Raw genomic sequence first — 57,671 nt, 5'->3', positions numbered from 1 at the left:
GATCGGCTGCGCGTGTGTCGAGAGACTGGATGGCGAGCAGGGGTTTGCCCGCGCGGTCGAGTGTGTACAGTCCATTGCCATGTCCGGCACAGCCGATTGCAGCAATCTGCTCCGGATCTATTCCGGCCTCGTTGATGCATCTTTGAATGACCGTTCGGGCATTGGTCCAGAGTTCGTCCAGCCCGCGCTCAACATGGCCGGGGTAGGGCATGTTGCTGTGCCCTTCCTCAGCCGCCGATGCAATTTCATTGCCTTGCCGGTCGAAGATGATCGCCTTGATGATGGTGTTGCCAGCATCAAGACCCAATAGATACTCTCCCATACGGAACCCCTCCTCAGGTTCTTGTTTTATTATCAGCTCTGCTGATAGAGCGCGTAGGCTTGCTCGCCGCTGGCATTGTCATGGATAATGGCCATCAACCCGCGTACCACGGCGCTCGGGTTGGCGTGCTGATAGATGTTCCGCCCATAAACCATGCCAACGGCACCCTGCTGCATCAAAGCTGCCGACTTTTCAAAAACAAGGCGCAGATCCTCCTTCCCGCCACCCCGTACGAGTACCGGACAGCGTGCGGCCTCCACCACCCGATGAAAATCTTCCGCTGATGTCGTAGGGTCCGCCTTGATGATATCAGCGCCCATCTCGCGGGCAAGGCGGGTCAGCGTGACGATCTTGTCCGCATCACCATCCACCATATAGCCGCCGCGTTCTGTCACCGGCTGCATGACAAGCGGTTCGATCATCAGCGGCATACCGTATTTGTCGCAATCGGCCCGCACGCGGGCAATGTTTTGGACGCACTGGCGGAACAGGTCTGGCTCATCGGGAAGCATGAAGAGATTGACGACAACGCAGGCCGCATCCATTGCAATTGCGCCGATCAGCGGCTCGGCCTCATTTTGCAGGACGGCCCACATATCGCGATGACGGATGGCATTATAAGGATTTCCCATGTCGATACGCATGACAAGGGCGGGCTTATCCTTGCCGGGCACATTCTGCAAAAGATCAGCCTGACCATAATTCATCTGAATGGCATCTGGGCCAGCCGCTACCAGTGCACGCACCACGCCTTCCATATCCTCAAGGCCGTTCAAAAAGGATGGTTCGTTGCAAACACCATGATCGATTGCCACATCGAGGCAGCGTCCGGCACCAAATAGGCGGTTCATACGAACCTTATGATTGTTTCGCATAGTGTATTCCTTGTTCATTGCGTGCGGTGAGTGTGTCGAGGCCGATGCCATGGCGTTCGGCGAGAAGCTTGAGGAAGCGGTTCAGCTCCGCCGTTCGGCGTGCTGGCGCCCAATCTCTTTCGTGTGCAAGCAGATCGAGCGCCGCTTGCGCCATGTCGAGCGACAGTTGGCCGCTAATGGCCAAAGTGGTGCGCCTCAGTAAAAGGTCGTCAAGGTGTTCGACGGCTTCATTGAGGATGAGAAACAGCATTTCCCGAACCGAATATCCGGCGTGGGGCATAGCTTTATCGGGACTCTCGGCAATAAAGCGCGCCACTGCCTCGGCATCGGTGCCATAGCGTTCAAACAGTTCGATCATCCGCTTCGGGGAAACGCCCGTGGCAGATGACAGGCGAGCAATCCATTCACTTATATTATCCGGGAATTCCCGTCCGCCACCGATGGCGCGCGCTGTGGTTGTTACTTGCCGCATCCGCTTCAGACGTTCCAATGTCATATCGGCAGCGAGTTCACCGAAGGAGCGAAAGGTTGTCCATTTGCCACCGATCATGCACAGCACCGGCGGTTCATTTTCGCCGGCTTCAACAATCGTGCAATAGTGGTCGCGCGGGATGCGCCCTGTGAAATTATCCTTGCTTGCGGGGAGTGGACGAACGCCCGAAAACTGGAAAACGATTTCCTCCGGATGAATGCGAATATCAGGCAGCACGAAGGCAAGCGATTGCAGGATGTAATCCCGTTCATCAGGTTCGCAATAAACGCTCTCCGGATCATCGACGCGGATATCGGTCGAACCAACCAGAACTTTGCCAAGGTAGGGAAAGAGGATGCAGATACGCCCGTCCTCATTCTCGTAATAGATCATGTGACCGTCTAGGGCGGCGGCGAGTTCGGCATTATCGATGATCAGATGCGAGCCTTTCGTGCCTCCCATCAATGGGTTGGACGGTGCCGCTTTGGGGAGCAGGGCGGTATTTGCGATGTCGATCCAGCCACCCGTCGCATTGATGATGAAAGCGGGATCGATTGACATCATCGTACCTGCGATATGGTCTTGCACGACAAAACCGCCCTGGTCGGTTCGCCTAAGTTCGGTATAATTCAGCGCATATGCATGGTTCCCGGCTGACAGCCCATCCTGCAGCAGCTCAATCCCGATACGCTCAGGATGTTTGACCCAGGCGTCGTGATAGGTGGCCGAACTTTTGATAGCAGGATTAAGCGCTGGCCATTTGGCAAGTGTTGCCTGCCGTCCGCGAAACCTATGGCGCGGCATCAATGCGCGCTTGCGCGTCAGAAAGTCGTAGATACTCAAGCCAGCTTTGACTGCAATAGCGCCGCGCCGGCTTGGTCTGCGGCTCAAGCCCAGAAACCGGACAATGCCATTGGCAAGACCGGAGAAAATATCAAAGACCGGAACCGTTGTCGGCAATGGCGCAACAAGGTGAGGCGCGTTGCGCAACAAGCGATCCCGCTCAACGAGAGACTCGCGCACCAGACTGAATTCGCCATTTTCGAGATAACGCAGGCCGCCATGCACCATACGTGACAGGGCTGCGCTCGCGCCGGAGCAATAGTCATGTTTCTCCACAAGCAGCACGTTGACGCCCTGCAAGGCCAGTTCGCGGAACACGCTGATGCCGTTGATACCGCCACCGACAACGCACACGTCCACCTTCGGACTCCGACGAAGTCCGTCAAATATCTCTTCACGGTTCATGATACAGCCTGTTTACCTGTCCATATCTGCCAGTTTCACTGCGATGGCCGCGTCAATGGCCGATAGGTCTCCGGTATCGAGCCGGATTGTTCCAGCCCGCGCATTGTCAAGCGCCTGATCGGGATTGCGCGCCCCGCACAGCGCAAAGGTCACGCCCGGTTGGGCCAGTGTCCAGGCAATCACAATCTGGGCGATACTGGCACCATGCTTGTCCGCAACAGAACGGATGGCATCGGCAAATTGCTTTGCCTTCAATCTGTTGCCGACGGAAAAGCGCGGATTGCCTCTTCGCTGATCATCACCAGAGAAAACACGGTCCGGATCAATGGTCCCGGAGAGTAGCCCCAGTGCCAGTGATGAATAGCTCAGCGTTGCAACACCAGCTTTTCGCGTTGTTGGTAACAAGTCGGTCTCGAGTTCGCGGTCAATCATGCTGAACCGCTCCTGTATCGCGTCCAGAGATCCGGTTCCGATATAGGCGTTCAATTCGGCAAGATTGACATTGCTTGCACCAATGGCCCGGATTTTTCCGGCCTTGCGCAAATCTTCCAGCGCCCGCACGGTTTCCTCGATTGGTGTGGTCGGGTCCTGCCAATGGGTGATGTAGAGATCGATATAGTCAGTGCCAAGACGCTTCAGGCTCTCCTCGATTTCATGAAAGATGGCATCGCGACCGAGATACCGATGAACCGGCTTGCCGTCCTGATCGAAAAAGTGCGTGCCTTTTTGGGTATGCCAGACAAGGCCGCATTTGGTGGCAATGACTGCCTTGTCGCGGCGACCTTTTAGCGCCTTGCCAACAATCTCCTCTGATCGTCCAAGCCCGTAGGCGGGGGCCGTGTCGATGAGTGTCACGCCAGCATCCAGTGAAGCCTGAATGGCGGCAATCGACTCCTGCTCGTCCGTGCCGCCCCACATCCAGCCGCCGATGGCCCAGGTTCCGAGCCCAACGGCCGATGCCTGCACGCCTGACTTGCCAATGGCCCGCGTCAGTTGTTCGTTGCTCATATCCGTCCTCCTTCAGCGGCAATATCAAGAATGCGTTGCCCCGTCGCTTCGTCTGTCACCAGCGTATCCAAGTGATTGCCCCGCATAATACTCAGGATTGGCCGCGCCTTGTTTTGCCCGCTTGCCACGCCAATTTTGGTTGGAATGGATGCAAATTCCTCAAGCGTCAGCGAAACCAGCGACCCGTTCAGGCTGTAGTCGCAAACCTGTCCCCGATCATCGAGCAGGTGGGCGAGCAATTCACTGCGCGCACCGGAATGCTCGATAGCCTTGCGATCCGTGCTGGAAGAAGGATGCAGGTCATAATAGCTTGAGTCATCGGACAGGATGGAACCAATACCCACCACGGCGATTTTCGCTTCGCGTGCCCGTTTAAAAACATCAGCAACCGAACGCATATTGATCAGCATGGCACGCTCGGCGGAACTGTCGGCAAAGAGCGGCGCATGAATCTGGTAAGCGCGCCCGCCGAGCTTGTCAGCCATCAGGGTCGAGACATGATTCACGTCGGTATAGTGCTTGCCCTGAACACAGCCAGTTGCCGGGATTACCTCGACATCAAAACGGCGCGGCGCCTGCAACCCGGCAACCACGGCGCTGACGCCCTTGCCACCGGTAATGCAGATCGTATCACCATCGGTGATCTCTTCGAGCAGCAGCCGTGCAGCGGCTTCACCCACCGCCTGAAGGGCCGTTTGTGGATTGTCTGATACGGTTGGTACAACAATTGCCCGGCTGATGCCGCCAAGTGCCAGCAATTGCTCTTCCATATCAACAAGAGGTTCAACTGGCGATTTGACCTTGATCTCGACAAGGCCAAGCTGACGGCCGCGCTTGATAAGACGATTGACGGTTGGCTGTGAAATCCCGAGCTGCTCGGCAATCTGCGCTTGCGTCAGTCCTTCCAGAAAATGCAGGACGAGTGCCTGATGCATCTGCCGCGCAATGACGATTTCCTCGCGTGGTGCCACATGTTTCTGGTTGAGTTTGATAAGTGCCATGATCAGGAGGCCTTCCGCTTATGCAGGAAATGGTCGATGGAGACTGCGGCCAAAAGAATGCAGCCTTTTATCATGTCCTGCCAGTAGACGGAGACATCAAGCAGAACCAGAGAGCTGGTGACGAGGGACAGCAAAGCTATGCCAAGGATGGCGCCGAGAATTGTGCCAGATCCGCCGTTGAGCGAGGCACCGCCGATGACTGCCGCGGCAATGATATTTAGCTCCATGCCAACCCCGAATGTGGGCGTCGCTGCTCCAAAGCGCGACATGTAGATAACACCGGCAAAACCAGCGAGCGTCGAGCAAAGAACCGTCACCCAGAACTTCACCTGTTTTGTCCGGATGCCGGAATAGAGAGCAGCCTTTTCATTGCTGCCCGTATAGAAAACCTTACGCAGAGCAGTCGCGCGCCGAAGCAGAAAATCGAAGAGGACAACAACCGCAAAGAAGATGAGAATGACATAGGGCACGCCATGGAAGGAACCTTGACCCACGGCTTTGAATGCTGGTGGCAATGTGAAGAGCGAAAGCGGCGTTCCCTTAGTGATGATCAGGCAGAGGCCGCGCACGATCACCATGCCCGCCAGCGAGGTGATAAAGTGATTGAGCCCCACCACCGTTACAAAGAATCCCATGACACCGCCAATCAGCCCGCTGGCAAAAATACCAATGAGCGAGGCTATCCATGGGTCAAGCCCGGCGAGGAACAGCGTGCCTGACAGCACCATGGCGAAGCAGACAACCGACCCAACGGCAAGATCGATGCCGCCGACGATCAGAAGGATGGTCATACCGACAACGACAATACCCTCCACCGAAAAGCTCATCAGCATGGCGCGGAAGTTGCCGAGTGTCAGAAAGTGCGGAGAGACGAAACTCATGGCAATGCAAAGGGCGAGGATGATGGCGATCAGGCCTGCTTCGCGCATCGATCCCAATTTCTTCCAGGGCGAACCCCGCATATCCTTTGCCATCATCGTATCGACTGCCATTGGTGTATCTCCCACTGTCTTCTCTTCAGGCTGCATGTTCTGATGCATGCGTTGTTTGCCCGTCTTGTGTCTGTTTCAGGCCCGATGCGAGCCGGATAATTGCTTCTTCGCTCATCTCCTCGCTGCCAAGCTCGCCTGCTACGGCGCCCTCGCGAATGACCAGCACCCGGTCACACAGGCCAAGCAATTCGGGAAGTTCGGAGGAAATAACGATGATGCCGATGCCTGAACGCGCAAGCTCGCGCAGCAGAAGATGGATTTCCGATTTTGCGCCAACGTCAATGCCGCGCGTCGGTTCATCCATCAGGATGACCTTGGGCTGCACCGCAAGCTGCTTGGCAATGGCGACTTTCTGCTGATTGCCACCGCTGAGCGATGATACCGGCATGTCTACATGGCTCATGCGCACGCCAAGCCGCTGCGCGAAATCGCGAGCAAGCTGCCCCTCGGCCTTTGCATCGATCAGGCCCAGATGACCGGTTACGGCTTTCAGATTGAGGACTGAAATGTTCTGGGCAATCGACAAATCAAGGAAAACGCCTGAACCCTTCCGGTCCTCCGAGAGATAGGCAATTCCCGCTTTTACCGCGTCCGCATAGTTTCGAATGCTTTGCGGCTGATTGTGCAGGCGTACCTCACCCTCGGCAATCGTGCGCAGCCCGCAAATGCCCTCGGCGATCTCCGTGCGTCCAGAGCCGATCAACCCGCCAATGCCAAGGATTTCACCCTTAGCCAGATCGAAGGACACATTGCCAAACCGGTTTCTGTCGCCAAGATTGCGAACCGACAAGATTGTCTCATCCGAGCGCGCGGCTTTCTCCTGTTTTGGCGGATAAAGCTGCGTGATCTCGCGCCCAACCATGCGGCGCACCACATCATCCGGTGTTACGTCAGCGATATTTTCAGTGGAGACATAGCGCCCATCGCGCAGCACCGTTACCCGGTCGCACAGGCTGAAGATTTCTGCCATCCGGTGACTGATATAGATGATGGAAATACCATGTGCCTTCAACTCGCGGATGATCTCAAAGAGTATGCGCGTTTCTGCCTCGGTTAATGCAGCCGTCGGCTCGTCAAAGATCAGCACGCGGCAATCGAGTGTGAGTGCCTTGGCAATCTCCACCAATTGCTGGCTGGAAATTGTCAGATCACCGACCTTCTGGCGAACATCGATGGATGCAAGCCTGTTCATGACCTTTTGTGCGTCGCGTTCCAGCTTGCGGTAATTCATCAGAAAAGACCGGCGGCGACTGGTTGTCGCCATAAAAATGTTTTCGGCAACGCTTGCATCGGGGCAAAGTGCGATCTCCTGATGCACAAGCCCAATGCCAAGGGATTGTGCCACAGAAGGGGACGAAATCTTCTGAGGCTTGCCGTCAAGCAGGATTTCCCCGTCATCAGGCTGAAGCACTCCGGCCAGAATATTCATAAGGGTGGATTTGCCAGCGCCATTCTCGCCGCAAAGCGCGTGAATCTCGCCTTTCGCCAAAGCAAAATCGACATTTGTCAGCGCTTTCACCGCACCAAAATGCTTGGTGATATCGCGGATACTCAAAACCGGTTCCTGTGACATCGCGCTTTCCCCCGTTGTTTCCAAGGCTACCCAGACCTTGCCGGTCTGGATAGCTGACGACGAACCTTACTCGTCAATACCCTTGGTGCCGCGGCGCTTCAGGTACTTGTCCCAGAAGAAGTCATCCGCATTGTCGGCTGTCACAATGGACAGACCATTGTCGACGAAGGGGATGCTCATCGGGTTGGAACCAGCACGCTTCGCATCGTTCATCGGATCGATCAGTTCCGGATGCTTGGCGAACCACAGAAGCATGAAGCCCATATAGCCCTGCATGCCCTGATTTGGGTTGATCGAGCCAAAGACCTGACCGGCCTTGATCATATCCAGAATATTGGCGTTGACGTCGGCGCACATGACGAGAATCTTGCCGCCGCTTTCCTTGTTGGCTTGCGCCGCCCCAATGGCCGAGTTTGCCTCTGGCATGAAGACAGCAGCCAGATTGGGGTTGGCCTGAGCAATGCTCATCAACCCCTGGTAAGCTTTGGTCGGGTCTTGATTGGACGCTGCGCGACCAACCAGTTTCATGTCAGGCCATTTCTCCTTCATACGATCGACGAAGGCTGTGACACGCCGGTCATGATTATCCTGTCCCGGATTTTCAAGAACGGCATATTCGCCCTTTCCGCCCAGCTTGGTGGCAATCGCGTCGGCGGCATAAATGCCTTCGCGCTTGTTGTCTGATGTGATGAAGGAAATCCGCTTGGAAAGCGGCGAGTCCGCAGCAAAGGTGACAACGGCTGTACCCTGATCAACGGCACGGTTGATCGGCTCGATGAAAGGATCGGAATTCATTGGATGAACAAGAATACCAGCCGGGTTCTGCGCCAGTGCCTGATCGAAGCTGGCGATCTGCTTATTGACGTCATACTCAGGTGTGCCGGTGTAAGCTGTCTCACAGCCAAGCTGCTTGCCCGCCTGTTTGAACATTTCATAGACGGGGAACCAGTATTCAACGCCGGAAACCATTACGTTCATGACGTATTTTTCGCCGGGTTTGCAGCGAAAAGGATTTTCCGTTTCCGCGCTGGATGGTGATGCAAAAAGTGTGGTCGCAAGGACCGCCATGGCGGTCGTGCCCAAAAAAGTGCGCAAGTGTCCTCCTCGAGGCCGAAGCCCCTCCCATTGGTGTGTGGCGCCTTGAACGGCGACCGCTGTTCCTTATGAAGGCCAGCAATCCTCCTCGAGTGCTGGCAGGGGTAACTAAGCGCATTGCGATGGGACTGTCAATATAATTCAGTCAATGAATTATAATTCACGATACTCCGCCATTGTCCTGTTTATGCTGCTCCATATCGCTTGCGGATATGCCCGATGAAATGGTCCGCGTTGAGCTTTTCGCCGGTGGCGCGCCGGAGCAGTTCCGGCGTGGACCAGCGCGAGCCTTGCGACCAGATATTATCGCGGCGCCAGTGATTGACAGCTGTAAAGTCACCTCTGGCAATATCATCATCGGCTGCGGGATGCTCTTTTGTCAGCGCCGCCCATTGCTGTGCAGCCATCATTGCGCCGAGTGTGTAGGAAGGGAAATAGCCGAATGCACCACCAGCCCAATGCACATCCTGCATGGGCCCATCGGCAGGATTATCTATCGTGGAAAGACCAAGATATTCGCGCATCTTTGCGTCCCACGCTTCCGGCAAATCAACCGCCTCAAGCCGGCCCTGAATCAGATCCTGCTCCAGTTCGTAACGCAGGATCACATGCAGCGGGTAGGTGACTTCATCGGCATCAACTCGAATGAGCCCACGCTCTACCCGATGCACATGGGGAATGATGTCATCGATCGACCATGTTTCACCCAGATGCTTTTCGACAATAGGCAGTGCCCAATGCCAAAATGCTGGATTGCGCCCAAGCTGCTTTTCGACAAACAGGCTCTGGCTTTCATGCACCGCCATGCCGCGGGCTTTTCCCACGGGCCAATGGGCCCATTGCTTGGGAAGGTTCTGTTCATAGAGCGCATGGCCTGTTTCATGCAGCACACCCATGAGTGAGGAGAGGAACTCCGTCGTCCGGTAACGGGTCGTGATACGAACATCACTCGGTACGCCGCCACAGAACGGATGGTGCGATATGGACAGGCTGCCGTGTGAAAGGTCGAACCCGACGGCAGCCATCATGGCAAGGCCAAGCTCGCGCTGCTTGTCGATGGAATAAACGCCCGACAGTGGTTTGAGCGGATGTTTTGCCAGACGTTCCTCCTGCACGGCAAGCGCTTCGGGAACGAAATCCTTCAGGAAGTTTTTCAGTTCGGCAAATACCGGCGAGATCTCGGCCGTCCGATTGCCCGGATCGTGCTGTTCAATCATCGCGTCATAGAGACCAAGACCAAGCACTTCGGATCGCATGGCTGCTTCTTCGCGCGCCAGTGTAACGACGCCCTCAAGTGCCGGTAGAAATCCCGACCAATCATTCTTGGCGCGCAGATCGCGCCACAACTGCTCACAGCGAATTCGTGTATTCATCTGCCGCTCGACAAACTCGGCCGGTAGGCAGGTCAGATTGGTATAGTTCCGCTTGAACTCTTTGACAGCCGTCTCCTGCTCCTCGCTGAGCGGTTCAGCTTCTGCAGCAGCAACCCAGTCTGCAATCTCGGGCGCTGACGCCTGACGATGGTACATGCCGGCAAGTGTGCTCATGGCTTCAGCACGCTTCTCGCCCCCACCAACGGCCATATGAGTCGCCTCATCAGCGCCAAGAATCGCAAGTGCGTGTTCCAAAGCCTCAAGTTTGTGGCCAAGTTCATCGATTTTCTGGAAGGACATTCTATTCCCCTCTGGGCGATTCCCGATTCAAAGCAGGGCCAGAGAGGACTTCAATTCGTCGGGGAGCGCAAGATTGAATCGGGCAGCAAGGCAATGACCGATTCCTCTGAGAATTTGCAAACAACGCCATTATACGAAAGGTGAAGGCAGGGAATGTATATAAATTATGCGACCAATATATTAGGTATATATGATTGAAATTTACTTCAAAATTTGAATCGTTTTTCGATAAAAGTGAGAGTTTTCAGCCTATTTCCGCCAGCAATATTTGTTGTTCATTCCAATCAACTGTTTGTCACGCGTCCAGTGATTTTATACTGACATAATTAGTTACGATTGTTGATAGTTGCAGATATTGACTGTTGGTTTTTTCGACCATGAATTGCCGGTCAGGTAAAGTTACCTCGGGCGGAATGGGTCAACTTCCGTTCGTTCACAGTTACGACAGGTGATTACAAAAGCGTACTCCAAATGAACAAGGGGATTCGTTACAATGTGCATTTTGTGTCAAAATGGTATGCCTCAAAAACATGCGCCTACCAGCACTCAGCAGTTCTCTGCGAGTGAAGTAATATCCAGCGCCGCGAGTGTGCCCGGCGATAAATCATGGCAGAACATCGATCAAACTCCACTCAACACATTCGGCAAGAGCACCGATTACGAGGCATTCCTCGATTATCTTGGCGCGCTGCAACGGGATCTCACGCCCGAGATGGCGCAGCAGCCTATCAAAGTGAATCTGGAGGAACTTAACAATCACCCGGATTATAAAGCAGCGGCAATGGCAGCGCTGCAGCAGTGGTCCACGGTCACGCCGCTCAAGTTCGAGTTCGTCACATCGGGCGAATATTTGAAGGTTGTCAGCCCTGAAGTCGGGGAGAAGGATGACGGGAGCGCCTATTCCAGCGGCCATTATGTCAGTGTCGGGCAACGATTCCACGATACAGAGGTGGATAAGACCGCGCCGGGCGGATATATTTTCAACACGTTCATCCATGAATTCGGCCATGAATGGGGACTGAATCACCCCGGTGTCTATAATTATGGCGGACCCGGCGGCGAACAGATCACCTATCTGGCCGGTGCCACATGGGTATATGATCAGCAGCGTTACAGCGTCATGTCCTATTTTGACGGTATTGACGTCGGCGAAACCACGGCATGGTCGGCAACCACCCCGATGATCGGTGATATTGAGGCGGTCATTCGCCACTATTATTCCACGGTCACAAATGGAGTGCGGACATATCAGGACGTTCAGCTGAATACCGGCAACGACGTCTACGGGTTTGGCAGCACCAAGCTTGGATATGAACTAAAGACGACTGGAAACGGTCATGATATCGGCTTTGTCATCCATGACACAGGCGGTTTTGATACGGTGGATTTCTCCGGATCAACAGCAGGTACAACGCTTGATCTACGGGCAGGCCGCTGGTCCAGCGTCAATGGCCATAACAACAATGTTGTTATTTATCAGGGCCATAATGCCGATGCCACAGACTACTACATCGAAAAGGGTGTCGGCAGCGCGTTCAACGACATCATTCTGGGTAATGATGGCAATAACGAGCTGATTGGCGGCGCCGGTGATGACAAAATCGCTGGCTTTGCGGGCAATGACCGGCTTTCGGGTGATGCAGGAAATGATGAGCTTGACGGCGGCGCCGGTAATGACCTGCTGCTCGGTGGTGCAGGGAATGATTATCTGGATGGCGGCGACGGTGCCGATTCCATTCGTGGCGGCAATGGTGATGATCACATCATCGGTGGTCGGGATTCTCTCGCCAGCCGTGATATCAACAATACCATTCCGATTTCGCAGTTGCCTGATCAGACTGAAAGTCTTGACGGTGATGACAAGCTCTATGGCGAAGGCGGCAACGATATCATCGAGGGCGGACAGGGTAACGATATTCTGGACGGCGGCGCAGGCGATGACATTCTGCGTGGTCAGGATGGTGTGGATGTCTTCATCGGTGGTGCCGGTTCTGACACTGTCGATTATAGCCATGAAAGCCCGTTCCAGTTGCTCGTCAATCTGGAAACAAATGTTGCAAGCGGCGGTACAGCCACCGGCGATACGTTCTACAGCATTGAAAACCTGATCGGTTCGGATGATCGCATTGATCGGTTTATTGGCAACAGTGCGGACAACCATTTCCAGGGCCTTGGCGGCGGCGACGTCTTCAACGGCGGTGATGGAAATGACATACTCGATGGTGCCCGCGATGCCGATATTCTCTACGGCGATGCCGGTGATGATATTCTGATCGGCGGTGCCGGTTTCGATTATCTCAACGGTGGTGAAGGCAATGACACCGCAGTTTATACAATCGGTGCCGACTCCCGGAGCAAGCAGGGCGTTAACGTCAATCTTGCTACAGGTGTTGCCAGTGGCGGCGACGCTGAAGGTAATGCCACCGGTGGCGTCAAAGGCGATATACTCGTGTCGATCGAAAATCTCGTCGGCTCGGCCTATGACGACAACCTCTTCGGTGATGCCGGTGTAAACAGGCTCAGCGGCGGCGGCGGTAACGACACAATCGGTGGCGGCGCTGGCAAGGATTATATCGATGGCGGCGAAGGCCTTGATATGGTTGCCTTCTACGACAGTACTCAGGCCGTAAACATCGATCTGGCTGGTAATACCGGCGAGGACACTCTTGTGTCGATCGAAGGCATTGCCGGATCGAGTTTTGATGACACTTTGTCTGGAACCGCTGGCGATAATCGACTGGTTGGACAGGGCGGTAACGATACCCTGAACGGCGGTGACGGCAACGATATCCTCGACGGCGATTTCGAACCTTTCCCGGTTTCCGGAATTGGTCTTGGTGATAGTTATGCCACCTTGGGAGCCGATGCGACGAACACTTCGTTTGCCAACGCTTTCGACCTCACCAGCAAGTTCTCGACATTGGCCGATGCAGACATCGCCAATGCTGAAACAAAGCCGCACTCAACCATTAACGCGGTTGGTAATGGCGCTGCCGGTTATTATAAGGTAACGCTGAATGCCGGGTCTATCATCACTGTTGATATCGACCACACCGTTGGTGCGTTCGACAGCTATATCAGGCTGATGCAGGACAATGGCGGAGCTGGTATCGAAGTTGCCAACAATGATGACGGTGGTGGCGATCCCGGCTCGGTTGGTCGCAGCACAGATTCGGCGCTGACATATACCGTCACGACAACAGGGTCTTACTACATCGTTGTCGGAAATTACGACAATCCGAACTCCGTTCCGTCGCAAGTTCCATACGAAGTCAACGTATCGGTGGCTCCGCCCGTTCCATCCATGCCGCATATCGGCGTTGCCGGTAACGACACGCTCAATGGTGGAAAAGGCAACGACACCCTTTTCGGACGGGAAGGCAATGACAAGCTCAATGGTGGTGTGGGTAATGACACATTATCAGGTGGGTTTGGCAACGACACCTTCTCTTTCAATGCCGTCGGGTTCGGTAACGATGTCATCAGTGACTTCAACATCTATGCTGGTGAACAGGATGTGCTTGAGTTCAGCTCGTCCATCTTCGGCAATCTGGATGAAGTATTGAACAGCGCAGTGCTTCAGGACGGGAGTGTCTTGCTCAAGGACGGCAATAGCAGCATCCAGTTGGCGGGATGGAACGACGTAAACGCGTTCAAGCAGTTCGCCAGCTCTCACACGGATAGCTTCCACTTCGTCAGTCAGCCTGCATCCAATTCCAGGGCTCTTGCTGCTTGATTTGAAGCTGTTATCGCATTGGGGCCCAGGGGTGTTGACGCACTTCCTGGGCCTCGTTAAAGCTCTGAAGACAATTTTTAGCGACATGGTAATGTCGGCAAACGTTTTTGGATATACGACGCGCCTTTGTGCGCGGGGGGCATGGATTTTGTTGCCGTTGAGGTAACGGATTGTGGGGGAGACAATCATGATCACAAGCACGCGACGGCTTCATCATGGATAATGTGAGCCCAGGGACAGAGTCCAAGGATGCAAACGTCTTTGGTGGACAAGCACCTGACAGTGGCCTCTCGGCGCTGGCAGCAATCGCAGGATATTACCGGATTGCCACGCGGCCCGAGACGCTCGCACGGGAATATGCACTGAAGGGGGCTGCGGGGGCTGAGGATATTCTCCGGGCCGCCGGTTCCATTGGTCTGAAGGCGCGCATTGTCAAAGCAAGCGATGCCAAACGGCTTGCAACGCTGCCGGTTCCGGCCATGGCCTGCCTTGATGACGGAACATTTGCCATCTTCGGCGGCGTGAATGCCGAAGGCAGATGCCGGCTCGTCAATCCATTGGGATTCACATCCCGTGAGATACCGGTTGCCGAATTGCTGCAATTGACGGCAGGCAAGTTCATTCTGGTGCAGCGGCGATTTGCCGGAGCAGGTGCTTCACGCGAGAGCTTTGGTTTTCGCTGGTTTCTGCCATCACTCTGGCGTTACCGGCGCGTTTTTGGCCATGTGTTGCTGGCCTCGCTGTTTGTGCAGCTGTTTGCCCTTGTTACACCGCTGTTCTTTCAGGTGGTGGTGGACAAGGTGCTCGCGCACCGCAGCTATTCAACGCTGATCGTTCTGGTGATCGGCCTTGCTGCTATCGGATTATTCGATGTGGTGCTGCAATATTTGCGCACCTACGCTCTGTCACACACGACCAACCGCATCGACGTGGAACTGGGCCGACGCCTGTTTCGTCATCTCCTCAACCTGCCGCTGAGTTATTTCGAAACGCGGGCCGCGGGCCAGACGGTAGCGCGTGTGCGCGAGCTTGAAACGATCCGCAATTTTCTGACTGGGCAGGGGTTGTTCTCGGGGCTCGATCTCATTTTTACGATTGTCTTCATCATCGTGCTCTTTGCCTATTCGGCAAAGCTCGCATGGATCGTCGTTGCTTCCATTCCCTTCTATCTTGCCATCGGCTTTCTCATTCGTCCGTTCCTCAAAGAACGCATTGACGAGAAGTTTGATCGCGGTGCCTATAGCCAGCAGCTGCTGGTGGAGACGGTGGTAGGCGCGCAGACACTGAAGGCTGCTGCCGTGGAGCCGGTTGTTGCGGCGCAGTGGGAAGAGCGGCTTGCCGCCTATGTCCGCTCCTCGTTTGCTGCAACCATGCTTGCAGCCAAGGGGCAGAATGCCATTCAATATGTCAGCAAGGTCACCAGTGCAGCGCTCCTTCTCTTTGGGGCGCAGGCTGTGATCAATGGCGAACTGTCAGTTGGCGCGCTCGTCGCCTTCAATATGATTGCGGGTCAGGTGGCACAGCCGATCCTGCGTCTGTCGCAGCTATGGCAAGATTTCCAGCAGGTGCAGGTATCCATCTCGCGATTGGCTGACATTCTGAACGCGCCGCAGGAGCCGCGTCCGGCGATTGCCGTCAGCCTGCCTGTGCCCAAAGGCGCCATTGAATTCAAGTCGGTCAATTTCCGCTATTCGCCCGACGCGCAGGATGTGCTGAAAGATATCAACCTTTCGGTTCGCCCCGGCGAAGTAATTGGCATTGTCGGGCCATCGGGCTCGGGCAAGTCGACGCTGACCAAGCTCGTACAGCGGTTCTATATTCCCAACAATGGACAGGTGTTTGTTGACGGGCAGGATATCGCACAGGTTGATCCGGCCTGGCTGCGCGCCAGTATTGGCGTGGTGTTGCAGGAGAACATGCTGTTCAACCGCACCATCCATGACAATATCGTGCTTGCAGCCCCGGCCATGCCGCGGGAAGGCGCCATGCGCATGGCAAAGCTTTCGGGTGCAGAAGAGTTTATCTCGAAACTGCCCCGAGGCTATGACACGCTGATCGAAGAGCGCGGCGCCAACCTTTCCGGCGGGCAGCGTCAGCGGCTTGCCATTGCCCGGGCACTCGCCACCAATCCGCCCATTCTCATCCTCGACGAAGCGACAAGCGCGCTCGACTATGAGAGCGAACGGATCATTCTTGCCAATATGCGCGAGATCGTGCGCGGACGAACTGTTATCATTATCGCTCACCGGCTTGCCACTGTGCGCTACTGCAACCGTATTATCGGCATGAAAGACGGCCGTATTGTCGAAGAAGGCACGCACGACACGCTCATTGCCAAAAAGGATGGTCTCTACGCGCATCTGTGGCAACTCCAGTCCGGGAGCAACAACGCATGAATGCGCCCATGAAGCCTGAGCAGGCGAAGTCGGAAAAGATCACGAAGGACGCGCTGAAGAGGCTCAAGCGCCAGCGCGAAGACAACCAGTTTCTACCGGCAGCGCTGGAGATACTGGAAACGCCGCCGTCGCCGATCAGGACAGCCTTTATCTGGTTTATCTGTGTCCTTGCAGCAAGTGCCATCCTGTGGGCCTATTTTGGCACCTTCGACATTGTGGCAACGGCGCAAGGCAAGGTGCAGCCGACAGGCCGTGTGAAGATCATCCAATCGATCGAGCTGGGTCGAACCAAGGCTGTCCCCGTTACCAATGGCATGGCAGTCAAGGCCGGTGATGTGCTTGTCGAACTTGATGACATACAGATCAAATCCGAAGAAACGGCGCTCGCAGTCAGTCTTCAGGCATATCGTGCTGAAGTTGCCCGCCGCGAAGCGGTGCTTGGCACGGTTGCCGACTGGCAGAAGAACGGGTTGCGCAATGCGGAACCGGTGACGGAGCAGTCGGTTACTTTTCCTGAGGGAATTTCCGAGGCCATTCGCCGCCGTGAACAGTTGATCTACCGGGCTGATACATCGCAGCTGCGTTCTTCGCTGGACAATCTTGGCGCTACGGCCAAACAGCGCCAGACCGAGATTGAAAGCCTGACAGAAACCATCACGGCCCAGCAGGCTCTGGTCAAAACCCTGACAGAGCGCGTGTCCATGCGCACTGATTTGATCCCGACAGCCGCGGGTTCGCGCGCGCAGGTCATTGATGCCTTGCAATCGCAACAGGAGGCGGAAGCAAGCCTCGTTACCCAGACGGGCCAGCTTGCAGCAGCGCGTGCTGCTCTCACTGTTGCCCTGAGCGAGGCAGCAAAACTGGTGAACGGATTTATCGCAGACAATGTGCAGAAGCAGTCCGAAGCTTCGCGCAAAGTGGATGAACTGGAACAGCAGCTGATCAAGGCAAGCAAGCGGTCGCAGGCCATGACGATCATCAGTCCGATTGATGGTGTTGTTCAGGCTTCGGCCATCACGACGGTCGGTCAGGTTGTTTCTGCCGGGACCGAGCTGATGCGCATTGTACCCAGCAATTCAATGCTCGAAATCGAAGCCTATCTTCCCAACCGCGATATCGGTTTTGTCTCGGCAGGACAGTCTGCCGTCATCAAGGTCGAGGCCTTTCCGTTCACCCGGTTTGGTGTTCTTGAAGGCAAGGTCACACGCGTTGCCACCGACGCTATTCCTGAGCCCGATGCACAGGCGCTGGAAGGCGCAGCGGCCAAGGAACTGCAGAGCACCATTCCGATCGGCAACGTGCAGCGCGTGCAGAACCTTGTATTTCCTGTCACCATCCAGCCTGACGTCACCACCATCAAGGTTGACGGCAAACAGATGCCACTCTCGCCGGGCATGTCCGTCACCGTCGAAGTCAAGACAGGCAAGCGCCGCATCATCGAATATCTCTTCTCACCTCTTGCGGAAGTTTCATCACAAGCCATGCAGGAGCGGTGATTGTGTTCGACCTGATTACGATAGCTGCTGACCAACAGCAGCTATAATTTTCCAAATGCAACGGGGCGCCAACGCCATCCGTGATTGGAAACAATGTCTTGCAATGGTGACTTTAGCTCCTTTGTCGAGAAGCGATACTTGTAGACTTGGCCGTATTGCAACTCTTCTGTGAACGCATAGCCCGCACCAAATTCGATCGAGGTCTGCTGGCCGCGAAAATATTCGCCTGAGGCACTGAGATTGGGCACACCTGCATGCCATTCGATGGACCATATTTCGTCGCATGACCTTACTTCTTTTTGTACCTCGTCAAGGCGCATCAAAACCCGTGCAACCTTGGTCAAATGCGCACGGCCGAATATTTCGTACCAGCCTGCATCCACGATCTTCCATTCGGCAATCAGGTCTGCCGAACCAGTATTCTCCTCACGAACAATGAAGGGCGCTGAACTGCGGTTGATGGCAAGCAATGCGCTGTGCAGGTCTGTCGCAACCGTAGGGGTAACACCCTTCTTTGGTGCCTTGGCGCCACTCATCCAATCAAGCAATCCCATGATCTTCTCCCCTTAACTGCATCTGTTCAGTTGGCAGCCTTGCTTTGACGCTGGACCTCCTGCTCGTCGGCTGCTGCTTCGGTGTGGTGCCCCAATTGTCTGTGGCACTCGGCGCGGTGCTGATACGCCTCGGCGTTCTGTGCCGGTTTAAGTTCGATTGTGCGGGTGAAATCCTCAATGGCCTCATCTGGCTGCTTTGAACCCTGATAGGCGAGCCCCCGATAGTAAAAGAAGTCGGGGTTGCTGCCGTCAAGCGCAATAGCTTTGTCGAACATGCCAACCGCCGGAATGGGGGCATTTTGCTGGAGGAAGGCGTAGCCAAGATTATACCATCCCAGCGTGAGCTTTGGATCGAGCGAGACGGCAATGCCGAGATCATTGATGGCTTGATCGAGCTTGCCTGCCTGTCCATAGGTCATGCCCCTGGCAGCATAGGCAGTCGGCTTTTGCTTATCCAACGAGGTATCGACGGCTTGGGTACAGCTGGCGATGCGTGTGTCAAAACCGAGGGCATCGTTTTGGCAATTTGCCAGCGTATCGCTGAAGCCGTCAGCCAGAACAGGGCCTGACGAAAAAGCGCCCAATGCCATCGCGGCCAAGACTATTCGAGTGAACATGCAGAGTCTCCATTCTCTTGTTCTGGGTATGAGAGTTCGATTTCAGAGATTCTCGCTTTTATCGTGTCGCTTTTCAGGCCATCTCTCCCAAAAGCCGGGACTTCTCTTGGGCTGACGCCCGTTACAATCTCAACAGGAGACAACATGCCAAAGATCGATGATGGAAACGGTAGAGTGTTCTTCGCCCCTACTCAGTTGCTTCGAGAAATGACATGGTGATCGTGGTTCCGATATCGACTTTTGACGTCAGCGTTATTTCGCCGCCCGCCTGGCGTACAAAACCATAGACGATCGCCAGTCCAAGGCCCGTCCCGCCTGATGATCTTCGCGTGGTGAAATAGGGTTCGAACACGCGGTCGACGAGTTCTGGCGGGATGCCGTTACCCGTATCAACAACAATGACGCGGACGCGATCCGCGATCCGTTCGAGTGTTATCCTGATGTCACCGCCCTCAGGCATGGCTGCCGCCGAGTTACGGCAGATATTGACGACTGCCTGCTCAAACAGGGCAGGATCAAGCGATACCTCCGGCAAGTTTTCGGGCACGGAAATTGTCAGCTTGATGTTTGATCCCACGATGACGTGCAAAACATCTTCAATGCCGCGCAGGGTTTTGCGCAGATCGCAGCGGACAGGGCTATTGTGCTGCTTACTGGCAAAGGAGAGCATTCCTTCAACGAGTTCCTTGCCCCGTTCAGAGGCTTTCCTGATGCGTGCAACATTGCGCATCTCGGCATTCGAAAGTGTCCCCATCTTTTCCAGCATACCCACGCTGCCGACCACAATACCGATCATGTTGCCAAGTTCGTGGCTGAGCTGATGGCTAAAGCGCACCATACCATCGAGCCGCTTGGCCCTTTGAATTTCCCGCTCCTGCGTTTCCTGTTCGGTAATATCGCGTACAACAAGGATAGAGCGATCACCCGGCTGGTCCGTGCGTGAAACTTCAAGAATCCTGTTGTTCTTGCTGATCCGCGTTACGCTGGCAGCGCTATTATTGTCCGAAGGATCAGCATTGGCGGGTATCGTGAACGCTGAAGCCAGTTGTTGCAGGCTCCAGGTGCGAACCGTTGCTCCGGCGCCAGCAAATTCGACGATGCGCCGGTTCATGGCCATAGCTTTTCCATTTGCATCAAACAGGGCGATACCCTCATTCATACTGCGAAATGTCCAGCGTATGGTCCGAGCAGCCCGCGTGGCTCTGATATGCAGGTGATTGAAACGCTCGACGCTGCTTTTAAAGGCATTAAATGCCCGGATAAGATCCTGCAACTCCGTCTCATTCGTGCCGACAAGAGGAAGGCGGACATCTCTTTCGCCTCTGGCCAATCGGTTCAGCGCATCGGAAATCCGGGCTATCCCCGCTGAAACCCGGCTGATGGAATAATAAACAGTAACAACACAAAGTATGATCACAAGCAGTACCGTTGCGAGAACAAAGGTTCGTATACTGTCCAGATTGTTGGACACTGCCGCAATGCCGGCGTTAAAATCACTGCGGAGCAATTGGCTCTGCTGTTCAAGCCCGGCTGTGAGCTTCTGTGATGCCTTGCGCATTTCGCTCAATATGCTGCGCACCTCGATGAAACGGCGCAGATAGATCTCGCGCATTTGAAAGATTTGGTCGTAGATGCTGTATTGAACCGATGATAATTGCTGTCCACCGGTGGCAGCCGTCTGCATCGACGCGGAACGGCGAAGATAGGACCGGCGCATTTCGCCGAGGCTGAACAGACTATCGGCTGAAGCCGCATTCAGCGCGAATTGCCTCAATTGCAGGTCTGGCTCAGGGCCTTTACCCTCGAAGTGGCGAATTGTTTCGACGCTGCGGGCAATCTTGTCCTTGTAGAGCTGCGCCTCTTCTGCGGCTGCAGCAAGCTTCAGGGTGGTTTCACGAACCAATCGCAGTGCATCGACCAGTTCACTTGTACCCGGTGTAGGGCTTGCTCCGGATTCTGCACCGTTGCGGGCGATATATCCGCTAAGGGAATCGATCTGTTCGGCAATGGACAGGCTTTCGTCAGAGAGCCGGTACGGTGATGTCGTGTTGAGTATAAAGGGCGCTGAGGAAAGAAGGGCCGATGCCTGCCGTGAAATGTTGGAAGCCACCGCAAGATCCGCATAGGTCTGCACGCCATAGGACGTCATTTGGGTCTTGGCATCCGTCAGGCTTTTCACTGCCATGAGAGACAGAAGGAGCACAAGTGTACAGATGAAGCCGATGGCGAGGGGAATGCGGAAAGCAATGGAATTGAGGAACCTGTCCGCCGTCACGGTGCAGCCTGCTCTGGCGCATCAAGAACGAGCATATAGCCTTTTCCGCGATTGGTTTTGATGTGCTTTGGCATGGATGGATTGCGCTCAATCTTGCGTCTTAGCCGCAAGACCAGGACGTCGATGTTGCGGTCGATATAGAGCCGCCCATCAGAGCCAAGACGATGCAGGATTTCAACGCGATCAATAGGCACCCCAGGTTTTGCCGCCAGAATTTCCAGCAGAGAAAATTCAGAGTTTGTGAGCGTCGCAACAGGATTGCTGGTGGAGTAGGCCAGACGCGCGTCAAGATCGATCAGCCAGTCGCCAATTTTAATGGCTTTGGCATTTTCATTTCTTTCCGGTTGGTCCGAAATGCGGCTCGTCATTGTGGACCGCCGCAGAACTGCTTTAATACGTGCAGCCAGCTCAATCGGCTCAAATGGTTTTACCACATAATCGTCAGCGGCTGTTTCCAGCCCCAGCACGCGGTCAACCGAGCTGCCCGCTGCGGTCACCATGATAATGCCTTTGTCGGTGTCACGGCGAAACCGTTGTGCCAGCGAACGGCCTGAAATGCCGGGCAGGTTATGATCCACCAGAAGCAGGGAGATTGACGTGTCGTCGATCCTTTCGAGCGCTTCCTCTGCAGAGAAGACGCGGATGGCCTCCCAGCCTTCCGATTCCACCAGATCAGCGATGACCTCGGACATATCAGGATCGTCTTCGACAATCAGAATTCGAACCGGTGAAATATTCAAAACAGGTCCTCCCTCCTGAGTCATAATCACAGTCTGTGTTCTAATATGAATAATGAGCTTTGTCAGCAAGCCAATGACAACGGTATGTGACTAAGTATTGTAATAATTGAAAGGAAATACCTCCCGGGATGTCATGCAGGCAATGAAATGAAGATTGCGGATGCCCTCATTACTCTCTTATGTGAGAACATGTGAACGCTTTGACGTTTGCGGATTTTCGGGGAGGACTAAGATGAAAAAGCTTCTTTTCACAGCCGCGATCTTTTTTGTGGCCACGGGTAGTGCGCTGTCAGCCGAACGGTTGAGTGTGCTATGCGGCGCGGATGAACGCTGGTGCGCTGAAATGAAGACGAGTTTTGAAGAAAAGTCCGGTATCCGGGTTGCGATGGTCAGAAAAAGCACTGGCGAGATATTGGCTCAGCTCCGCGCGGAAAAAGACAATCCCAAGGTCGATGTTTGGTGGGGCGGCACTGGAGATTTACAGCTGCAGGCGGCTGAAGAGGATCTGCTGGAAAAATATGTCTCGCCAAACAAGGCTGATCTCCTGGGCTGGGCCAACAATTTCGAAGAGATATCCAAGGGACGCGCTTCAGGCATTTACGCGGGCGCACTTGGTTTTGCGTATAATGCGGATATCCTGAAGAAGAAGGGATTGCCGGCGCCAAGCTGCTGGAAGGATTTGACGAACGCGGCCTATCGCGGTGAAATCCAGATCGCCAATCCTGCTTCTTCAGGCACGGCCTACACAGCACTTGCGACTTTGGTGCAGCTTTTCGGTGAGGACGAAAGCTTCAAATATTTCAAGGCACTTGATGCCAATATCAATAGCTACACAAAATCTGGATCGGCACCTGTCAAAGCGGCATCACGCGGCGAAACCCTGATTGGCATTGCCTTCATGCATGATGCAGTGACCTTGAAACAGGCGGGTTTTCCGCTGGAGATTGTCGCTCCATGCGAGGGAACCGGCTATGAAATCGGTGGCGTCAGCATCGTCAAAGGCGCGCGAAATCTCGAAAGCGCAAAAGCCTTTGTTGATTATGCTTTAAGTCCGGAAGGGCAGGCGACAGGAAAGAAATCGGGTCAAAATCAGGTGCCCTCCAATGCCAAATCCGAGGTTCCCGATGGTGCGCCTGACATCTCGTCCCTGAAGCTGATTGACTATGATTTTGCCATTTACGGCGCGTCAGACACACGCAATCGATTACTCTCGCGCTTTGCCACCGAGATCAAGGCCGCAGACTCGCAATAGGCTAATCACCCGGCATCATTGACAACTGTGATCCTCACTGCGGTGAGGCTCCGATTTCAAGACAGACATCATGAATCGCTCACTTCAACTCATCGCAATGTTGGGTCTGGCGGCCTATTGCCTGCTCCCTTGGTACGGCGTTGACTACGGTATATTCGAACTGGACTGGATCGAGGCCGGTGGTCTTCTGTCGGAAGCAGGAGCATCGGGATTGCTTCGCCTGTTCCTGTTCTCCGATGGGGCAATGGCAATTCCGGCAATTGCGCTCCTGTTGCTTGTTGCCGTGGGGTCAACACCCCAGCTGTCGCGCCGCCTATCCATGTTTTCTATGGCTGCAACGATCTTTGCGTTGTGTGCGATTATCATTCACGCCATGGCAGGCGCTGGCCCGATGCGTTCATTCGGATACGGCTCGACGATTATCCTTACAGTGCTCTTCCTGTCGGGAACCAATCTCTGGTCCCGCCTCGGCAAGGGAAATCGTGATGCATTTGTCGTCTCGTCGATTGCCTTTGTATGCGCGCTGATCCTGCTGTTTGTATTCTATCCGATTGCGCAGATTTTGGTTCAGGCATTTGTCAACAAGCAGGGCATATTCAATGTGCTTGGCGCTCTGAATATTGCAACCGGTGGTGATATCTGGAGCATTGGTTGCCTTGTCGGAAGATCAAGGTGCGGCGTCGCCGTGAATTCGATCATTCTGGGACTTCTCACAGCAACAAGCACGACCATTCTTGGCCTGGCCTTTGCGCTCCTGATGAGCCGCACGCGCTTTCCCGGAAAACCGCTTTTGCGTGCGCTGGCTGTTCTACCGATCATCACGCCGCCATTCGTGATTGGCCTTGCCCTGATTCTGCTGTTTGGTCGCGCCGGCTTTGTCACCGATACGATTTCCAACCTTCTGGGGCTTGAAGCGAGCCGCTGGCTGTATGGCCTGTGGGGCATCTGGCTTGGCCAGACACTGGCCTTCACGCCAATCGCATTTCTTGTGCTGACAGGCGTTGTGCAGGGTATCAGTCCCTCGCTCGAGGAAGCATCGCAGACATTGCGTGCCGATCTGTCAGCAACATTGCGCACTGTATCTCTACCACTGATGAAGCCGGGAATAGCCAATGCATTTCTATTGGCATTTATCGAAAGTTTGGCAGATTTCGGCAATCCCGTGGTGCTTGGCGGGGGCGATAACGTGCTGTCGACGGAGATTTACTTCGCCATTGTCGGCGCTCAAGCCAATATGATGCGCGCGGCCGTTTTGTCACTCATCCTTCTGGCACTCACATTGACTGTCTTCATAGTCCAGAAAAGATGGCTCGGGCGTACTGATTTCACGACCATTACAGGCAAGGCCGATAATGGCGCAAACAGCATGTTGTCGCGCGGGCATAAGGTCATTGTCTATGGTCTGACGCTGCCATGGATGCTCTTCACGACCCTCATCTATGTCATGGTTTTCTATGGCAGCGTGGTCAAGCTCTGGGGGCAGGATCACACCCTCACACTGGCTCACTATAAAGAGGCGTTTGAAGTCAGCTGGTCCGATGGGGGTATCTGGTGGAAGGGTGCGGCCTGGGATTCGTTCTGGACAACCATCAGTATTTCCGCCATCGCCGCTCCGTTGACGGCTGGTCTTGGTCTCCTCACAGCGTGGCTTCTGGTAAGGCAGAAATTTGCCGGACGAAGCACATTTGAATTCCTGACAATGCTCAGTTTTGCCGTTCCCGGAACAGTGGTCGGCGTCAGCTATATTCTGGCGTTCAACAACGCACCGATAGAGCTGACGGGCACCGGCACGATATTGGTTCTGTGCTTCATATTCCGCAATATGCCTGTTGGCGTTCGTGGCGGTGTTGCCGCCATGAAGCAGCTCGACAACAGTCTGGATGAGGCATCGCTGACGCTGGGTGCGAACAGCTTCAAGACCTTGCGGCATGTGGTGTTACCCTTAATGCGTCCGGCGATCGTCTCCGCCATTGCCTATAGCTTCATCCGCGCAATCACCTCGGTCAGTGCGGTGATCTTTCTGGTGGGTGCGGATCACAACATGGCAACGGCCTACATCATTGGGCTGGTTGAGAACGGCAGCTATGGCTTGGCAATTGCCTATTCCACAGTGCTCATCATGGTCATGCTGGTGGTGGTCACAGTTCTTCAAGTCGCATTCGGAAAACGGCGTTTACGCCGGGAAGACAGGATCGGACAGCAACTGTCCCGTCCTGTTGTCGCCTGATTGAACGGAACGAGGATAGAAAATGAAATTGGACACAAATTGGCAAGCCTCCGAACAGACCAGCATCAATCTGAATGATGCGCGCGGCAGCATTGTCTTCAGGAATGTCGTCAAAAAATACGGCACGGTACAGGCCGTCAATGGGCTCGATCTTGAGATTGATCGCGGAGAACTGGTGACGCTGCTTGGTCCGAGCGGTTGCGGCAAAACAACAACCTTGCGCATGATTGCCGGGCTGGAATTGCCAAGCACGGGAACGATAGCCATCGGCGGAACGGATGTTTCGAGGCTTCCAGCAACATACCGCAACGTCTCCATGGTGTTCCAGTCCTATGCATTGTTTCCGCATCTAACTGTGCTGGACAATGTAGCCTACGGCTTACGCATGGGCGGGCTGAAAACACCATTGGCAAGGGAAAAAGCCGAGGATGCGCTTTCAACTGTCGGACTTGCAGGTTTTGGGAGCCGTCTTCCGAGTGAATTGTCCGGGGGACAGCAACAACGCGTCGCCCTTGCCCGTGCTATCGTGCTCGAACCTGAGGTTTTGCTGCTTGATGAGCCATTGTCCAATCTGGATGCAAAGCTGAGACGATATGTGCGCGAGGAAATCCGCACACTGCAGCAAAGGATTGGCGTCACAACGGTTTACGTGACGCATGATCAGGAAGAAGCGATGGCGGTGTCTGACCGCATCATCGTCATGGAGCAGGGCAAGATTGCGCAGGCAGGTTCCCCGGCAGACCTTTATCACAGCCCCCAATCGGCGTTCATTGCCAGTTTCATCGGTGAAGCCAATTTGATTTCCTGTATCGCCAGCACGGTTGCGAACGGGGATAGGGTCGCCAAGATCGGTGAGTACAGGTTTACGGTGCCGGGGAGCAATGTATCGGAAGGCCAAGCAACATTGGTCATTCGTCCGGCTGCGATCTCATTTTCAACCAACGCTGATGAAGGCATGCCGAGCATGATCACTTCAGCAGCTTTTCTGGGGGACCGTGTGTTGTACAGCATCGAAACGCCCATCGGACGCCTGTTCTATGTCGAGTACACGTCATCAATCCGGCATCCTGACAGAACCGAGATCAACATCACTCTTGATCCTGCGAAGTTGCATCTTGTTTGAGATGGCCAGTTCCAGACCAGGCATTGATCTTGAGAATCCGGAGGAAGCGCCGGTGCGGGCGATAAAGCGTGGGACAGCTGTTTTTGAGAGACGTCTGGGCATCTCGGCACAGGCGGCGTTCGGCGAATGGTCCCGTCCTGTTGATCTGCATCTGAGGCGGGACCGAGCCGGAAATCTGTTTTCCTATGTCAGCTTTGACTTTCGTATAGATAGCGAAACGGTCTTCGGCTTCGGCACCCCTGATGGCAAATGGTACCGTGCAAAAATGCGTTACGAAGAAATCGCCGAGGGGCAGCGCATCACATATGTGCTCACAATAAAGCGCCGTCACAGGCTCATCTATCTCAGTACGGTAACGATTTCATTCAGAGAAACCGCGAATGGATGCGTGCAGACCTATTCGGAGCAGGGCACAAGTTTTGACGGTGAACCCGTTCCGGATCACCTGCAATGGTATGCACAGAGGTTGTTTGGCAAGAATTTCACGGGTTGAGCGTGGGCAGGCAGCTTTTGTGAGAGGCTCTCCATAATGTGGAAGTTGTAAGTTTTGTAATCAAAAACCTGCTGGATTTTTTCACAAAATACTCACAATAATTTATCACATGTTGTATGAGTTGTGATGAGTATCCTGGGCCGGCGTTTCGATGGCCGCAAAGCAGAGCAACTGGGCTTTGCCTGAGACAAAGGTGATTTCATGTTTGGTCCCGACGGTATTTCGTTTGCAAAGTTCTTTCGTGACATTGAAATCCTGCGGCAGAATGCGATTGCCGCCGCGGCAGCTGCCGCAAAACCCACTTATACTGCCAGTAAGGGGCAAACGCCGCAGGTGATTGCCAAGGCACTGGGGCATACGGATGGCGGGCAGGCTATCGCCAAGGCCAATAAGTTGCGCGTCGATCAGGTAATTGAACCGGGCGTTGTTCTCGTCATTCCGAAAATCGAACCCATTGCTGATCCTGCAGAAACCAATTTCAAAAATGTGGTGGCAACGAAAAAGGATGTTCCGCCTCCCGTTGATCCCAAATTGCTGGCAGCTGATGTGAAGGGCGGAAAAACGATCGAGCAGATTGCTGCGGAACGCAAATTGAAGACTGCGGACGTGACATCAGGGCTGGAGACGGCTGGCCTGCAGATCAAGACCACCGATCCAACCAGCAATAATGGTGATGTCAAAACGACGGAGATCATCGATAAGGCAACCAGCAAGGTTGTCGCCACGCATTATGAAGATTTCCAGCATGGTGGCACCACATCGAAAATTACAGATGCCGATGGCAGAGAAGTAACGCAGAGCCAGTATGGCGATGGCACGAGCAGTCGCACGGTCAACGACCAGAAAAAGGGGGAAACCACCACCCGCGTCGAAGATCCCAAAACCGGCAAGGTTACCGAGACTGTTGTCGATAAGGAAAAGCGGGTCAAGGAAACCACGACCGAGAAGGTTGGCAATGAAACCCGCAAGACTGAAAAGCTTTCGTTCAACGGCTATACGCTGACCACAGCGCCAGATGGTACCGCGACCCTTGTGCGGGAGGCCGATGGCATTCAGATTGCCATAAAACCCAAAACGCCCGAAGCGTCGCTCGCCAAAACCTTGTTTGACGTCAATCCAAACAGCACTGATCCGGCAAAAGCGAAAGAGGGTGCGGTTGTCAAAACCAGCATTGATGCCATGCTGCTGGGGCAGAACTATCAGGAGCTTGATGCGGCGGCCCAAGCCAGGGCAAAAGATACGAAAGCGGCGATTGACAAGTACGGAGCAGGGCAGTCAACGACCCCTGCACAGCCCTTGGCTCCATCTGGCAAGCCCTGGGTTCAGGTTGGCGAACTTTGGGTTGATCCTGAGGTTGCCAAGGCTATGGCTGCGGAAAACACGGCTGGCGCCAAGCTGATCGAGACCTCGGCAAAGATCAAGCAGGCCGACGATCAGTTGAATATCTATGCCCTTGATCCGGCTTATAAGTCAGCGATGAATGGGGCGGCGAAGATTCTCGACAAATCTCTGGCCCCGCACAAATTGAGCTGGGTCAGGCCGGAGGGCACAGGCACTCTTGATGAAGCGCGGCAACAGCTTGCCGCCACCGACAAGCAGGTAACGACATCAAGCACGACCGCGAAGGAATATGCCGAAGCCGAGCGGCTTACGGGCGAGGCAATTACCAAGCAGGGACAATTGCCACCGCCGGTAAGAAAAGACGCTACCGTAGCGACGTCCTCATCATCTCATTACGATCCTGAAACGGCAACGATCGAGTGGAACGCCAAAAATGCCGAAGTGAATGACCTGTTTGCCAAGGCTAATACACATACGGCCAATGGTGACAAAGCCTTTGCTGATTATCTGGTTGGCATGAGACAGGAAAATTTCGCTGCCACAAAGCCGGGCACGAAGGAAAATACTGAAGCCAAGCAACTGCTTGATCAGGCACTGTCCCAACAGGACAAGGCGGGAAAAAATGTGGATGCCGCAGGCATCTATGAAAACTATCATAATGCCAACAAGACCGCAGCCGATCTACAGGTAAAAGGCCAGGGAATAAAGCAGCAGATCATAGCGGAAGACCGCCGGAAGAATCCCGATCGTTATGACTGGAGCATAGAGAACAGCACCTATGGTGGCGATTATCTCGGCAAGATAACGGATCAGAAAGTTGTCGAGGACGCAAAAAACAATCAGCTTTATGTCGAGACAACCTATGAGCATGGTGGTACGAAACGCATCCAGCTTACATTCGCCCGCAGTGACAAGAATGTACGCGGGGAAGTCAAGGACCGCGAGCTGAACAAACAGTGGCAATCGCTTGTCGATGGCCCAGAGGGACAATGCGGTCTGGGTGGTCTCAGGAGCGCTCAAAGTGCGGTTATTACGGGTGGCGACCAAATCAAAAAGCTCCAGATCAATGATCTCGGTCTTCAGATCAAGGATCTGGAAAAAACCATTCCGGAACTGAAAAAAGCCCGTGACGACGCCATCACGAAATATGGTCCAGGTACACCAGACGCACCGGCTGGCAACAAGACCAATGGGTCCAATGTGGTCAATGCCGGTTACACCACGCCGCTCGGCAAAGGTACGGAAAATGCTCCGGCGAATGGCGAGTCGGTTCGCATCCAGATGGATGGGCAATGGATGTGGGTGCATCCGGAGGTGGCTAATGCGCAGCTTGCACTGGACACCGCTACGAACCAGAAGCAGTCAGCCGAACGCGCCCGCGACGAGGCCAATGTCGCACGCAATCGCTTGAACTTTGCCTTGACGCAACCGATCAAACTCATGGTCGATGAAGGCTCCGACGATTATGCCAAGAATATGGAATATGCCTATCTTGAAAAGCACCAGGATGAGGCTCTCGGCGAATATCAGCTCAAATTCAATGACCTTAACAAAGCTGGTTACACCAATGATTTCAAATCCATAAAAACCGGAAACGAGCTTGACACCACGGTTGCGAAGGCGTTGGGCCTGAATGCAAGTCAAGACGCCGAAACTCTTGGAAAAATCACCGGGGAAATTCATGACATTGCCGGTGACAACGTCCAGTACAAAATCGTTCCGATGTTCCATGTCAGCGAGGATCAGGGTTCCCAGCAGACGGCGCTTGTTGCGGTAAAAGAAGGCGGCGGCAAGGTTTATTATGTCGACGTAACAGGCAAGCGCTTTGAGAATCTGAAAGATTTTCAGGACAACAATACCCAATTTGGCGAGGGCGGACGCCTCGTGGTGCCGCGCAGTCTCGACATGCGAAAAGGCCCTGATTCAACTATTCCGCTCGAAGTTGTCAGCGCACGGAATTTCACTGTTGCGGAAAAAATTATCGATCCAGTGGTTGGGACGATCACTACGGTTGCAACAGTTGCATCCTTCATTCCACCGTTTGCGCCGGTTGCTGCACCCATTGCCATGACCGGCGGTGCCTATCTCGGCGGCCGGGCGATTGCACGGCAGGTCAACCACCTCCAGCATGGCGGCGAATGGGGTGACTCGGAATCCTGGATGAACATGGGATCGGTGGCAAGCTCGTTCATTCCCATGGCAGCCGGCGGATTGCGCACACTCGGCATGTTCCGCGCGGTTGATGACATGTCGGCATTGCAGGCGGCCAGAGGCAGTATCGGCGCCCTCAAGGTGGATTCACCAATGGCTCTGAAAGCCGCCGAATATATGAGCAATGGCGGTAAACTCAATCGCACCGCAAGAGGACTGGACTGGTCATCGCTTAGTATCGGCGTTCCGATGGTGGGTGTATCAGTGCATGATATTGCTTCGGGCAACCTTAAGGGGCTTGATCTTTTCAATACAATTGCCGGCGTTGCCACAGGTGCCGTTGGAACGGGGTTCGGCATACGCGGATTGTTGATGACGCGGCCAAACAAAGGCGCGTCGGAGGAGGGCGGTGCCTCGAACCCGGCATTCATCCAACCAGTGCTTCCGGAACTCAAGACCAATAAATTCAATTCCCAGAGCTTTGATGATGCTCAAGTGGTCAACAATGTAAAAGATTTCGTTGATTTTGCGCAGTCAAAGCAACCACGCAACTTGTCTGCTGCCGGACGCGAAAAGGACTGGGGCGAGCTATGGAGCGATTATCAACGGCATCTGGGCAAAGACCCCAATGCTGGACCACGTCCCGAGCCTTTTGATATCCCTGGATTGGCAAATCCCCTGCATGCGGGAACCGATCCAAACAAAGGTATTGGTCCAATCACCTATAACAAGCCTGAGATCACAGCAAACACTACGCCCGAGCAGATCGGCTCGATGCTGCCGGGTCAACTTGCGCGGCTTGAGCCGAGAGAGTTCGAAAATTTCACTCCTGTGCAAGCCGAGAGTGTCAGAAAGGCGGCCCGACAGAGCCTGAGTGACGAGCAGCTGGCAGCGCTCGAAACCGCCAGAAAGCGACGCAATCCAAGTACATCAGGGCCCAGACAAACGGTGCAGACCGCCGTGGCAAGCAGCGAAAGCACGCCTGTGGGCGTGACAAATGTTGCTGCGCCAGATGGACCTTCCAAACCAGTCATTACGCTGACGACCAAGCCCAAGGAAATTAAGAAGCTGTCTGATGAAGAGATCGCTCTGTTAAGCCCGGAGGATTTGCAAGCGCTACGCAGAAAGCAGGCAAAGGCTGTTAATCCGGATAAATTGGAGACGGACGAACATCTTTCGGCTTTGCTTTATGCCCAGAGGCGGCGCGGCGCAAACGAGAAGAGGCATGAACTTCTTGATGTGATGAGCGAGCGCAGTCCTCCGAAACTAAGAACGGGTTGGATCAAGGGAGGCGTTGCTGGCGCGAACATCGGTGCTGAAGCGCTCAAACGTTCATTGGGGATATCTGAGGTGTCCAACACGCTTGGCGGGCCTTACTCGGCTGTTTTTCTCTCTGTTCGCTCCAATGTTTCAAAATATGCCTGGTGGTCAAACAATCATGGCGTCCAGCGTGCCTTCGGGTATGCCATGGTTGGAAACGAGAAACGCGCAGTCGAGAGAGCCGAGCAGCTGTTGGCACGCGCTGGAACAAAGGGTGCTGCAAAACCATCGGCAGAACAAAAAGAATTCCTTATTGCAACCCTCAAGGAGGTAGCTTCGTTGGGGAAGGCATATCGCGACGCGCGCAATGGCGTCTCAAAAGCGGACCAGCCGATTCTACCCAAAATTGATACCGACAAATTGAAACATCCCAGCGTCTCAGAAGAGAAGACCCTCAATGCCATGAACAAGCGGGTCAACTACAAGGTTGACAAGAGTGTTGATCCAAATGATGTCGCAACAGCACAGCAGCGAATAGAAGATTTAGGGGCTTTGAACCCGGATAAGTTCGGCCCTGCCTATGATCGGTATTCGCGCACTGAAGATGCCCGCAAAGCCTATGATGATCTTCATGGTTATCTCCTCGACAAGTTCGAGCATGAACAGGGTGAGTTCAAGGGCACAATCGACTGGAAGAGGGCCGAAAAGCTTGTCGGCAGTTCCATGTCTCCCGAAACGCATTTGGGCTTTGCCTTGAAAGCTGGCGCCTTGGCTGCCCCGGCCAATGCGCTTGCGGCAATCATGCTAAGCTCACATTCAAGCCATATGAATATTGCGCAATGGCTTGCTCAGGATACGGGTAACGTTTTGCGCGCACTTCCGGCTGTCCTGATCCAGACGGCCTATCTGAAAGCTGTGCAGAACGCCGCGGATATCAAGATGGACAAAAGTCCAATGACGCCTGAAAAGCAGGAAAATATAAAGCAGCTGGACCAGAAAAAAGACGATATGAACAAGGCGAGCGATGAAACCGCCTGGAAATTCAGTCTGCCCGGTTTTGCATTGCTTGGTGGTGTCGCCGCATCAATGCCAGAGGGTGGTTTGAAATCTGCCTTGTACGGTGCGCAGGCTATCGGAGGACTCGCATGGTATGCTGCCCAGCGGCCGCCAAAATGGATGCCGACCTTGCCCGGCCGCGTCAATGAAGGGATGCGTTTTTTCGGGATTGCAACCAGTGTGGCGGTACCATTTTATATATTGATTGACTCCTTCTTTGCCGAGAGCAAGGACAAGAGCAACGATAAATCCAATCTGGACAAGTTGATTGAATTGTCGACTTGGGTATTCAGCGATAAGCAGCCACTGGCTCCCGGCCCCGCGATCAAAAGCCCCTTGCCCCCACGGCCGACAACAATAATCCCGCCTTCAACGGCGCCTGTGATTACCCCGACGGCACGCGCAGGACTGAAGCCAATCAACTTCAATATGCCAACAGGAACGGGCAGTGTTGAGGACGAACTGAGTTTTCACCTGCAGCGCGCAAAGGTGATGCTCGATCCAGCCTATGCCGGTACGAAGGAGCGAGCCCAGTACGAAGCGGCCGGACCGAGCAGTTCGGTGTTTGCCTGGGAGAACATGCGCAATTCGGCCGCGGATATGGTGACGCTGCTGGACGTGGATGCCAGAAGGATGGATATACCGCTCTCTGCCTGATCGGATATTTCCGCAATTTACAGGTTCAAGCAGATTTATCCTGCTTGAACCTTGTTATCAGGAACTGGCGGGCAGTTTGCATAGATAATCTCACGGGTTTTCTGGTCATCGGCAAACCACAATTCGGCCCGCGGGGATGATATTGTGACATCCTGAGGCAAACCGGGGACGGTCTGTATTGTGAAGAACGACAAAGGACCAAACCGGCTGTTGAAGCGCAATACGAGATGCGTATCCACCGCTTCGCTCACACGGGATTGGGTCGAGATGTTGAATCGCTTCCATAGGCTTTTTTCAAAACGATCGATCCGAGGGCGTAAATCCGGTGTCACCCATTCCTCCACGCGAAGCTGGTTCAGGAAGGCCAGAGCCACACAGACCGGGTCCAGCAATTGTGACAGCAGGCCGTCATCGGCAGTCAGGCAATCGATCATGTCAATGTGCGCTGCAGCCCCGCCCAAGCGGTTCATATAGTCAGGCATCAGTTCGCTACATAACCACTTCCCGCCATGATTGATTTCCATGATGTGCCATTCTGGACAGAATATATGCGCAGGCATTGGACTATGCGCTTCGATTGCACCGCGCATGCCTCTCAAGGAAGGCGATTTCATTACCTGTGTATAGTGCAGCGCGGTATATCCGGCTAAGAGCAGCATCGCGTTTGTTACAGAAACCGGCGCATTGAGTTCGGTCAACCATTTGGTCAATAGAGCCTGGCTCGGCCGGGAGCGGTCCCTTTCTATAAAGCTCACATGTCGCTGTGAAATTCCCAGACGCAGTGCCAATTCCAATTGTGTAACATTGCTGGTGACGCGTAGTCGCCTCAGTTTATCGCCCAAGTTCATAATGATGTCCCCTGCGATTAGTCATTCAGATGCCATTGCTCACAACGCTGTTCTGGATCGAAGGTGGTGCAACCGATGAAACGCCTTATTTTCCCCATCGTTTGAGAGATATGACTTTTTGTGAACGGTCCCATGCACCGGAAGCATTGGCTTATTAACTAATATGTTTTATGTTAATCTCAAACACTTGGGGTAGCTGGTATATCGAAATGTCGAACGCGAAAGTACTAATTAACACACAATCACTCACAATCGAGCTTGAAGGGGAAGATGAGTTCGTCAGAACCTATCTCGACAAGCTTATGCCTATTTTGGAGCGATCAAAATTCGGCGAAGACGGTCATGCTGACGGCGAGGCAGGATTGCAGGAAAATCTGCGGGCGGTTGCCTCTGCAAAGTCTGTCGGCACAGCCGGAGCCCGAAAGCGCGTAAGATCGACTATGGCCTCAGGCGGCTCTTGCCGCGAACGTGTTAAAAAGCTTCGTGAAGACGGTTTCTTTGATAAGCCGCATGGCATCGGCGAAATCGTTAAAGCATTGAACGATCATGGCTATCCACACAGCATCAATCAGGTTGGTGCAGCACTGTCGACGATGTTTGGCCGTAATGAAATCGAACGCAGCAAGGTCGACAAGAAGTATTCCTATTTCTGGAGTTCGAGCCAGATCAAGGCTGCCTGATATAATTTGAGCAGACGTTTGCTTAGTAAAGCATCCAAGTTTCGACCGGGTTCAAACGCACACTGAACCCGGTTGTTCTGTTATTCCAGTGTCATATCTATATCTTTTAACGCCTATGCACATGCTGAAGGCGTATATGTGTATTCCATAATAATTGTGATTCGAGAGCGCATGCAGCATTTGCACGGCTGCAACAGCAATCTTTCATATTCAAAAAAATTGAACGTGTATCATTTCATGACAGTTTTATGGTTGAATACGTTCAAAGATGTCTCACAAATGTTAAGAGAAATTGTTTTGACCTAGACGTGGAGCAACACTATCGTCTAATGGCCAAATCGTTTTGGAGAGTTTGTCTGGAATTTTTGTTCTCTTGAAAAATGTATCTCACACATAACCTCGCAGGTAATCGCCAAACGGCAACTGCGATGTCATGTTGCCCCTCCCCAAAGGGTGCCACCCTACGAATTAGGTGGCATTCCTCGTTGCAGTCACCCTGAAACAGGATCCCAGCCAAATGCGGTCACTTGCCCGAGAATGGATAGACGAAATTCTATTGAGGACACCTTTTGCACGCAGTCTTGGAATCATGTTCCTTTCTGCTCATGGTGATACGGTAAAGATGAGACTCCCGGTTCAGGGAGATGTAACCCAAATACCAAACAATGTTCATAGCGGTGCAATTGCTGCTTTGATCGAAGTTGCCGGATCGGCGGCGGCGGTATTGGGGGCAGGGAATCTTTCTATCGCCGGTTGCGCGACAACACAGCTGAACATCACGTTTCTATCGCTGGGTGATAGCCGCTATCTTGATGCTAACGCGACCATAGTGCATCGCACGGGCACTCAGGCTGTTGTGGATGTAACCATAACAAGTGATGACGGCCGTCCGATTGCCAAAGCCACAACCGTTTGCCGCATCTTCGAAAAACGCGCTGTGGTACCTGCACCGCCGGTCTCGTTTTTCAGGCCCTTCGTCGTCAAGAACTCGGCTGATCAACAAAACGCCCGGTAGAGCTTCTGCATCTATCGCGTGTTCTCAGGCTTGATCTCAAAAAAAGTGTCGACGTTTTGACGTAGCCGGCCAAGTTCGGTTTGCATCTGCGGGATGAGAAAAACGGCGTATAGTGCGATCAGCAGCGCAAATATCAGGTTCTTGACTGCCATTGACAGATCGAAAACATGAAGCTGCGGTGCCATGCGCGAGAGAAAGGCCAACATCAGATCCGCGATCAGTAGGGCGAGGACGATGGGCCCAATCTGAACGAGCGCCATCTGCATCATGCCATTCACGGTTCCGATAAAAAGCGGCAAGGTCGCCCCTGTGAGAACAGGCACGAAGTCGGTCACCGGCCATATCCGGTAACTATTATAGAAACTGTCCAGCAGGACCAGAAAACCACCCGATGAAAAGAACAGAACAATCACAGCAAGAGCAAAGAATGTTCCGGTGATACTGGTTTCTGTTACCGCCTGCGGGTCGAGAAGCTGAGCGGCGGTGGACCCGCGTTGCAAATCGATGAGATCACCGGCAATTTCTGCCGCCCAGAACGGAATGCTGAACAGGAAGCCGATGGCAAAACCGATGACGAATTCCTTGAGCATCATCGCGCCCAACCACGGGATGGTCATTGGGGGCCGGCTGGCGAGAGTCCGCATCACCTCAGGAATAACCGGCACGCAAATGGCTAGCGCAACACCGGATCGTATTGGCCCTGTGATGCCTAGCCGTACAAATATGGGTGAAATAGTCATGAGGCCAAAACCGCGCGCCATCGCAATCGACGTCGCCAGAAGTATGGCGTAGCCAGCTTCGAACAATGGCAGCGTGATCATCTGCTGTTCCATCAGCGCACTCAACGCGTCATGGCGGGGAACTCATCAAGCACGCGGCTGGCCAGGGACGTGACCTGCACCCCGAGCGCTGGACCAGCCAAGATCAGAACCAGCATGACCGCCACGAGTTTAACCGTTTGCGGCAGCGTCTGATCCTGAATTTGCGTCAATGCCTGAAGCAAGCCAACGCTGATGCCAATGACGATAGCCACGATCAATGCCGGCGCTGAAACCATGAGAACGGTGAGCAGCGCAGTTTGCATCTGTGCGAGAAAGGCAGTCTGCATATTTTCACCTGTAACTGAGAATGAGTCCGTGCATGAGCCGCGACCAGCCATCGACGGAAACGAAAAGGAATATCTTGAGCGGGATGGAGATCAGGGTGGGGGACACCATCATCATACCCATTGCCATGAGAACATTTGACACGATGAGGTCGATGACCAGAAAGGGGATGTAAAGCAGGAACCCGATCTGGAACGCGCGGGACAATTCCGAGCTTACAAATGAGGGTACAAGAACGACCAGATCGTCAGGCTTTACGTTCGCCCGTGCTTCCTCCGACCAGATGCCTTCCGTGGATTGCAGGAAGAACTGTCGCTCGCTGTCTGTGGAATAACGCGCGAGATGTTCCTGCAGCGGGCCGCGCACAACGTTGGCGGCGCGGGTTATGCCCTCAACATTGCTGAGATCGATCGATTGCGTTTCCGCTGCCCGGTAAATATTTCCCACCAGCGGCGCCGTGACATAGACGGTCAGAATAAGCGCAATGCCATACAGCACCAGATTGGGTGGCGATTGCTGGATGCCCAGCGCGTTGCGCACGAGAAAAAGGACAATGGAGATTTTAAGAAAACCGGTCATTGTCACAATGGCGAGAGGAATGAATCCAATCGATGTAACGAGCAGCAGAATTGGTAGGATATTGCCCTGAAGGTCAGTCATTTGCGCCGAGCTGCAAGATGCGAACGCCGAGACCTTCACCCAGCCGTACAATGTCGCCCCGGCCGATCTTGCTGCCATTGGCGAGGATTGAGACCGCGCCCTCGCTGATCGCTGCTACGGGCACAATGCTGCCTTCGGCAAGCTCCTTCACCTCGCGCAGCGACATATCAGTGCGCGCGAGTTCGAATATGACGCGAACAGAAAGATTATCGATTGCCCCTTCGTCCATTGCCGTTCCCCTTTCAACGAAAATTTCATTGTCATCTGGCCGCGAGATTGTGGTCGTGCTCCAGCCACTGTTCAGCATGGCCCCTTGTTCCGATTGGATGCAGCGGGCCTGAAGCTGGCCTGCACAAAGTGCATATAGCTCCCCCGGTGGGCCGCCCTCGCTCATGATTGTATCGCCCGGCTGCAGGGCGGAGATTTCTGCAACACTCAAGGTCTGGGCACCTGCCAACAACTGGATGGGAACCGGCAGGTCGTTCAAATCGAGTGGCGCGTGCGGGGAGACTCCATCCCAGGCCCTGCTGATGAGTTTGCTTGCCTCTGAATTCACTCCAAGCCGTACAATTCCTTCGAACGAAGAAAATGCGACATTAAGATCAAGCTTGATGTCCGCCGCATGCAGATTTGCATCCGCAACGAACTGGATTGGCTTCAACACGGCGGCTTCAAACGGAGAAAGCAGGTCCTCAAGAACTGCTTCGATCAGAATCGCCTGCTGAAGGCTCGACAGCCCATGGAACGAGCCCGGTTTGCACAGTCCACCCATCAACTGTTCGACAAAGCTTCCGGGCAAATCCAGTTGAAAATTCCAGATTCCTGCGGAAACGATAAAGCTGCGCGCCGTGTCACTCGTCACCCAGGGTCGGCCCGATAGCCCGACGGATAGTGGTCTGCCACGCACTTCAGTCATTAGCGGCTGACGGCGCCGATAAAGTGCGTTGTGTGCGAGCAACGCTGCGGGCGAAACAGCCGGAAACGGCTGGTGCTCAACCGTCAGATCGGGCTGTTGTGCTGTGTTTCTTTTGCTGCGCGGCATGATCAGGCCCGCCCTGCGTTGAGAGGAGAGCTGTGGAAATCGTCGCGATCCTCATCTTCCATTTCTGCCCGTAAAAGCGCCTCCGCGCTCATCTCCTGCTGAAATGCCGCCTCCAATTGTTCGAGCGATTTCTGCCGGGCAAGATATTCCGCTGACCTTTTTTCAAGGTCGACCCGCATTTGATCGAGATAGGCGCTTGCCCGTGAATGGGCATTGGCGCTCGCGGCAAGTTGGCGGTCTATGTCCTGAATGTCCTGGTGATATCGTTCAAGCGTCGCCTGACTGACCGTATTACCTGTCATATTGCGCCTGTTTTCATCATCGCGCGCATTCAACTCTGCTGCGAGTTCGAGCATATTGTTATGAGCCTTGAGCTTCAGTGATTCAGCGTCGTTGACATGTCTCTGTTGGACGGACAGAGCATTGATGGCGATCTGCAGGCGCATTTTTCGCAACCGGACAAGTTTTTCAAATCTTTGCCGGTTTTTCAATTTGCAAGCTCCCACATCCTGTCCAAGGTGTCATTGAACGTTGAATGCTCATGGCTTTCCTGCCGCAGGAAATTTGTAATGGCCTGATGTTTCTCAACGGCCTTATCCGTGACCGGGTCTGATCCTGCCTTATATTCATTGACGCGAAGCAGCAGTTCAACTTCTTCGTAGCGGGCCATCATTTCACGAATTGCTGTAGCGCTGGCCTTGTGCGTTTCACCAGCGACAGCGTCCATCAATCGGCTGCGGCTGCGCAAAATATCGATTGCAGGAAAATGGTTTTTCTCAGCCAGTTGGCTGCTCAATGATATGTGGCCATCGAGAATGGCTTTCACCTCTTCCGCAACCGGGTCGAGTGTCTCATCGCCCTCGGTCAGCACCGTATAAAGTCCGGTGATCGATCCGCCAACGCCAGGCCCTGAACGTTCCAGCAGGCGGGGAAGGGCGGCGAACAGTGATGGAGGATAGGCGCGTCTCGTGCCCGGTTCGCCCGCGGCAAGCCCGATTTCGCGCTGTGCACGGGCAAAACGTGTAACGCTGTCCATGAGCAGCAGCACGTCCTTGCCTTCATCGCGAAAATATTCAGCAATGGCGGTAGCGCAATGCGCAGCCTTGACGCGCTCAATTGCGGGCCGGTCGGATGTGGCAACGACAGTCACCGCGCGTTTTCTGCCTTCAACACCCAACTGGACGTCGATAAATTCACGCACTTCCCGACCACGTTCGCCAATCAGTGCGATGACCACGACATCAGCCTTTGTCCCCCTGACGATGCTTGAGATCAGGGACGATTTTCCGGCACCCGGTGCGCCAAAAATACCGATGCGTTGACCGCGTGCGACCGTCAGAAGTCCGTCTATCGCCCGTATTCCGAGTTGCAGCGGATCGCGAACCAGATCCCGATGCAGAGCATTCACCGGCTCAGCGAGGGTTGGATAGAGCGCTAGAATGTCTGTATCTGCTTCGGGGTCGTGGCTGTTGTCGCTGACGATCTCGCCAAGCGCATTGACCACACAGCCCAACAGGCCGGGTCCGACAGGCACCTGCATGATGCTACCGGTAGGGATGACTTCGGCACGCGTGGACATGCCCGCCATATCGCCAATGGGACTGAGAACGGCCTCATCATTATCGAAACCGATGACCTCGGCGGGAATGGTTCGACCGGATACGGGATCACGTATCTCGCATAATTCGCCAATCCGTACCATTGGCAATGACGCATGGATGATGACACCCGTTATCCGGCGCACGCGTCCGTGAACCTGCAGCGGATGCGCACTGATCGCTGCCTTCTGAAAGCGGTTCATGAGTCGGCTGAGATCACTTTGCATGAATGTCAGACCGCTCCGAATTCGGCTTCGTCGCGTGCTGCGATCAAAGCCTGACGAATGATGGACAATTGCGCATCGAGACCGGCATTAACCACGGCACTTGGAGAGACAATCAGGCAGCTTTTATTGTCCAGCCGGGGATCGCCGGTAATTCTGACAGGCAAGCCTTTTTCAAGACCGGTCGATATCTCATGCAGAATTCTTCCCACGTCCTTCTCAAGTTCAGGCGCGACATAGATGGTGAGGGAGCGTTCGTAGCGCAGAAGCTCAATGGCATTGCTTGCAAGCTTGGCAATAACAGCCGGATTGTCGATCTCGCCAATCAACTGCTCAACCACGGACAGGCTGAGATCGATAACCTGTTCCTGCAGTGCTTCAAGATCACGGTCGACTTTGGTTGTAGTCTCGGCCACGAGGATTGCAGCATCCAGTTCACCCTGATGCAGGCCCTGCCGGTAACCTTCTGCCTTGCTTTCATCGAAGGCAGCCTGTGCCGCGCTGCGGATTGCAGCCGCTTCCTTTCGCGCTGCTTCAAGCATTTCCTGCGCGTCAGTCCACAGTGCCGTGTCGCGCGCTGATACAATCCGAGCCACTGGGGTTCTGGGTGAATCCATCATGCGGCCGCCTTATCGGTGACCGAGTTCGATGGATGCCGCACTATAGCGAGCGCGCGCTTCCCGGCATCGCCACGATGTGCCGGTTGTATCTCTTCATCGGAGGGATATTTCAGGCGGAACCATTCATTGATGGATGCAGGCATGCTTTCACGCCAGGTAGAGAGACAGGCTTGGCCATCTCGCCGCATGGCAGCGAGCAAGGCGTCTGGATCGGTTATGACGTCCCCCGAAATTGCCAGATGCCGATTTGCGAGTGCAAGGCTGTAAACCTCTTGTCCCAAAGTCTCCCGTAATCTGTGAACCGCTGCCGACTGAATGATCTGGGCGAGTGAGTTTGCCAGAAACATCGCGCCGAAGCGCAGCTCATAGCCTTTGACGTCCTCGATGGGCATCAGCAATAGCTGCAGGTCCGGTCCTTCCATGGTGAGTTCAACAGGTAAGGCAGGCAATCCAAAATGCTCGCGGATCAGGCGCTGCGTATTGTGACCGATACGTTGCGCGCTGCGCAGAAACTCAATGCCTTCAGGCAAGAGGATACCGTCAAAACATTCCAGCAAGCGGCTGGGATGAATAAATCTGACTGTATGGTTGAAATAGGTGTCCCAAACGGGCGCGGTTTCCTGACTGCCGGGCTTAGACACTGTCATTGTGTCTTTCCATTTCTGACAATATCGGCAGGTTCAAGGGCGTAGGTTACCGGTACCCGGCGCTGCCAGAGAAGAAATCCGATCGCGCCCAGCAGAGCCAGAACAAGCGCCCCAATGGCCGCAGCAATCCAGAACACACGGCTTTCGCTGTCTTTCGTCAACCACAGACCCATATATTCCCGAACCTCAAGTGCAGGCGGAACTTCGCGTGTCTTTTGCGGCGCCGCGACCGGGATGACCGAGACTTTTTCGTAACTGAGGCCGGCAATGCCATTTGCCACAAGCGTTTTGATCTGGGGGATCAATGCATTGATATTGAGCGACGGCTCATGCCGGATGAAAACAGATGCCGATGCTGGTGCCGCAAAACGATTGAGCGGATCATTATCAGCCAAAACGACATGAACACGAGCGGAAAGAACCCCGTCAATTTCCGAAACCGTGCGGGACAGCTCTTCACTCAGGGCATAGATCATCTGCGCCCGTTCCTGAACCGGCGAGGCGACAAGACCTTCCTTTTTAAACACGCTGCCTATGGTGGCGAACTCGGCCTTTGGCAGACCATTTTCGGCGAGCAGCGTCACCGCTTCGGCAAACTGGTCCTCATCGACGACGACGGTCAGTTTCCCATCCTTCTGCGACTTGCGGGTTGCGGAAATCCCATGCGTCAACAGCGTGGCCACAATCTGATTGGCCTCACGCTGATCAAGATTGGTATAGAGATCCGATTTACAGGCCTGCAGGAAACATACGGCGACGAGCGCCAGAACCATGCGTTGGAACTTATGCATCATGGGATTGCTATTGACCTCAACCACCGCCGCGTGTCGTTTCACGAACACTTGTGGTCAACTGAACAGGCACATTTGCGATCATGTGTTGGCGCTGCATCAGATCAAACGACATGGTGAGCCCCTGTATGAGGTTTCCCATTTTGTCCTTGCTCAGCGAAGACTGATCTTTGGGCTGACCAGCGGTTGCTGCAGTTCCGTCACCTGATGCGAAGAAGCGTTGAACTTCAAGTCGTCCACTTTCAAGCCGGTCTGCAACTGTCTTGAATGCAGTGCCGAGACTGCGGCCAACATCGACAGGGCTGGCACCATGGGGCATTGATTGAATAGTCGTTGCGACATGCTCGTAGATATTCTGCTGATTGGCCGAGATCGGCTCGACAAGCTGGTGCTGCGAAACGCCGCTGACCGGAGCAATTTGAGTGACCATTGGAGAGTACCTCGTTGATGGGTTACGGCTGATACTTACTCAGACGAATTGGCTTCGCTCATTTGATCACCCGCAATATCCATGATGAACTGGGTGAACATCGACGTGGCGCCGGAAAGCATTGAGTTCTGCAACTCCTCTTCGAATCGCTTCTGTGCCGCATCATCCGCCGGTGATGTTGCCTGCTGCGGGGTAACCGCTGTTGTCCGTTCTACAGTCATGCTTGAATCTCCTCAGTTTGTCGTTTTGGGCGACGCGTTGGCGGGTTTTGATCCCTGGCTATCCACGCGTTTGCGGGCGGACTGCAATTCAACGGTTTCATCAACGGTTGAACCGCGACCACGAAACACGCGTACTCTGGGATCGTCGTCAGCTGCCGGGGGAGGCTGGATGGTTGAGATAACCTCCCTTGTCACTTCGATATAGGACGGCGGCCCGGAGACGCGCAGCGCCGCGGCATTCTTGCTGTAGTTGATAGAGAAACGCTCGTCGTACAGCTTCATACGTTTCATTTCACTCAGCACGACATCGCCAGTGAGTCGCCCCAGCTCGATAACCTGCGTCTTGAATTCGTCACTGGGGCTGACGTGAAGAATCGCGCCGTCGAAATACCAGTTCAGGCCATTGCCTTCTGCGAGTTCATCGAGAAATTGCCCAGCCGTTTGCGCTTTGATCTGTCCGCGGATTTGGCCACGCACCTGACCATCAAGCACCACGGGAAATCCAAGATTTCGGCCGAATTCCTTCATGGCTCCTGGCAAGTCCTGATTGATCAACACATAATTATAAGGTCTGTTCGTCCATTCCGGCAGCGCGGCTGCGGCTGACGCGCCTGCTATTACCACCACTGCGGCGAGTGCCGTCAGGAAAGCGGAATAACCCAAATAGGCGATATTTTCTCCCACGCTTTCACATCCCGGTTCAGCAAACTCACCGTTGAAGGATTACAATTGTGAGTATTCGCTGTCAATGTTATTGTGATATAGATGTGAGCGGATAAAACCTCATATGCGTGACGAAATATTATCAATCCTTTATGGAAAAAACATTATAAAACAGTATGTTACTCATAAATTATTCCAATTTCCCAAAGTGGGGTTGTAATATTTGTAAGACAAAAGAGTGATTGGTAAGTGCGATCTCCTTTCTGTAATATTGCCAACATATGAGTATGCTGTTAGTTGTGAGTTAGCACTGATTTGTGCTTTAACAAGGCTCGCAGTGTCGAGCTGATAGTTAATTGAAACGCAAAAGGGATTCATCATGGCTCAGTCAGGTTCCGTAAACGCTTCCTCATCATCCACCAACTTCGACAGCAATCTTGCTTCCCTGAAGGAAGCATTTGATCGCATCCAGAAAGAAGCAACGCAGACAAAGCTTGCAACAATGGATGGTCAGAGCGTGCTGGATATTGCCAAAGCAAAAATTGGCTAATTTCTACCGGAGAGCGGGTGGCCCCAAGCCATCCGCTCTCTTTTTTCTTTGCGCGCGCCATGGGGCGCGAATGCTGGCGACCACAACAAATGCAGGTTTCACATGATGTTGATGAAGCAAATTTCTGGCGCCACAAGTGAATTGACGTTGAATGTTCTTGATGGTGTCCATCGCGGTGTAACCGTTCCTATTTCGGGCGACGATTGCGAGATCGGCTCGTCAACGGACTGTGACCTGTTTCTAAGCGACAGCTCGATAGAGGGTCGGCACTTTTCAATTCGCCGTGCCGGAGCAATGGTGGTTATTGGCGCCCATGGCGGCGAAGTGATCATTAATGACCGCACAAGACTTGATATCGGTAAGGGAATGCGCACCAAGCTGCCCGTGAAAATCTCGGCTGGCGGTGTCTCCATGGTTCTGGATGGTCCAGCCAATGCGCGGCATAGTCTGCAATCTTATCTTCAGCCTTTGCGCAAAGCCGGGTTGTTCGGTGGTTGCGTCGCGCTATTGGGCTTGTCCATCGCACTTGTTCAGGCCGGTGTTGCCAGCAATCTTGATGGTCGTCGTACCGATTCGACAATCGCTGCTGCGTCGCAGGTTGTTCCCGATGTTTCGGCTGCGGCTGATCCCCAGCAAGTGCTCAACCAGATGCTGGCGGATAATGGCCTTGGTGCCCTTGATGTTCAGTGGGATGGCTCGCGTGTCCATGTTGATGGCGCAGTCGATCCAGCGCAGATGAAGAAATGGGCTGATGTCCAGTACAGATTTGATAGCCAGTATGGCAGCCACAACGTCGTGTCGAGCAGCGTGCATGAAGTGGCAAAGAAGATTCAACCAAAGTTCAAATTGCAGGCGATCTGGTTCGGAGAAAAACCCTACGCAATTGCAGCTGACGGTTCGCGTCTCTACACAGGCGCCGCGCTGGAGGATGGCTGGATCATCAAGGAGATCGGGGCTGACAGGCTTGTCGTCAAGCGCAACGTCGAAGAATTCACATTGACATTCTAACGGGCGGGGAGAGAGGCCAATGGCGCTTGATCTGCGTCGTACAGAAGGGCGGGAGCGGGCGGAACGGCTGTTGCCGACCGTTGGTGATCGTTCTGGCGCGAATGCAGCAACGGATGTTCAGTCTTTTGAAGCTGCGTTGCGCAGCACCAAGCTTTTCAACGAACGCGGGAAGAATGCAAACCGCAAGCGTACGGACAAATTTTCGCGGGTTGACACATCTGCAATCGGCAAGCTGAAGGGCTTCCATAGCGAAGAAATGCTTCTGCACATTCTGGAACATGTCTTGCCTGTTCTCGAACTTGGACCGGAAATTGCCGCCATCGCCGCAGAATTGATGCAGGAAGAAATCGATAAATGCCGGGATGTGAACGGTCGAATTGCAGAGGTAAAGTCCGTTGAACTTCAGCGAGCGTGAAAGCGCCGAATATCTTCATACATTAGGTCGGCTCTATTGGCGGGCAGGAAATCTGGATCGTGGTCTGGTATTCCTGCTGCTTGCAGCGCGTGTTGCGCCAGATGATGTGGCCATTCTCAAGACGCTCGCCGTGGTGTTCATCGAACAGGGCGCGGCCGCCCGCGCCCTCACGACCATAGATCGCATTGCGGGATTGGGTGAGGAGTTTGAGCTGGAATTGGCGGCGCTGGAGAGCCGTGCCTTGTGGACGGCAGGACAGTATCAGGAAGCCCGTGAGACGTTCTCTGACTTCATGACCAAAAGATCCGCATCCCCGACAACTGCTCCGGCGGGATCGTGACGATGAAGATACTTTTGCAGCTTAACCAACTGGCCCGAATGGCGGCGAAACGTACTGATCTGATCGTCGCGGTCATGGTGCTGCTGGCAATCGCCATGATGATCCTGCCTTTGCCCACGGTGATGGTGGATGTGTTGATCGGTATCAACCTCGCTTTCAGCCTGATGGTCTTGATTGTATCCTTCTATATTTCCAAGCCTGTGGAGTTCTCGGCGCTGCCCTCTGTGGTCTTGCTGGGAACATTGTTTCGCCTGTCTCTTACCATCACGACAACGCGTCTTATCCTGCTGCAGGCAGACGCGGGCGATGTGGTCAATACATTCGGGAATTTTGTCGTGGGCGGCGAGATCGTCGTTGGCCTCGTTGTCTTCCTCGTGATTACCGTCGCCCAGTTTGTGGTCATCACTAAAGGTGCGGAACGTGTGGCTGAGGTGGCAGCGCGCTTCACACTTGACGCACTGCCGGGCAAACAGATCAGCATCGACAACGAAGTGCGCAATGGCGACATAGACGCCGCTGAAGCCAAGGTTAAACGGCAGAATCTCGAACGGGAAAACCAATTTTATGGCGCCATGGACGGCGCTATGAAATTCATCAAGGGCGATGCCATTGCCGGTATTATCATTATCGGTATCAATTTGATCGGTGGCCTCAGCATTGGTATCTGGCAGCGTGGATTGTCCTTTGGCGAGGCGGCTCATACCTATTCGCTGCTGACAGTCGGTGACGGTCTGATTGCCCAGATACCGGCGTTGCTTGTCTCTGTTGCTTCGGGTGCAGTCGTAACACGCGTTGCCTCACACGGTAATCAGGATCTGGGAACCGAAATCATTGGCCAGCTTGGCGCCGATCCGCGCGCGATCTCTCTGGCTGCTGTCATCCTTTTCCTGCTTGCCTTTGTTCCAGGCATGCCCGTGACTGTATTCCTGTCGCTAGCAGCCGTGGCTGGTGGCCTTGCATTCATGCGCAAGCGTCAGATCAAGGCTGAGAATGCAGTCTTTGCGCTGGAAAATGAAAGCAAGGAAGTTGAACTTGCGGCACCGGAACCATCGCGTGAAACCATGTCGCGACTTGCAGTCTGGCTTGGTGAGGACCTTGGTAAAGCGATTTCGGCTGAAAAATTTGCCACGGGCGCCGATACAATCAAACGCCGTATATTCATTGATCTTGGCATCAATATTCCGCAGGCCCAGCTCTGGCCAACCGAAGACGGCGACAAGAACGATTTCCGCATTGATCTTGAGGGTGTGCCGATTGTCGAGGGTGCGATTGAACCCGAGCATCTGCTTGTTCTGGATTCGGCGACAGATCTGGATTTGATGAGCATAGACTATGAGGATGCGGGATCGCTCATAGGCCGCAGATCGACCTATTGGGTTCACAAACAGCACGAGCAGCAGCTCATTGATGCGGGCATAACGTTCCACGCTCCTGATGCTGTTCTTCTTGAAATCATGTTCCACGCCTTGCGGCGTTACGCTTCGCATTTTGCCGGCATTCAGGAAACAAAAGCCCTGCTTGCCGCTTGCGAAAGCCAATACGGGGAACTGGTGAAGGAAGCGGTTGAAGTCTCTTCTGTGCAGAAGATTTCCGAGGTTTTGCGCCGTCTCGTTGAGGAAGATGTGCCCATCACCAACATGCGGGCGATCCTTGAAACGATCGTGGAAAATGCACCGCAAGTCGAAAATGCCCATCAGATGGCCGAACTCGTTCGGGGCGGTCTGGCGCGGCAGATCAGCCATCGCCGTGCGGAGAAGAACCGGATCATTCCGGTGTTCATTCTGACACGGCAGATTGAAGAAGCGATCCGGACCGCTTTGAGGCAAGGCAATTATATACAGGACGACGTGTTGAAGCCGCTCATTGATCAGATAAGCGCGCTCCTGAATTCCGGCGACCCGATGTTGAAGCGCTCGGTGCTGACATCGATTGATATCCGCAGGCAGATTTACAGCGTTCTTGCTGGCCAGAATGTCGATATTCCGGTGCTTTCCTATCAAGAAATCGCCTCTGAATTCAACGTGCAATCACTGGCAACTATTGCACTGCCTGCACCGGAAAAACCTTCATCGCTGAAGGCCGAACGCAATGACCAGACGGAAACAGCCGGATAGTCCGGCATGCAAGGTCGGGGGACCCAGAATAGTGAAATACCTGATACTCAATATGAAACGGTCCTTTGGCTTGCGGCGCGGCATGATGCTGTGTGCTCTGCTTCTGGGCGCAATATCGATGATCTTCATGGACGGAACTGCGTTCTCGCAAACAATCAGCGTGGATGCGATGACCGGTCAGCCGTTGAAACTGATACAGGGGCAGGGCGTCATTATCCGCTTTGACCAGCCTGTTGAGTCAGTCTTCGTTGCCGACACCCAGATAGCCGATGTTCGCGTCGTCTCCCCCGGAGCGATCTATGTGTTCGGTTCGGCTGTTGGTACCACAAACCTCATCGCGCTCAATGCGGATCAGACTTTGCGCGGGACAATGAAGCTTATTATTTCCGGCAATACCGACCCTGCAAAACAGTCGATGAAGACGTTGCAGCCCAACACGGTCATCGATGTAAAGCTGTTTGGTGAAAAGACGGTTGCGACGGGTAAAGCCCGGTCTGTCGGCGAAGCTGTCGATACGGAATCGGTCATCCAGTCCTATGCAAAACCCGGCAACCCTCCCGTCAACAATACCACGATACAGGGTGCCAATCAGGTCAATATTCGTGTGCGATTTGCCGAAGTTTCGCGCAATTCGCTCGAACGCTATGGATTGAACTGGAGCGCCTTGATTGATAGTGGCTCATTTTCATTTGGCATCGTAAAGGGTAGCCCTCTTGCGACAGTTCCCGGTGGTATCAATGCGCATCTTGGGACGGGGAATGTGAATGTCGATGTTCTGCTGGACGCTCTGCAGAACAATGGCATTTTGACGGTTCTTGCGGAGCCGAATATCACAGCCGTAACCGGCCAAACCGCCAGTTTCCTTGCCGGTGGCGAAGTTCCGATTCCGGTCCCAGCTGGCGACCGGCAAATCGGTATTGAGTACAAGCAATTTGGTGTCTCGCTGCAATTCACACCGGCGCTTCTTCCCAACAACCGCATTTCGCTGCAGGTCAAGCCGGAAGTAAGCACAATCTCGGCTGCCACGGGTGTCTCCATCGGCGGTATCAGTGTGCCGGGTTTCAAGGTTCGCAGGGCCGATACAACTGTTGAAATTGGCAGTGGTCAGACATTTGCCATAGCGGGTCTGTTCCAACGGGAAGAGACGCGAGAACTGGAGAAAACTCCTATTCTTGGCGACGTTCCGATCCTTGGAAGCCTGTTCAAATCGAAAAAGTTTCAACGCAATGAGACCGAGCTTGTCATTCTCATAACGCCCTATCTGGTTCAGCCACGATCCGACAGGTCGCTGAAAACGCCGCTGGACAGTCCAAGTGGTGCACTATCTGCGCCGGTTGCCAAGAAACGGCAGGTAGCGAAAAAGGGATACGGGTTCTATGTGGGAGATTAAGAATATGAAAATGAGCCCACGCCAGATTCTTCATTTTGCCGGGTTGTGCGCCCTCTTGGGTGTGGGCGGCTGCCAGACCCAGCCTGAACCCTATTCCCCCAATTATCACTATGTTTCCACCGGCCCTGTTGCGGCAGGCAGCAAAGGCAAGATCGTGCGCAAGGGGTATGACAGGCCGGGTGAGAGAGGTTATGCCGCTGAGGGCCGAATGCTTGTTCCAGACGCGTGCACCACCCCTGACAATACGCCGGATGCGCTGTATCTGTCTTCAGGTTGCGCCAACAATCTCAATCTGCAACTGATGGCGGAAAAAGAGGGCGACCTGGTACGCGGTCGAGACATGGGTCCGGCCATGGCAGCGCCCGTTGCGCGTGCAGCCAAGCGCATAATCGAGGGTGACGAGCGCGTTGGAAGCAAGCCAGCGGAGTCCACCACCAATCTTGGGGGAAACTGATTTCAAGCAGGTTCCGCTTTATGCAGAACTTGCTGTGCGTATCAGCCGGAAGCGATCACACCGATCGCTTTGGCGCGGGACGCAGGATCTTTGATTGTCACAGCATTGGCAGCCTGGCGAAGAATGGTTTCCTTGCCTGCTGCTGTCATCTCAGGGACATTGACCGCGCGGGCTTCGTCGGTACGGCCTGACATACGCAAGATAACCGCGTAATTGATAAGCTGGCGTCTTTCCACCAATGGTGAATTGACCACTTCCTGCATTGTCGAGGTGGCAACGGGGAATTTTCCGCCAATTGCCTGTGCCAATGCAAGATTTGTACGGGTGTCAAGCTTGCCGGGTTCGATTGCGAGCGCCTTGTTGAAAGCGTTTTCCGCATTTTCTGTTTGCCCGAGCAGGATATAGGCTGTGCCCAGCTTGTTATAGATTCTGCCTGTTGGCTTCTGCGTTGCAGCTGCGCTGAGCGAGCGAATGGCACCCTGCGCATCGCCGCTTTGCAACTGTATTGAACCCAATCCTGTCAATGCGTCACTGTTATTGGGGTTTGCGGTCAGGATGCTGCGATAAACCGTTTCGGCGCCTTCGAGATCATCCGCAGCCTCACGCGCCTTTGCCAAGCGCAGTTGGATGGCCGGATCTGTCGAGGATGTTGCTGCGCGCTCGTAAAGCGCAAGCGCTGTTCCCTTGTCGCCACGTTTCTCGACATCGGCAGCAAGTTTCATCAGCCGGGCTTGATCGGTCATTTGCGGAGTTGGCTTTTCGGGTGTGGTGTTACAACCGGACAGCGCGAGCAGCACCCCGCCATATGCCAAAGCATTCGCCCAACGTAGTGCCATGCAACTCTCCCCCGCGAATATTCACAGCTAACTCAATAGCGCATATGATATCAGTTTCACAAGTTTCATAATTCGTTTTGTGAGTGTTGCCGTTTGTGGCACAAATGACGGACTGAAATGCGGATATGAGCAGTGACAGACACCAGTGAAGAAAAAAACCTACCGGCGTCAGACAAGAAAATTGATGATGCGCGCGAGAAGGGACAGGTAGCGCATAGCACAGACATGGTATCGGGAGCGACATTGCTGGGAGGAATCGTGTTTCTTTCCAGCATATTGGCATCGCTGCAATTTCGCGCTGAATCAATGTTCGAGGAAGCCGCGCGATTTTACGAACAACCGTTTGCAGATGTGTTGTACCGCATGACCCGGATAGCCATTGGCGGCTTCCTTACATCTGTACTGCCTATCCTCATCATCACAATTGCCATCATCATAGTCACAAATGCGGCCATTACCGGAGGCTTTGTGTTCTCGACAGACCCGTTGAAGCCGGATTTCAGCCGGATCAGTCCTACGACGGGGTTCAAGCGGATATTCTCCCTGAAAAGCGTCGTGGAATTTCTGAAGGGCATCGTGAAGATATCATGCCTCGGCGTGGCTTTTATCATTGTGTTCCGGTCGGGGCTGGAAGCTCTGTTTCAATCGCCTTCCTGTGGCGGCGCGTGCACGCAGGAAACTTTTTGGGCGATGGTTCGCCCGCTGGCGATAACGACGATCATAGCCTTTTTGATCGTTGGTGCCGTTGATGTCGTGCTGCAACGCTGGTTGTTCATGCGTGAAATGCAGATGACGCAAAGTGAGCTTAAGCGCGAGCGCAAGGATATTGAAGGCGATCCGGCAGTGCAACGTGAGCGGCTGGCAGAGCGGCGCGCCACAAGTGCGGTGAGAGTTGGTCTCAAACACAGTTCACTTCTTATCATAAGCCGCGATCGCCTCATCATAGGTGTGCGCTATGTCGCGGGAGAGACGCCTGTGCCAGTACTGACCTGCCGTTCTACGGCAGACAATTATCACGTCATGCTTGCCCGGGCTCAGGCGCTGACCATTCCGATGTATGAGGACGAAGAACTCGCACAGGATCTTGAAGCTGTCAGCATCGGAACCCCTGTTCCTGAACGCAGATTTAGTGCCGTTGCCAATTATCTGGTGGCAGCCAAGGTGATTTGAATTAACGACCGCCGGAGACATCTCTTGTTATCATTCAGATATTTTGCAGTTCTTGCCGCCCCCATGCTTCTGTTTGTGGTGCAGTCTACGTATGCACAGAACCAACCGGTGGATGCTATTTCACCTGAATACCGAGATTTTCTGTTTGGCGAATCCGGATCGAACTCCCCGCAGCGGACGCATCGTCCGACCCGGATAGCAGATCCGAGATACGTCACATATACGGGCAATGAAGCTGCTGGAACGATCATTATCGACACACGGAAGATGTCACTTCTGTTTGTGCTTGGAGACCGGGCGCTGCTCTATCCGATTGGTGTTGGCCGCGAGGGTTTCGCATGGCACGGTGTTGAACAGGTGAGCCGCAAGGCAGAATGGCCAAGTTGGACTCCACCAGCCGATATGCTGAAAAGACGCCCGGATTTGCCCGTTTCAATGTCGGGAGGACCTGACAATCCGCTTGGATCACGGGCGATTTATCTCGGTCAAACTCTTTATCGAATTCACGGTACGAACGAGCCGGAAACCATTGGAACAACATCGTCATCAGGATGTTTCCGGATGCTGAACAGCCACGTCAATGATTTGTATGGGCGGGTCAAAATTGGCGCGAAAGTTGTTGTGATGTGAAGCTGAGACAGAGCCCATACCGTCGTTGATCTAAACAGTTTTACCGACACGGAATGAACCCGGCACGGTTGATCTGATACCTCTTTGCTCAACGGTTGGCTGGCGCGTTCATCTTGCATGAAAGCAAAATATAGGGTAGGGGGGTATATTATGAGTCATACAATCGCAGAAAAGACCAAACTGATCGCTCGCATCCGTCGCCTGAAAGGGCAGATGGAGGCTGTTGAACGTGGCCTGGAAGCGGAGGTGCCGTGCGGCGAAATCCTGAACCTGGTCGCTTCCGTGCGGGGTGCAGTGAATGGCCTGATGGGCGAACTCATTGAAGATCACATTCGGATGCATGTGGTCGATCCGGACAAAGACGAGGATGCCGAGAGGGCGCAAGGGGCGGCAGAGCTCATTGATGTTGTAAGGAAATATCTCAAATGACGCAGAACCAATCGACGCATTTAGAGTCAGGTTCGCACGATCATGTGTTCCTTGGTGACAATCATGCCCGTAACGAGCGCCGGACATGGCTCGTCATCATCCTGACGACTGTGATGATGGTTGCCGAAATTATTGCAGGCACGGTCTATGGCTCGATGGCATTGGTCGCTGATGGCTGGCATATGTCCACTCACGCAGCAGCTATGCTCATTGCGGCTCTGGCCTATCTCTACGCAAGGAAACATGCCCGTAATCCGCGTTTTACCTTTGGAACCGGGAAATTCGGCGATCTGGCTGCGTTTGCCAGCGCCGTGGTTCTTGCCCTTATCGCCATACTGATCGGCTGGGAGAGTTTTCTGCGCCTGACCAATCCGATCCCGATCAATTTTCCGCAGGCGATATCCATCGCCGTCGTTGGTCTTGCCGTTAATCTGATCTGTGCCTGGCTTTTGCGGGATGATCATGCGCATCACGGGCACCACGACCATGATCACCACCACACTCATGCACATGATAACAATCTGCAGGCGGCATATGTGCATGTGCTGGCTGACGCGCTGACCTCTGTATTGGCAATCGGCGCGCTCACGGCGGGAAGCCTCTATGGATGGCTCTGGCTTGATCCGGCAATTGGTATTGTTGGTGCGCTGGTCATCGCCAACTGGTCGTGGGGCCTTATCCGCAACGCTGGTGGTGTTCTGCTTGATTATGTTCCGTCAAACGAGGATTTGCCGGAAGAAATTCGCACTGCCATTGAACTGGAAGGCGATGTCATTACGGACCTTCACGTGTGGCAGCTTGGACCGGGTCATCACGGGGCGATTGTATCAATCATAAGCGATCATCCGGAAGCGCCTTCTTCCTATCGTGCAAAACTGTCGCATATCCATGACCTGTCGCATGTGACGGTCGAAGTTGAGCAGAAAGCGGCTTGATTAGCGCCGGTTGAAGTGATTTCGGATCAACTGATACTTATCCAGACAAGCCACATAATAACGACGTCAAACATGGTCAGGTCACGAGCCCAAAGCGTGTTTCATAGCGTGCAGCCGTTATAGTGCAATCTACTTGCGCCAAGCTGCCAAAATTGTCTTCCCCATATTCCCTGTCATTCCAGAGGGTTGGTTTGTTCGACGCTGTTTGTGTTGATCAAATGACGGGAAAGCAAGACTCTCCGCAAGAAATGTTGTTAAACTGACATATGCATCGTCTAATGTTGGAAAAATAACATTTTGAATTCGTCAATTTGATATTGATCGTAAGGCGGGGGCTACATCATGCAAAAGCAGCAGAAGCGGAATAGCACACTGACAGCATTGAGGATTGGAATGGCTAGCAGTGCCATTGCAGTCCTTGCCTGCGGGGTTTCATCCCCGGCAATGGCACAGGATGCGAACACAAAAAACTACTCTGTGAAGTTCATGGCCTTTAATATCTGGAATCTTGGGGCCAACTCGAAAATCTGGGACCCGGCGCAAAAACTGGCCGGTAATCTTGTCTACACCGATGCAATGAAGCAATTGCTTCGCAGCGTGGCACCGGATGTACTGGTGCTCCCGGAATTGAACAATAACGGAAGCGCTACTTTCAAAGGTACAAGTGTCGCTGATTGGTTCGCGCAGAACACGCTTGATGTGATGAACAGCGGACCACGAAAGCAAGATAGCTTCGTCACCGCACAGAAAAACCCGGATGAAGGCGCGAAGGGCAGCGGCAGCCTCTTTTCATCCGTTGCCTTTCAAAATTTACCCGGAGACTCAGTCAGGATTAATCCGGGTAACGGCTTTCCCACCGCGATCGTCAACAGCGTCCATCTGAACTACTACGACGAGTCGACAAACCGGATAAGGCAATCAAAGGAACTCAACATTGCCGCTGCGGCCAACCCCGTTCCAACAGTCATCCTCGGTGATTTCAATGCGGGCGATATATCCGAGCGCGGGCTGAACAGGAAAGAGCAGCAGCTGCTGGTCATCAAAGCGGCTGGCGGAAACAGCTTTTATAAAAAGCTCGCTAACGAATATCTGGCGCTAGCCGATACGGCAAAATATCGGCAGACAATTCAGGATGCATTTCCCGGTCAAAACATCGATTCATTATCGTGGACGCAGTGGGGAACAGCTCTGGAGACAGCCATGAAGGCTGGAAAGGATACCGGCCTGCAGGATGAAACCTATCCCGTTGCCGACAATCTGCCGGTGACGATGAATATTCTGAAAAAGCAGTATCAGCTTTTCCAGTTGGAGCGAAACAGGGAGCAGTTTCAGCCAAGCCGGGTGGGTGATGAACGTGCCACCTGGACCAGCGATGGCGAAGATGCAACCAACACATGGGCCAGCTGGGATCGCGTCACCATTGATCATATCATGATGTCGCGGCCGTTCGCGAAATGGACCGAGATTGGCGATACGGGTAAATCTACAGGCAATCTTTCCGGTAGCGCCCGTCTGCCATCGGGGGGGTCTTTGTCCGATCACGAACCCGTGGCACAGGATTTGCGCTGGATTGGGCCGCAGCTTGAAAATTATACCGAGGGTGCAGGAGAAAAGACCCGGCTCGTCTGGGGCTCTGGTGCTTATAATTTCGCCGGGCAAAACAAGGAATTTTATCTAACCCGCAACAATAACCGCAACGATGTTTATCTCGGCCAGATTGCCGATGCTGATGGCAATCCTATCCTCACTGGTCTGACACTTGCCGAAAAGAAGACCCTGCTGAATTGCAAAAGCACAGACGCCCGTTTCCAGCAGGCGATCAAGGACTATTGCATCGACGATCATTCATTCATTGGCGAAACGCTCGTAACCGATGGTGGCACTGTTATTGTTGATGAAGATGCGGCTTTGGGGGGACGTCAGGCCAAACTCAGGCTCGCCTATGGTGGCCTTCGAGTCGTTGGTCAATCCATGCACAATCTCGACCGCGCTGTGTCTTTGGAACAACCGGGCTGGATTGATATATCCGATGCCGGCAATACTGTATCTGTGGATCAGGGCGTGACGGGTGCCGGCAGCCTGACAAAGCTCGGCGATGGTACCCTCGTCTTTGCCAGTGCCAACAGCTACATGGGCGGAACCTTTGTCGAGAAAGGCACGCTGAAATCAGGCATTGCCGGTGGTTTTGTCGATGGTACCAACTATCAGGTCAATGGCGGCAGTCTTGACCTCAATAATTACAGCCTGTCGATGTCGTCGCTATCGGGTCAGGGCGGAAGCATCAAGCTTGGCAGCGCGTCACTCGGTGTGAATCAGGCGATCAACACTCGCTATAATGGCAATATTGACGGCACCGGCAATCTGACCAAATCGGGTGCTGGCTGGCTGATCCTCAACGGACAGAGCAGCTATAGCGGCTCAACCTTGATCAACGGTGGCGGATTGGTCATTGGTGACGCTGACCATCCGGGCGCCAAGCTTATGGGCGATGTAACCGTTGGTGCAGGTTCGACCCTTGGCGGCAGTGGGACAATCGGCGGTTTGACCGTAGCAAGCGGCGGTACGATTGCTCCCGGAAATTCGATTGGCACGCTATCTGTGGCTGGCAATGTCAGCCTCGGCGCTGGCTCAACCTATCGTGTCGAGATTGATCCTGCTGGATCAAGCGACAGGATTGCGGCAAGCGGATCGGCTGTTATCGCGGGTGCCAATGTGGATGTGGTCAAAGTCTTGGGCAACTACATGCCGGGACGTCGTTATACCATTTTGAGTGCAGATGGCGGCATCACCGGCGCCTTCGGAAACCTCAGCCAGAATATGCCGTTTGTTGACCTTGGTCTCACCTATGATCCGCGTACCGTCTATCTTGATATTGCCCGCAATAAAGTCTTGTTTCCTTCCGTTGGCGTGACAGGCAATCAGCGGATGACGGCAGCAGCGGTTGAAACATTGGGTGGTGGCAACGCTGTTTATGACGCTGTTGTTCTACAGGTGGGCGCCGATGAAGCGCGTGCTGCGTTTGGCCGGTTGTCGGGTGAGGCACATGCCTCGGCCAAGACAGCACTGGTCAATAGCAGCCAGTTGTTGCGCAATGCGGCCAATGACCGGATCAGGGCAGCCTTTGGCGATGTGGCGGCTGTTGATGTGCCTGTCATGGGTTATGGCCCGGATGCCAAGGCGCTGGTTCCGTCTGACGCACCTGTCATGGCCGCCTGGGGTCAG

The 57,671-nt window shown here is 53.9% G+C and carries 49 protein-coding genes (1 of these 49 running past the window's edge); 22 read left to right on the top strand and 27 right to left on the bottom strand.

The features are described from left to right. The 9 genes from BLU05_RS17170 to BLU05_RS17130 all read right to left on the bottom strand — a co-directional run. A protein-coding gene (locus BLU05_RS17170; protein WP_091882485.1) for an FGGY-family carbohydrate kinase crosses the window boundary here: on the bottom strand, positions 1–322 show its start. The gene continues 1,208 nt to the left of window position 1, outside the view; the window shows 322 of its 1,530 coding nt (coding positions 1–322); the start codon lies at positions 320–322; the stop codon falls past the left edge of the window. Positions 323–354: 32 nt separating this feature from the next. Further along, on the bottom strand, positions 355–1,197 hold the full coding sequence (locus BLU05_RS17165) for a class I fructose-bisphosphate aldolase (RefSeq protein WP_091882482.1): 843 nt from the start codon (positions 1,195–1,197) through the stop codon (positions 355–357). Further along, positions 1,181–2,917, bottom strand: a complete 1,737-nt coding sequence (locus BLU05_RS17160; RefSeq protein ID WP_091882480.1) for a glycerol-3-phosphate dehydrogenase/oxidase — start codon at positions 2,915–2,917, stop codon at positions 1,181–1,183. Before BLU05_RS17160 ends, BLU05_RS17165 begins: the two co-directional genes overlap by 17 nt. A 12-nt stretch (positions 2,918–2,929) precedes the next feature. Next, the gene (locus tag BLU05_RS17155) at positions 2,930–3,925 is read right to left on the bottom strand and encodes an aldo/keto reductase (RefSeq protein WP_091882477.1); all 996 of its coding nucleotides are present in this window, start codon (positions 3,923–3,925) and stop codon (positions 2,930–2,932) included. After that, positions 3,922–4,926 (bottom strand): sugar-binding transcriptional regulator, encoded by a 1,005-nt coding sequence (locus tag BLU05_RS17150; protein ID WP_091882474.1) that lies wholly within the window; start codon positions 4,924–4,926, stop codon positions 3,922–3,924. The genes BLU05_RS17155 and BLU05_RS17150 overlap by 4 nt, the downstream gene beginning before the upstream one ends. 2 nt (positions 4,927–4,928) lie before the next feature. After that, complete coding sequence (locus tag BLU05_RS17145; protein WP_175540648.1) at positions 4,929–5,918, bottom strand: ABC transporter permease; 990 nt, start codon at positions 5,916–5,918, stop codon at positions 4,929–4,931. Between the two features lie 25 nt (positions 5,919–5,943). Beyond that, positions 5,944–7,491, bottom strand: a complete 1,548-nt coding sequence (locus BLU05_RS17140; RefSeq protein WP_091882472.1) for a sugar ABC transporter ATP-binding protein — start codon at positions 7,489–7,491, stop codon at positions 5,944–5,946. 66 nt (positions 7,492–7,557) lie between these two features. Then, positions 7,558–8,586 (bottom strand): substrate-binding domain-containing protein, encoded by a 1,029-nt coding sequence (locus BLU05_RS17135; protein ID WP_091882469.1) that lies wholly within the window; start codon positions 8,584–8,586, stop codon positions 7,558–7,560. A 185-nt stretch (positions 8,587–8,771) separates the two neighbouring features. Further along, complete coding sequence (locus BLU05_RS17130; RefSeq protein WP_091882467.1) at positions 8,772–10,259, bottom strand: carboxypeptidase M32; 1,488 nt, start codon at positions 10,257–10,259, stop codon at positions 8,772–8,774. Between the two features lie 517 nt (positions 10,260–10,776). Between BLU05_RS17130 and BLU05_RS17125 the strand changes: the two genes are divergently transcribed. From BLU05_RS17125 to BLU05_RS17115, 3 genes are all read left to right on the top strand, one after another. Continuing rightward, positions 10,777–13,995, top strand: coding sequence for a M10 family metallopeptidase C-terminal domain-containing protein (locus BLU05_RS17125; RefSeq protein ID WP_091882465.1), 3,219 nt, complete (start codon positions 10,777–10,779; stop codon positions 13,993–13,995). A 215-nt stretch (positions 13,996–14,210) separates the two neighbouring features. Further along, a complete protein-coding gene (locus BLU05_RS17120; RefSeq protein WP_091882462.1) occupies positions 14,211–16,391 on the top strand; it encodes a type I secretion system permease/ATPase in 2,181 nt (726 codons plus the stop codon). Between the two features lie 8 nt (positions 16,392–16,399). Then, entirely contained in the window at positions 16,400–17,887 is a 1,488-nt protein-coding gene (locus tag BLU05_RS17115) for an HlyD family type I secretion periplasmic adaptor subunit (RefSeq protein WP_244518421.1), read from the top strand. Between the two features lie 41 nt (positions 17,888–17,928). Here the strand turns inward: BLU05_RS17115 and BLU05_RS17110 are convergent, their stop codons facing one another. From BLU05_RS17110 to BLU05_RS17095, 4 genes are all read right to left on the bottom strand, one after another. Further along, complete coding sequence (locus BLU05_RS17110) at positions 17,929–18,441, bottom strand: hypothetical protein (protein ID WP_091882458.1); 513 nt, start codon at positions 18,439–18,441, stop codon at positions 17,929–17,931. A 26-nt stretch (positions 18,442–18,467) separates the two neighbouring features. Further along, on the bottom strand, positions 18,468–19,058 hold the full coding sequence (locus BLU05_RS17105; protein ID WP_091882455.1) for a tetratricopeptide repeat protein: 591 nt from the start codon (positions 19,056–19,058) through the stop codon (positions 18,468–18,470). Positions 19,059–19,245: 187 nt separating this feature from the next. Continuing rightward, positions 19,246–21,333 (bottom strand): sensor histidine kinase, encoded by a 2,088-nt coding sequence (locus BLU05_RS17100; RefSeq protein ID WP_091882453.1) that lies wholly within the window; start codon positions 21,331–21,333, stop codon positions 19,246–19,248. Continuing rightward, a complete protein-coding gene (locus BLU05_RS17095) occupies positions 21,330–22,097 on the bottom strand; it encodes a response regulator transcription factor (protein WP_091882450.1) in 768 nt (255 codons plus the stop codon). Before BLU05_RS17095 ends, BLU05_RS17100 begins: the two co-directional genes overlap by 4 nt. 208 nt (positions 22,098–22,305) lie before the next feature. On the opposite strand from BLU05_RS17095, the gene BLU05_RS17090 reads away from it, so the two are divergent. The 5 genes from BLU05_RS17090 to BLU05_RS17070 all read left to right on the top strand — a co-directional run bounded on the left by BLU05_RS17090 (position 22,306) and on the right by BLU05_RS17070 (position 33,633). Next, the gene (locus BLU05_RS17090) at positions 22,306–23,325 is read left to right on the top strand and encodes an ABC transporter substrate-binding protein (protein WP_091882447.1); all 1,020 of its coding nucleotides are present in this window, start codon (positions 22,306–22,308) and stop codon (positions 23,323–23,325) included. 70 nt (positions 23,326–23,395) lie between these two features. Continuing rightward, positions 23,396–25,552, top strand: coding sequence for an ABC transporter permease (locus BLU05_RS17085; RefSeq protein WP_091882444.1), 2,157 nt, complete (start codon positions 23,396–23,398; stop codon positions 25,550–25,552). A gap of 22 nt (positions 25,553–25,574) precedes the next feature. After that, positions 25,575–26,675, top strand: coding sequence for an ABC transporter ATP-binding protein (locus BLU05_RS17080; protein WP_091882442.1), 1,101 nt, complete (start codon positions 25,575–25,577; stop codon positions 26,673–26,675). A gap of 1 nt (position 26,676) precedes the next feature. Beyond that, positions 26,677–27,168, top strand: coding sequence for an SRPBCC domain-containing protein (locus BLU05_RS17075; RefSeq protein ID WP_175540647.1), 492 nt, complete (start codon positions 26,677–26,679; stop codon positions 27,166–27,168). A gap of 201 nt (positions 27,169–27,369) precedes the next feature. After that, entirely contained in the window at positions 27,370–33,633 is a 6,264-nt protein-coding gene (locus tag BLU05_RS17070; protein WP_091882436.1) for a DUF4781 domain-containing protein, read from the top strand. 35 nt (positions 33,634–33,668) lie between these two features. Here BLU05_RS17070 and BLU05_RS17065 read toward each other — a convergent pair whose 3' ends face one another. Continuing rightward, entirely contained in the window at positions 33,669–34,481 is an 813-nt protein-coding gene (locus BLU05_RS17065; RefSeq protein WP_091882433.1) for a helix-turn-helix domain-containing protein, read from the bottom strand. A 209-nt stretch (positions 34,482–34,690) separates the two neighbouring features. Here BLU05_RS17065 and BLU05_RS17060 point away from each other — a divergent pair, with 209 nt between their 5' ends. After that, positions 34,691–35,161, top strand: coding sequence for a hypothetical protein (locus BLU05_RS17060; protein ID WP_139210486.1), 471 nt, complete (start codon positions 34,691–34,693; stop codon positions 35,159–35,161). Positions 35,162–35,678: 517 nt separating this feature from the next. Next, positions 35,679–36,176, top strand: coding sequence for a PaaI family thioesterase (locus tag BLU05_RS17055; RefSeq protein WP_091882428.1), 498 nt, complete (start codon positions 35,679–35,681; stop codon positions 36,174–36,176). Positions 36,177–36,187: 11 nt separating this feature from the next. On the opposite strand, the gene sctT is transcribed toward BLU05_RS17055, so the two are convergent. The 12 genes from sctT to BLU05_RS16995 are packed head-to-tail and all read right to left on the bottom strand — an operon-like array spanning position 36,188 to position 44,199. Beyond that, a complete protein-coding gene (gene sctT / locus BLU05_RS17050) occupies positions 36,188–37,009 on the bottom strand; it encodes a type III secretion system export apparatus subunit SctT (RefSeq protein ID WP_091882426.1) in 822 nt (273 codons plus the stop codon). An 8-nt stretch (positions 37,010–37,017) separates the two neighbouring features. After that, positions 37,018–37,284 (bottom strand): type III secretion system export apparatus subunit SctS, encoded by a 267-nt coding sequence (gene sctS / locus BLU05_RS17045; protein ID WP_091882423.1) that lies wholly within the window; start codon positions 37,282–37,284, stop codon positions 37,018–37,020. A gap of 4 nt (positions 37,285–37,288) precedes the next feature. Next, positions 37,289–37,942: a type III secretion system export apparatus subunit SctR gene (gene sctR / locus BLU05_RS17040; RefSeq protein ID WP_091882420.1), complete on the bottom strand. Its 654-nt coding sequence runs from the start codon at positions 37,940–37,942 to the stop codon at positions 37,289–37,291. Beyond that, on the bottom strand, positions 37,935–38,984 hold the full coding sequence (locus BLU05_RS17035) for a FliM/FliN family flagellar motor switch protein (RefSeq protein ID WP_091882417.1): 1,050 nt from the start codon (positions 38,982–38,984) through the stop codon (positions 37,935–37,937). The genes sctR and BLU05_RS17035 overlap by 8 nt, the downstream gene beginning before the upstream one ends. 2 nt (positions 38,985–38,986) lie before the next feature. Next, complete coding sequence (locus BLU05_RS17030; RefSeq protein ID WP_091882415.1) at positions 38,987–39,430, bottom strand: hypothetical protein; 444 nt, start codon at positions 39,428–39,430, stop codon at positions 38,987–38,989. Between the two features lie 41 nt (positions 39,431–39,471). After that, positions 39,472–40,785 (bottom strand): FliI/YscN family ATPase, encoded by a 1,314-nt coding sequence (locus BLU05_RS17025; RefSeq protein WP_244518402.1) that lies wholly within the window; start codon positions 40,783–40,785, stop codon positions 39,472–39,474. 29 nt (positions 40,786–40,814) lie between these two features. Continuing rightward, complete coding sequence (gene sctL / locus BLU05_RS17020) at positions 40,815–41,426, bottom strand: type III secretion system stator protein SctL (RefSeq protein ID WP_091882409.1); 612 nt, start codon at positions 41,424–41,426, stop codon at positions 40,815–40,817. After that, entirely contained in the window at positions 41,423–42,073 is a 651-nt protein-coding gene (locus tag BLU05_RS17015; protein ID WP_091882406.1) for a hypothetical protein, read from the bottom strand. Before BLU05_RS17015 ends, sctL begins: the two co-directional genes overlap by 4 nt. Continuing rightward, positions 42,070–42,867, bottom strand: coding sequence for a type III secretion system inner membrane ring lipoprotein SctJ (gene sctJ, locus BLU05_RS17010; RefSeq protein ID WP_091883130.1), 798 nt, complete (start codon positions 42,865–42,867; stop codon positions 42,070–42,072). The genes BLU05_RS17015 and sctJ overlap by 4 nt, the downstream gene beginning before the upstream one ends. A 16-nt stretch (positions 42,868–42,883) precedes the next feature. Next, the gene (locus BLU05_RS17005) at positions 42,884–43,294 is read right to left on the bottom strand and encodes a hypothetical protein (protein WP_091882404.1); all 411 of its coding nucleotides are present in this window, start codon (positions 43,292–43,294) and stop codon (positions 42,884–42,886) included. A gap of 35 nt (positions 43,295–43,329) precedes the next feature. Beyond that, a complete protein-coding gene (locus BLU05_RS17000; RefSeq protein WP_091882401.1) occupies positions 43,330–43,515 on the bottom strand; it encodes a hypothetical protein in 186 nt (61 codons plus the stop codon). Positions 43,516–43,527: 12 nt separating this feature from the next. Continuing rightward, a complete protein-coding gene (locus BLU05_RS16995) occupies positions 43,528–44,199 on the bottom strand; it encodes a hypothetical protein (RefSeq protein WP_091882399.1) in 672 nt (223 codons plus the stop codon). A gap of 358 nt (positions 44,200–44,557) precedes the next feature. On the opposite strand from BLU05_RS16995, the gene BLU05_RS26265 reads away from it, so the two are divergent. The 7 genes from BLU05_RS26265 to BLU05_RS16965 all read left to right on the top strand — a co-directional run bounded on the left by BLU05_RS26265 (position 44,558) and on the right by BLU05_RS16965 (position 50,449). Continuing rightward, positions 44,558–44,728: a hypothetical protein gene (locus BLU05_RS26265; protein ID WP_162700357.1), complete on the top strand. Its 171-nt coding sequence runs from the start codon at positions 44,558–44,560 to the stop codon at positions 44,726–44,728. 102 nt (positions 44,729–44,830) lie between these two features. Next, positions 44,831–45,736 carry a SctD/MshK family protein gene (locus BLU05_RS16990; protein ID WP_091882396.1) on the top strand — a complete coding sequence of 302 codons (906 nt, stop codon included), beginning with the start codon at positions 44,831–44,833 and terminating at the stop codon, positions 45,734–45,736. 19 nt (positions 45,737–45,755) lie between these two features. Further along, positions 45,756–46,151, top strand: a complete 396-nt coding sequence (locus tag BLU05_RS16985; RefSeq protein ID WP_091882394.1) for a hypothetical protein — start codon at positions 45,756–45,758, stop codon at positions 46,149–46,151. Continuing rightward, positions 46,132–46,491, top strand: a complete 360-nt coding sequence (locus BLU05_RS16980; RefSeq protein WP_091882391.1) for a tetratricopeptide repeat protein — start codon at positions 46,132–46,134, stop codon at positions 46,489–46,491. The genes BLU05_RS16985 and BLU05_RS16980 overlap by 20 nt, the downstream gene beginning before the upstream one ends. A gap of 2 nt (positions 46,492–46,493) precedes the next feature. After that, a complete protein-coding gene (gene sctV, locus BLU05_RS16975; RefSeq protein ID WP_091882389.1) occupies positions 46,494–48,605 on the top strand; it encodes a type III secretion system export apparatus subunit SctV in 2,112 nt (703 codons plus the stop codon). Between the two features lie 52 nt (positions 48,606–48,657). Further along, a complete protein-coding gene (locus BLU05_RS16970) occupies positions 48,658–49,995 on the top strand; it encodes a type II and III secretion system protein family protein (RefSeq protein WP_091882386.1) in 1,338 nt (445 codons plus the stop codon). Between the two features lie 4 nt (positions 49,996–49,999). Further along, positions 50,000–50,449, top strand: coding sequence for a hypothetical protein (locus BLU05_RS16965; RefSeq protein WP_348271765.1), 450 nt, complete (start codon positions 50,000–50,002; stop codon positions 50,447–50,449). Between the two features lie 41 nt (positions 50,450–50,490). On the opposite strand, the gene BLU05_RS16960 is transcribed toward BLU05_RS16965, so the two are convergent. Then, the gene (locus BLU05_RS16960; protein ID WP_091882383.1) at positions 50,491–51,285 is read right to left on the bottom strand and encodes a tetratricopeptide repeat protein; all 795 of its coding nucleotides are present in this window, start codon (positions 51,283–51,285) and stop codon (positions 50,491–50,493) included. A 132-nt stretch (positions 51,286–51,417) separates the two neighbouring features. Here BLU05_RS16960 and BLU05_RS16955 point away from each other — a divergent pair, with 132 nt between their 5' ends. The 5 genes from BLU05_RS16955 to BLU05_RS16935 all read left to right on the top strand — a co-directional run. Then, on the top strand, positions 51,418–52,455 hold the full coding sequence (locus tag BLU05_RS16955) for an EscU/YscU/HrcU family type III secretion system export apparatus switch protein (protein ID WP_091882380.1): 1,038 nt from the start codon (positions 51,418–51,420) through the stop codon (positions 52,453–52,455). A gap of 63 nt (positions 52,456–52,518) precedes the next feature. After that, positions 52,519–53,085 carry a L,D-transpeptidase gene (locus tag BLU05_RS16950; protein WP_091883125.1) on the top strand — a complete coding sequence of 189 codons (567 nt, stop codon included), beginning with the start codon at positions 52,519–52,521 and terminating at the stop codon, positions 53,083–53,085. A 150-nt stretch (positions 53,086–53,235) separates the two neighbouring features. Next, positions 53,236–53,514: a metal/formaldehyde-sensitive transcriptional repressor gene (locus BLU05_RS16945; RefSeq protein ID WP_091882376.1), complete on the top strand. Its 279-nt coding sequence runs from the start codon at positions 53,236–53,238 to the stop codon at positions 53,512–53,514. Beyond that, positions 53,511–54,449, top strand: a complete 939-nt coding sequence (dmeF, locus tag BLU05_RS16940) for a CDF family Co(II)/Ni(II) efflux transporter DmeF (RefSeq protein WP_091882373.1) — start codon at positions 53,511–53,513, stop codon at positions 54,447–54,449. The genes BLU05_RS16945 and dmeF overlap by 4 nt, the downstream gene beginning before the upstream one ends. 393 nt (positions 54,450–54,842) lie before the next feature. Beyond that, positions 54,843–57,671, top strand: a 2,829-nt coding sequence (locus tag BLU05_RS16935) for an autotransporter-associated beta strand repeat-containing protein (RefSeq protein WP_175540645.1), incomplete at its 3' end; no start/stop codon positions are given.

This window comes from Phyllobacterium sp. OV277, assembly GCF_900104355.1.
In the GTDB taxonomy this organism is placed as follows: domain Bacteria; phylum Pseudomonadota; class Alphaproteobacteria; order Rhizobiales; family Rhizobiaceae; genus Phyllobacterium.
Note: the sequence above shows the minus strand (reverse complement) of the source record. Positions and strands in the feature narration are given on the sequence as shown.

Bases quoted from the DNA above. Each gene is read 5' to 3' on its own strand.
- BLU05_RS17165 (WP_091882482.1), bottom strand. From the start codon at position 1,197: ATGCGAAACAATCATAAGGTTCGTATGAACCGCCTATTTGGTGCCGGA.
- BLU05_RS17160 (WP_091882480.1), bottom strand. From the start codon at position 2,917: ATGAACCGTGAAGAGATATTTGACGGACTTCGTCGGAGTCCGAAGGTG.
- BLU05_RS17155 (WP_091882477.1), bottom strand. From the start codon at position 3,925: ATGAGCAACGAACAACTGACGCGGGCCATTGGCAAGTCAGGCGTGCAG.
- BLU05_RS17150 (WP_091882474.1), bottom strand. From the start codon at position 4,926: ATGGCACTTATCAAACTCAACCAGAAACATGTGGCACCACGCGAGGAA.
- BLU05_RS17145 (WP_175540648.1), bottom strand. From the start codon at position 5,918: ATGGCAGTCGATACGATGATGGCAAAGGATATGCGGGGTTCGCCCTGG.
- BLU05_RS17140 (WP_091882472.1), bottom strand. From the start codon at position 7,491: ATGTCACAGGAACCGGTTTTGAGTATCCGCGATATCACCAAGCATTTT.
- BLU05_RS17130 (WP_091882467.1), bottom strand. From the start codon at position 10,259: ATGTCCTTCCAGAAAATCGATGAACTTGGCCACAAACTTGAGGCTTTG.
- BLU05_RS17125 (WP_091882465.1), top strand. From the start codon at position 10,777: ATGCCTCAAAAACATGCGCCTACCAGCACTCAGCAGTTCTCTGCGAGT.
- BLU05_RS17120 (WP_091882462.1), top strand. From the start codon at position 14,211: ATGGATAATGTGAGCCCAGGGACAGAGTCCAAGGATGCAAACGTCTTT.
- BLU05_RS17115 (WP_244518421.1), top strand. From the start codon at position 16,400: ATGAAGCCTGAGCAGGCGAAGTCGGAAAAGATCACGAAGGACGCGCTG.
- BLU05_RS17110 (WP_091882458.1), bottom strand. From the start codon at position 18,441: ATGGGATTGCTTGATTGGATGAGTGGCGCCAAGGCACCAAAGAAGGGT.
- BLU05_RS17105 (WP_091882455.1), bottom strand. From the start codon at position 19,058: ATGTTCACTCGAATAGTCTTGGCCGCGATGGCATTGGGCGCTTTTTCG.
- BLU05_RS17095 (WP_091882450.1), bottom strand. From the start codon at position 22,097: ATGACTCAGGAGGGAGGACCTGTTTTGAATATTTCACCGGTTCGAATT.
- BLU05_RS17090 (WP_091882447.1), top strand. From the start codon at position 22,306: ATGAAAAAGCTTCTTTTCACAGCCGCGATCTTTTTTGTGGCCACGGGT.
- BLU05_RS17085 (WP_091882444.1), top strand. From the start codon at position 23,396: ATGAATCGCTCACTTCAACTCATCGCAATGTTGGGTCTGGCGGCCTAT.
- BLU05_RS17080 (WP_091882442.1), top strand. From the start codon at position 25,575: ATGAAATTGGACACAAATTGGCAAGCCTCCGAACAGACCAGCATCAAT.
- BLU05_RS17075 (WP_175540647.1), top strand. From the start codon at position 26,677: ATGGCCAGTTCCAGACCAGGCATTGATCTTGAGAATCCGGAGGAAGCG.
- BLU05_RS17070 (WP_091882436.1), top strand. From the start codon at position 27,370: ATGTTTGGTCCCGACGGTATTTCGTTTGCAAAGTTCTTTCGTGACATT.
- BLU05_RS17065 (WP_091882433.1), bottom strand. From the start codon at position 34,481: ATGAACTTGGGCGATAAACTGAGGCGACTACGCGTCACCAGCAATGTT.
- BLU05_RS17060 (WP_139210486.1), top strand. From the start codon at position 34,691: ATGTCGAACGCGAAAGTACTAATTAACACACAATCACTCACAATCGAG.
- BLU05_RS17055 (WP_091882428.1), top strand. From the start codon at position 35,679: ATGCGGTCACTTGCCCGAGAATGGATAGACGAAATTCTATTGAGGACA.
- sctT (WP_091882426.1), bottom strand. From the start codon at position 37,009: ATGGAACAGCAGATGATCACGCTGCCATTGTTCGAAGCTGGCTACGCC.
- sctS (WP_091882423.1), bottom strand. From the start codon at position 37,284: ATGCAGACTGCCTTTCTCGCACAGATGCAAACTGCGCTGCTCACCGTT.
- sctR (WP_091882420.1), bottom strand. From the start codon at position 37,942: ATGACTGACCTTCAGGGCAATATCCTACCAATTCTGCTGCTCGTTACA.
- BLU05_RS17035 (WP_091882417.1), bottom strand. From the start codon at position 38,984: ATGCCGCGCAGCAAAAGAAACACAGCACAACAGCCCGATCTGACGGTT.
- BLU05_RS17030 (WP_091882415.1), bottom strand. From the start codon at position 39,430: ATGCGCCTGCAGATCGCCATCAATGCTCTGTCCGTCCAACAGAGACAT.
- BLU05_RS17025 (WP_244518402.1), bottom strand. From the start codon at position 40,785: ATGAACCGCTTTCAGAAGGCAGCGATCAGTGCGCATCCGCTGCAGGTT.
- sctL (WP_091882409.1), bottom strand. From the start codon at position 41,426: ATGATGGATTCACCCAGAACCCCAGTGGCTCGGATTGTATCAGCGCGC.
- BLU05_RS17015 (WP_091882406.1), bottom strand. From the start codon at position 42,073: ATGACAGTGTCTAAGCCCGGCAGTCAGGAAACCGCGCCCGTTTGGGAC.
- sctJ (WP_091883130.1), bottom strand. From the start codon at position 42,867: ATGATGCATAAGTTCCAACGCATGGTTCTGGCGCTCGTCGCCGTATGT.
- BLU05_RS17005 (WP_091882404.1), bottom strand. From the start codon at position 43,294: ATGGTCACTCAAATTGCTCCGGTCAGCGGCGTTTCGCAGCACCAGCTT.
- BLU05_RS17000 (WP_091882401.1), bottom strand. From the start codon at position 43,515: ATGACTGTAGAACGGACAACAGCGGTTACCCCGCAGCAGGCAACATCA.
- BLU05_RS26265 (WP_162700357.1), top strand. From the start codon at position 44,558: ATGGCTCAGTCAGGTTCCGTAAACGCTTCCTCATCATCCACCAACTTC.
- BLU05_RS16990 (WP_091882396.1), top strand. From the start codon at position 44,831: ATGATGTTGATGAAGCAAATTTCTGGCGCCACAAGTGAATTGACGTTG.
- BLU05_RS16985 (WP_091882394.1), top strand. From the start codon at position 45,756: ATGGCGCTTGATCTGCGTCGTACAGAAGGGCGGGAGCGGGCGGAACGG.
- sctV (WP_091882389.1), top strand. From the start codon at position 46,494: ATGAAGATACTTTTGCAGCTTAACCAACTGGCCCGAATGGCGGCGAAA.
- BLU05_RS16970 (WP_091882386.1), top strand. From the start codon at position 48,658: ATGAAACGGTCCTTTGGCTTGCGGCGCGGCATGATGCTGTGTGCTCTG.
- BLU05_RS16965 (WP_348271765.1), top strand. From the start codon at position 50,000: ATGAAAATGAGCCCACGCCAGATTCTTCATTTTGCCGGGTTGTGCGCC.
- BLU05_RS16960 (WP_091882383.1), bottom strand. From the start codon at position 51,285: ATGGCACTACGTTGGGCGAATGCTTTGGCATATGGCGGGGTGCTGCTC.
- BLU05_RS16950 (WP_091883125.1), top strand. From the start codon at position 52,519: ATGCTTCTGTTTGTGGTGCAGTCTACGTATGCACAGAACCAACCGGTG.
- BLU05_RS16945 (WP_091882376.1), top strand. From the start codon at position 53,236: ATGAGTCATACAATCGCAGAAAAGACCAAACTGATCGCTCGCATCCGT.
- dmeF (WP_091882373.1), top strand. From the start codon at position 53,511: ATGACGCAGAACCAATCGACGCATTTAGAGTCAGGTTCGCACGATCAT.